The organism is Flavobacterium sp. KACC 22758 (genome assembly GCF_028736135.1).
GTDB lineage: Bacteria > Bacteroidota > Bacteroidia > Flavobacteriales > Flavobacteriaceae > Flavobacterium > Flavobacterium johnsoniae.
The window spans coordinates 4035793-4093463 of sequence record NZ_CP117878.1; the positions used below are offsets into that span (position 1 = coordinate 4035793).

The window sequence follows — 57671 nt, forward strand, 5'->3', positions numbered from 1 at the left end:
CCAAACGAGTTTAGTTATGGGAGGTTTGTTTGCCACGATGTTCAGTTTACCTTCTGGTGTTATTAGAGCTTTTGGAGGATATTTATCAGATAAATTCGGAGCGAGAAAAGTAATGTATTGGGTTTTGGGTTCTTCGGTAATTTTAAGTGCTTTTTTATCGATCCCTAAAATGGAAATCACTACTTCTGGTCCGGGGATATTAGCTGCTAAAAAAGGAGTCGTAAACGAAATCAGTGACAAAACCGTAAAAGTTGGCGATAAAGAATATCCAATTGCACAAAAAACAGCCAATACAGCCGAAAATGCCATTTTCCCTACTACTTCGAGCTGGCAGGATGTAGTTGTTGCTCACAATCAAAGTGTTGCTAAAAAAGAATTAATTGCAAAAGGCGTAACGGTTATTAAGTTTGATGCCAATATGTGGGTTTTCTTAGTCTTAGTTATTCTAATCGGGATTTCATGGGGAATTGGGAAAGCAGCAGTTTACAAACACATTCCAGAATATTTTCCTAATGAAGTTGGCGTTGTAGGCGGCATGGTAGGAATGATTGGCGGTTTAGGCGGATTCTTTGGCCCAATTATATTTGGATATTTACTAACAGCAACCGGAATTTGGTCAAGTTCGTGGATTTTTATTTTAATCTTTTCAACTGTCTGTTTGGTTTGGATGCATTATACTATAACACAACTATCTAGAGAGAAACAAGTTAAAGTAAGTAAAGCAAAATTAGAACCAGCATATTAAACTTAGATTAAAAAAAGATTAGAAATATGACTGTAATCATAGTATTCGACGGCATTTTCTTATAAATTTACCTCCGATAAAAATTTACCAATTTTATGAAGAAACTAAAACTAATCTTAATACTTATCGCAGGATTAAGCTTTGAAATTCAGGCTCAGGAATTAGATGTCAATTTGCAAATCAGACCACGTTTTGAATATCGAAACGGTTACAAACAACTTCTTCAGGAAGGACAAAAAGGCACATCGCAAATTTCACAGCGTTCACGCTTAAATTTCAATTACAAACAAGAAGATTTAATTGTAAAACTGACTTTACAGAATACCAGAACCTGGGGTGATGTTCCATCAACTGCGACGGCAGATAAAAACGGAGTGGCTGTTTTTGAAGCTTGGGCACAATATAATTTTACCGAAAAATGGAGCGCCAGAATGGGACGTCAGGTTCTTTCTTATGATAACCAGCGTATTCTGGGTGAAATGGACTGGGCCCAGCAAGCTCAAAGTCACGATGCGCTTACCTTTACATATCAAACTGAAAAACAAAAACTTGATTTTGGAGGTGCATACAATTCAACTGCTGAAAATGTTCTTCAAACTCCATATACTGTTGCTAATTACAAAGCATTACAATATGCATGGTACCACAATCAATTTACTGAAAGTTTAGGTGCAAGCTTTTTACTGCTTAATACCGGTTATGAATATGCAAATGCTGATGCAAAATTACTGGTAGATTATAAACAAACTTTTGGACCTTATTTGACTTATAAAACAAGTAAAATCGATACTAATTTGTGGCTTTACGGGCAAACCGGAAAAAGCACAGATTTAAAGGTCAGCGCATGGAATGCTGCTATTAATTTTAATTACAGCCTAACTGATTCCTTTAAAGCAGGTTTAGGATATGAATTTTTATCTGGAAAAGCATCAAATGACGGAAGCACTGTAATCAAATCATTTAATCCTATTTTTGGAACCAACCACGGTTTTAACGGTTACATGGATTATTTTTATGTTGGAAATCACTTAAACAATGTTGGTTTACAAGATGCTTTTATAAAATTAAACTACAATGTAAATAAATGGCAGTTTGCTCTGATTCCGCATGTATTCTTATCTGCAGCAGATGTAGTTACGCCATTAAACGAAAAATTAGATTCGTATTTAGGAACTGAGATTGATGCCACATTTGGTTATAACTTTAAAAAAGATATTACCGTTACCGGAGGATATTCTCAAATGTTTGGATCTAAAACCATGGAATTTATCAAAAACGGAGACGCAGGTCATACTAACAACTGGGCGTGGCTTATGATTTCTGTAAATCCTAGAATTTTTACTTATAAAAAATAACGATTTTATAAATCGGATTTTATAAAAATTTACCCTTTTTCAAATTTGAGAAAGGGTATTCTTTTGCCCCTGAGGTTTTCTTAATTCGTTATATTTGATTGATATTTTTATAATTGAAATCATGAACAATACCTGGACTCAAAGATGGGACGACCGTTACAAAAGCGAAGAATTTGCATACGGCGAAGAACCCAACAATTACTTAAAAGAACAAATAGAAAAACTAGAAATTGGCACGATTCTTTTTCCTGCTGAAGGCGAAGGACGAAATTCCATTTTTGCAGCAAAACTAGGATGGAAAGTTTCTGCTTTTGATATTAGTGAAGAAGGCAGAAACAAAGCACTTCTTTTAGCAGAAAAAAATAACGTTTCTATTGATTATCAAATTGGCGAACTGGAAACTTTAGATTTTCATACAGCACAATTTAATGCTATTGCTTTAATTTATGCGCACTTTCCAGCTGCTATAAAATCTGAAATTCACACACAGCTGGATAAACTTCTAAAAAAAGACGGAATTATAATTTTTGAAGCCTTCAGTAAAAAGCATTTAGAATATGTAGCCAAAAATGAAAAAGTAGGCGGACCCAAAGACATTGAATCCCTTTTTTCAATCGAAGAAATCAAAGCCGATTTCCCAAATTATGAAATTATAGAATTAGAAGAAAAAGAAATCGAACTCAGCGAAGGTTTATTCCATAACGGAACAGGTTCTGTAATTCGATTTATTGGCAGAAAAAAATAAAAATTTGCACGCTCATTTTTAACACATAGAAACATAGATTCTAATTCGCTTAAAGGCGTTTCACTATCATCAATACACATAGCTATGTGTAAAATCTAGATTTTTAAAATAATCTTTTTCAACAGATTTTAAATTCTATGTTTCTATGTGTTAGAAAACCTAAAAGTACTTGTGCTCCATAATTTCAGAACGTAATTCCTCAACATCCAAAATCCCAATTCGTTTTCCAATTGTTTTTATCAATGCTTCTTTTTTAAGACTTGAAATTATGCGAATCGCTTGTTCATCAGTCGTTCCGGCAAAATCAGCGATTTCTTTTCGTGAAAGCTCAATATCAATCAAACCATTAGTCTGCCCAAATTTGCGATGAATATAAAGCAGTAAATCGATCACACGTTCGCGGACATTCATGTGCGCAATCTTGCGGATGTTATTTTCACTTTTGTTCAATTCCTCAGCATAAAACAACATCAAGGCATACGTAAATTCAGGAATATGCTGTAAAATTTCAAGCATCGTCTCGTTGCTGAAATTACACAAAACAGTATCTTCTAATGCATAAGCACCAATTAAATAACGCTTGCTTGTCCCAAATCCGCGAAAACCAATAATATCACCATTAGTAGTTAAACGAACGATTTGCTCACGGCCATTAATACCCGTTTTTATTGTTTTGGCTTTTCCTTTACATATAAAATAAAGTCCCTGCAAAGGCGCGCCTTCTGTAATAAACCGATCCGATTTTTTACAAATAATGCTTTGCTTTTTAGAAATATAAGCTTTCATCTGCTCCAAATACAAGTGTTTTTTTATAAAACAATTTTCATTGACACAGGAATAACAAATGGCTTGCTCTTCTTTCATGAGTCTTAAACTTTAAGTATATTAAAAAACTAAGATGTTGTTCCTCATTTATTTTCAATCAAAAATAAAAAAATAAATCTAAAAAATACGTATAAATACGTAAAAATACTTATTTTTGCTTAAGTACTTTTCTAAAGTCAGACCATTCAAATAAAAGTAGTATCTCTAAATAGAACTCAAATGCAAACTACGAAGATCAAAACTACCTGTTCCTATTGCGGCGTTGGCTGTGGTATAATCGTAACCAATGATGCAAAAAATGGTGTAATGGTCGAAGGCGACAAAGACCATCCGGTAAACAAAGGAATGCTGTGTTCTAAAGGAATGAATCTGCATTACGTAGTTAATGATACTTCTGACCGAATTTTATATCCAGAAATGCGCGGAAGCAAATTTTATCCGTTAGAACGTGTAAGCTGGGATACTGCTCTTGACCGCGCTGCAGCGGTTTTTTCTTCTATTATAAAAAAACATGGACCAGACAGTGTTGGTTTTTATATTTCAGGACAATGTTTAACCGAAGAATACTACTTAGTAAACAAACTCGTAAAAGGTTTTCTAAAAACCAATAATATTGATACCAATTCCAGACTCTGCATGAGTTCTGCAGTTGTGGGTTACAAAAAAACTTTTGGAGAAGATTCTGTACCCATTGCTTATGATGATATTGAACTGGCTGACACTTTTTTAATTACAGGCGCAAATCCTGCCTGGTGCCACCCTATTCTATTTAGAAGACTAGAAAAACACAAAGAGAAAAATCCTAAAACAAAAATAATTTGTATCGACCCCAGACGAACCGATACTGCTGCTTTCGCCGATTTGCATTTACAGATTATTCCCGGTTCAGACATTATTTTATACCATGCTATTTCCAAACGAATTATAGAAAAAGGATATGTAGATCATGATTTTGTAAAAAACCACGCCGAGAATTTCAAACAGTACAAAGACTTAGTTTTAGGAACTTCGCTGGAAAAAGCTTCTAAACTCTGCGGTATTTCTGTTAATGATATAAAACTTGCCGCAGATCTTATTGGGAAAGCAAAAGGTTTTATTTCCCTTTGGGCAATGGGATTAAATCAAAGTGCTGTTGGGGTTGATAAAAATACAGCTTTATTGAATTTATCCTTATTGACCGGACAAGTCGGAAAACCAGGTTCTGGTCCTTTTTCATTAACAGGTCAGCCCAACGCTATGGGCGGACGTGAAGTTGGCGGCATGGCAACACTTTTAGCAGCGCATAAAGACATTGCCAATCCAGCACACCGCAAAGAAGTTGCCGACTTTTGGGGCGTTGACGAAATCTCAGACAAACCGGGGTTGACAGCGACAGAAATGTTTGAAGCGCTGGAATCAGGAAAAATGAAAGCCGTTTGGATTATCTGTACCAATCCATTAGTGAGTTTACCAGATTCGCGAAGAGCCGAAAAAGCGCTTAAAAACGCAAAATTCGTAGTCGTTCAGGATATTTCTCATAATGCCGATACAGCCAAATTTGCCGATTTATTATTACCTGCAGCGGGCTGGCTGGAAAAAGAAGGAACGATGACCAATTCTGAACGTCGTATTTCCTATCTGCCAAAAGGGATTAATCCGCCCGGAGAAGCACTTCCAGACATTGAAATCCTAATTCGTTTTGCTAAAAAAATGAATTTCAACGGATTCAATTTCAACAGTGCCGAAGAAATTTACAAAGAGCATTGCGCCCTTACCAAAAATACCAATATTGATATTTCATTCTTAAACTATAACCGTTTAAAAACTGAAGGCACTTTTCAATGGCCTGTTCCAGATTATAATCATCCTGGAACTCCAAGATTATTTACGGATAAAAAATTCTATACGCCTTCAGGAAAAGCCATTTTTAATCTGCCTGTTTCTATCGAAAATACTTCGGTGCAGCCCAACGACGAATTTCCTTTTATTTTAACGACAGGAAGAATTCGCGATCAATGGCATACAATGACCAAAACGGGTAAAGTTTCAAGATTATTAACCCATATTCCGAGTCCTGTTTTAGAAATAAACCCAATTGACGCTTTTAAAAACGAGATTAAAAACGGTGATATTGTCGTGATTTCAAGCAAAAACGGAGAAGTCCGTGTAAAAGCAAAAGTTACAGATTCTATTAAAGAAAAAGTAGTTTTCCTGCCCATGCATTGGGGAAAACAGCTCGAAAATGATTTAAACCGAACCAATAATTTAACCAATACGGTTGTCGATCCCGTTTCAAAAGAACCTGATTTTAAATTCACGACCGTTTCGATTAAAAAATATGTAAAACCGTTTCAAAAAATTGGGATTGTCGGCGCCGGAGCAGCTTCATTCCGATTCATTCAAAACTACCGCGAATTCAATTCGACTGATGAAATTATCGTTTTTTCGAATGAAATAAATCCGTTTTACAATCGTGTTTTACTGCCAGAATACATGACAGGAGAATTCACCTGGGAACAGCTTTTAAAAGTTAAGGACGGTGAAACTCTCAATAAACTCAATATCACCATGAAATCCGGAGTTTCTATTGATAAAATAGATACCGGCAAAAAAACAATTTTAGATAGTCAGGGTGAAATTCACGCTTTCGATTCGCTGATTTTAGCAACCGGAAGCCGTCCTTTTGTCCCGGAAAATGCACAGCTTCATCTTCCCGGCCGATTTACCGTTAGAAGAAAAGAAGATGCTGACCGATTGAAAAAACATCTCGACAGCACTAATCTTCCGCCCGAAGAACAGCACGTAGTCATTATCGGCGGCGGTTTATTAGGATTAGAATTGGCGGCGGCTTTAAAACATAAAAAAGTAAAAACAACCATAATTCAAAGAGCTTCACGTTTAATGGAGCGTCAGTTGGATCGAATTTCAAGCAAATTACTGGCCGAAGAAGTGCAGCTTCGTGACATTCAGATTTATTTTGATAACGAAGTCAGCACTGTTTTTGAAACCGATAATCCAAACGAAATTGAGATTGCTTTAAAAAGCGGTAAAATCATTACGGCAAATGCAATCGTGTATACAATTGGAACAATTCCAAATATCGAAATTGCACGTGAAAGCGGTTTAGCCTGCGGACGCGGCGTTAAAGTCAATCAGTATTTACAAACTTCAAATCCTGATATTTTCGCAATTGGCGAAATAGCCGAATTTAATAATAAGTTATTCGGAATCACTTCTGCTGCCGAAGAACAAGCCGATATTCTCGCCAATTACCTTGCGGGCGATATCAGCAGTTATTATAAAGGTTCTATTTTAATGAACATTTTAAAATTAGAAGATATCAACCTTTGCAGTATTGGCGATTTGACAATTCCGGAAAACGACGATTCGTACGAAGAAATTGTTTTTACAGATCTTAAAAAACGCTATTACAAAAAATGCATCGTTAAAGACGATCTTTTGGTTGGAGCCATTTTAATGGGTGATAAAAACGAGTTTGCCGAATTTAAAACGATGATTGAAAGCAAAATCGAATTATCAGACAAACGAAATACGCTTTTAAGAGGAAGTTCAAATGCAAAACCGGTTTTAGGAAAATTAGTCTGTTCGTGCAGTCAGGTTGGAGCCGGAAACATCGAAGAAACCATAAAAAGCGGCGTAAATGATTTTACCGAATTATGCAAAAACACAGGCGCAGGATTGGGTTGTGGAAGCTGTAAAACGGAAGTAAAGGAAATATTGGCGAAGTGTAAATAGTTTGTTTTGTTTCAACACAATGTAACCCTGAGCGGAGTCGAAGGGCGCTCCAATTAGAATCGGTCTTCGACTACGCTCAGCCTGACACGCTTGAAGGAAACGTGAAACCTGAAACAAAGCAAAACCTGAAACAAAAAAACAAAATGGAACTAACAAGATTAATAGTAAAAGGAGGCGTTATTTCGCCAGGAGAATTACAAGAAGTTGTAAATATTGCTTTAGAAGAAGGTTTGGATTCCATTTCGTTTGGTTCCAGACAGGATATTATTTTTCCGAAAGGATTTAAATCTTTAGATAAAACCACTTTAGGAAAACATCATTTTGTTTATCCTGATCAAAAAAGCGGCAACAACATTGTTTCGTCTTATGTTTCTACTGATATTTTCAGAAATACAAACTGGCTTACCGGAAATAGGTTTTTATATATTTTAGAAGAATTTAAAGAACAGCCAAAACTAAAAGTCAACATAACCGACCCTAAACAGCAATTGGTTCCGTTGTTTACTGGCCATTTGAATTTTATAGCTTCAGAACACGAAGATTATTGGTATTTATACATTCGTCTTCCTAAATGGGAAAAAATAGAAGTTTATCCTGTTTTGCTTTACAGCTGGGATTTGGCTAAGATTTATTACGAAATTGAGAAAATCTCAGAAGAAGATTCAATTGATATAGAAACGCTTTTCGTATTGGTGAGTGAAGTTTTAGATACCAATAACAGAACGATTGACAAACCATTAAATATTCCGTTTTATCCGTTTCCGTATTACGAAGGAATGAACAGAATGGGAATCGATCAATATTGGCTGGGATTGTACTGGAGGAATAATTTATACGATTTGGATTTCCTGAAAGAAATGTGCGATTTGTGTTTTGAGTGCAAAATTGGAAAAATCTGTATCACGCCTTGGAAATCTTTTATTATAAAAGGAATTCCGAAAGACCGAAAACTGGAATGGGAAAAATTCCTGGGAAAACGCGGCATCAATGTTCGTCATTCTTTATTAGAACTCAACTGGCATTTACCTGTTGCGATGGAATGGGCTTTGAATCTTAAAACATTTCTAGTTCGAACTTTAGATCAATTCGACATTAGTACCTACGGATTGAATTTCGGAATTTCTGAATACAACCGCGACGGACATTATTTTACTTCGATTGTAATCGAAAAAAATGAACTTCCGGCTGCTTTAGAATCTATCAAAATCAGAGATACTTATAATGTATTATTTGCGAGAAATTTTGATCCGAATACTCGCGAATATATTGTGCATTCACAAGATATTGACAAGCTGGAACTTCCGACAATTTTAATTGAATTAAGCCGTAAATATTTTGAAGAACTTGGAAATTCTACAACTGAAGCCAATGAAAATCAGCAGAAAAAAGAAAAACCGCAATTAGATATTTATCAATGCCAGGAATGTTTAACGCTTTACAATTCTGAATACGGAGACGAAACTCAGGGAATTCCAAAAGGTATTTTGTTTGAAAATCTGCCCGAAACGTATTGCTGTTCGCTTTGCGAAGCTCCAAAAAGCAATTTCAAAATTTTAGAATTAGTAAAAAACTAAAAGTTACTTCAATATTAATTAGGAGCTGTTCCTGCTGTCCGCTGTATCTTTTATCCGCCGCGGCGCGATAAAAGGATGCAGCTTCCATCAGGGCTAGGGCACCTGTTTTCAAAAGAACTTATCAGCAAAACTCTTATTATACAGCAAATTCTTCTATTTTTTCATGTAGAATTGTTAAGAAAATCAGCTTTAGAATTTTAGGCAAAAAACTAACTTTTTAACAATCAGATATTTAATCCATTAAAATATCGAAAAACTTAACATTAGAAAGCTTGTTTTATAATTATCTTTACTTAACCGAAATTTAACAATTTGGTTACATTGCTATTAATACACTCATTTAAAGCACTTAATATATGGAAAACAAACCCGAAGAAATTACTCCTGAGAAAACTGATTCTCCAGCTGCAGAAAATGTAAAACCTGCTGCAGAAGAGACAAAAACAACGCCGGCTGCACCAGCAAAAACAACTGCTGCCAAAGCAGCTCCAGCTAAAACGACAACGGCTGCAAAACCAGCCGCTGCAAAATCTACTGCAACAAAAGCACCTGCTAAACCAGCAGCAAAAACAACTGCTCCTGCTGCAACAGTAAAAACAGCAGTACGCAGAACACCTGCAAAAAAAGTTACTGCACCTGTGGTTAAACCGGCAGTTATAGAACCAATAACTGAAATAAAAGAAGAAAACGCAGCAAAAACTACTTCAACTGAAGAAACAGCTGAAGATAAATCTAAAAATAAAAAAGCTAAAAAAGTGAAAGACAAAGAAAAGGAAAAAGAGAAAAAGAAAGCAGCAAAGAAAAAAGATAAGGCTAAAAAAGATAAAAAGAAGGAGAAAGCTAAAAAAGCAAAATTAAAAGCAGCCGCTAAGAAAAAAGAAAAAGCTAAAAAAGCTAAAGATAAAGCTAAAGCTAAAAAAATTGCAAAAAAGAAAGCAAAGTCTAAAAAAAAGGCAAAAGCTAAAAAGAAAAAATAATAAATAAAAAAAGCTCAACTTAAAGTTGAGCTTTTTTTATTTAATAATTCACAATTCATAATTAACAATTCATAATTAACTTTTATCCTCCAATCGCAATCATACTTCGATTGTCTGAATTAAGCGCAGGATCATTAATTTCATTAATGCCGGACATTCCGGCGCGAACTTTCTTTTTATTTTGAATAGATTCCGAAATCAAATTTTCAATGGATTCACCATTTCTAAAAGGAGTTAACAAATCGGTTTCAGAATTGGAGAAAAGACAGTTTTTTATTTTTCCATCAGCCGTCAGGCGGATTCTATTGCAACTGTCACAAAAAGGATTGGTAATAGAACTTATGATTCCGAAATCGCCATGGAAATCTTTAATTTTATAGTTTCTTGAAGTAAAGTTTTTTTCGTTTTCTAATTTTTGAATTTCATTTTCAGCAAAAACATTTCCAACCAAAGATAAAATCTCTTGCTGAGAAACCATTTTACTCCTGTCCCACTCGTTTCCGGCAAACGGCATAAATTCAATAAACCGAACCGAAATTGGCAGAAACTGTGTCAGTTTTACAAAATCAACAATTTCATTATCATTAAAACCTTTTATCAAAACAACATTTACTTTTACCTGAAAATCATTATTTAAAAGCAGATGCAGATTGTCTATTACTTTCTCAAACTGGTTTCTAAGCGTTACAGCGTTAAATTTTGACGAAATGAGCGTATCTAAACTCAAATTGATTTTTTTGATTTTAAACTGCTTTAAAACGTCTATATGGCGGTCAATTAAAATTCCGTTTGTTGTTACGGAAAGAGAAACATCTAATACTGCTAATTTAGAAACAATTTCAGGAAAGTCTTTTCTCAATAAAGGTTCACCGCCTGTTAATCGCATTTTGTCAACACCATTTTGTGCGAAAGTCTGGGCGATACCAAAAATCTCGTCAGCCGTCATTAAGCTGGCTTTTGGAGAAAGCGCAATTCCGTCAGCCGGCATGCAGTACGTACAACGCAGGTTGCATTTTTCCAGCAGGGAAATGCGCAGATAATTGTGTCTGCGCCCAAAACCGTCCGTCAAAATTGTGTTAGAGGCTGTCATGGTTTTTACCTTTTAAAATATGAAAAACGTGCATTACATGCGGAAACACAGCGTCCATCGATTCTCTTACTCCGTTTGTTGAGCCTGGCAAAGCCAAAACTAAACTTTTACCCAACGTTCCTGCCACGCTTCTGGAAAGCATTGCATACGGCATTCTCTGTTGTCCGTAACTGCGGATAGCTTCTTCAATTCCCGGAATTCTGCTTTCTAAAATTGGCGATAAAGCTTCGGGCGTTACATCTCTTGGTGATAAACCAGTTCCGCCTGTAAAAATTACCAGCTGATGTTCTTTGGCGAAAGTCTTAGTTTTTTCCTGAATAATATCTAATTCATCTGGAATAATTTCATAATGTGAAGTTTCAACTCCGTACGAATCCAGTTTTTCTACAATCGTTTTTCCAGAACGATCTTCTTTATCGCCTGCAAAAATTGAATCAGAACAAACGAAAACCGCAGCTTTTATAACATTCGGAAATTTATTTTTGAACGACGATTTTCCCCCTTCTTTATTAATCAATTTAATGGTCGAAATTTCGATTTCTTTGTCAATAGGTTTTAACATATCGTACATGGTCAACGCTACGATTGATGCGCCGTGCATAGCCTCGACCTCAACTCCGGTTTTATAAACCGTTTTTACATTAAAAATAATCTGAATTTCTAAACCTTCAATTTTATATTCAACTGATGTAAATTCTATTGGAATTGGATGGCAGTCTGGAATAGACAAATGTGTATTTTTTACCGCAAACAATCCTGCTGTTTTTGCCATTTCCAACACATTGCCTTTGGGCACTAAATTATTTACAACTGCATCAATTGTTTCCTGTTTGCTGACTTTTACAATTGCCGTTGCGGTTGCTTTTCTTAATGTGCTTATTTTATGCGTAATATCTACCATTAACTATTTTGTTTCCAAGTGAATGTATCGTTTTCAAACATTTCTTTCCCAAAAATAGGAACATCGGATTTAATCCAGTTTACAATGGCTTCTGTCGCTTCATAAACTTGTTTGCGGCGTGTAGCCGAAACAAAAACAAACAAGCAGATTTCGCCTGCTTTTACAATGCCCAGACTGTGGTAAATGTGCATACAGGTTAAATCGAATTTGGCAAAAGCTTTTTCACGAATGGTGTACAAAGCTTCATTCGCCATATCAGTATAAGCCGAATAATCAATCGCCACGACGGTATTGTCATGAATTACATCGGCACGAACTTGTCCTAAAAAAATATTGTGGGCTCCAATCGTGTGTTTGGATTGGTGTTTCGCAATCGACTCGGCTATAAACTCAGGAGAAATAGGCCCTTCAACAAATACATTTTTACTCATTTTTTATGTTTTTTTTTGCCACAGATTAAAAGGATTTTTTTGCTTTTGTCAGGCTGAGCGGAGTCGAAGCCCACGTCTAATTGGTACTCCCTTCGACTCCGCTCAGGGTGACAAACTCAATAATAATCTGTAACTATATTTTTATTTCCTGTAATAATTGTTTCATTGCTAAAGCCCCTCCAGCAATACTTTTTACATTTTTAAATTGATGTTTTTGAAGCAATTCTACTGCGATTTTACTTCTAATTCCGGACTGGCAGAAAATATAAATCGTTTGGCTTTTATTCAGTTTTTCGATTTCTTTTTCTAAATGCATTAACGGAATCTGAAATTGATTTTTCAAAGTAATTTTTGGCGATTCATCAATATTTCTAACATCAATAAAAAGAAGCTCATCTCTGTTTATTTCATCTAAAACAGATTCAAAGCTTACTTCTTCAACTTCCCATTTATTGTATTTTTCTTCGAATGTTTCTCTGCTTATCGATTGAAAATCACTTTTATCAAAATCATATTTTTGCTGTTCGTTATTCAAAATATTATAGACTAATACTTTACCGCTTAAAACTTCTCCAATTCCAAGAATCATTTTTAAAATTTCATTGGCCTGAAACATTCCAATAATTCCAACTGAAACTCCAATTACGCCTGCATCTTCACAATTTAAAGCATTCGAGTTTTCATCTGGATACAAACATCTGTACGTTGGTCCGTTTTGATAATTAAAAACCGAAACCTGTCCCTGAAATCTAAAAATAGATCCGTAAACCATTGGCTTATTAGTTATCAGACAAGCATCGTTTATTAAATATTTAATCGAAATAGTATCTGTCGCATCTACAACAATATCATATTTTTCGAATAAAGTAAGAACATTTTTTCCTGATAATTTCTCCGAAATGGCTTTTACTTTTACCAGCGGATTCAATTCAGAAATCATTTGTTTGGCTTCTTTTGCTTTAGATTTTCCAACTGCCGAACTTTTGTAAATTACCTGACGGTGTAGGTTTGAAATCTCAATAACATCATCATCAACAATTCCAATCTCTCCTACTCCGGCTGCAGCTAAATATGGCAGAATTGCGGCACCCAAACCTCCGGCTCCAATAACCAAAACTTTAGCTTTTGCTAATTTGTGCTGCCCATCTTCCCCAATTTCAGGAAGAATCATTTGTCGGTTATATCGATTTGATGTTTCCATACTCTTTATCCTCCTGCAAACGGCGGTAATAAAGCAACAATATCACTTGTCTGCAAAGTGTAATCTGCTTTTTTTGAAATTATTTTTTGATTGACTGCCACGCTGAAAGTAAGTGAATCAAACTCATATTTTTCGTTTAAATCCTGCAATAGTTTTTGCAGAGACAATTCTCCGGAAAAAGATAATTTTTCGAATTCGCATTTTGTTTTTTCGGCAACAGCTCCAAAATATTTAATCTCGATCATTTTTATAAATTTAAATTCTGAAAAATGAATTCGTCTTCAAAATGTTCCTGAAAATAGGAAATCCAGCTCGAAGTATTTCTCACTACTTCGCCAATCACAATAATTGCTGGCGATGATATATTTTTTTCAGCAACCAATTTAGTGATTGTATTGATAGTTCCAATCACTTTTTGTTCTGAATTTTTTGTTCCGTTTTGAATGATGGCGATCGGTAAATCGTCATTTCTGTTTTCCTGATAAATCGAAATGATTTCGTTCAACTTGTGCATTCCCATCAAAATAACCACTGTAGCTGCCGATTTTGAAGCCAAATGAACATCTTTTGATAATTTATGATCGGATGTTGTTCCTGTAATAACCCAGAAACTTTCGGCAACTTTGCGCTGTGTTAAACTAATTCCAACCGAAGCGGGAACTCCCAAAGCCGATGAAATCCCGGGAACAATAGCAGTTTCAATTCCGAAATCTTCTGCAAACTCGATTTCTTCGCTTCCTCTTCCAAAAACAAACGGATCTCCTCCTTTTAAGCGCACAACGTGTCCGTGAGTTTTTGCCATTGAAACGATCAAATCGTTAATTTGATCTTGTGTGTATGCATGGCATCCTAATCGTTTTCCAACAAAAACAATTTCTGCATTTGATGCATATTCTAATAATTCTTCGTTGACTAAAGCGTCATACAAAACTACATCGGCACTTTTTAAAGCTTTTATGGCTTTCATCGTAATCAGCTCAACGTCGCCCGGACCTGCGCCAACAATTGTCAATTTTGGTGTTTTTAAGTTTTGCATAATCTTTAACTTAAATTGATATTCAGATCATTTAATTCGTCGGCTGAATTAATATTGGTCAAATGAAAATTTTCGCTTTCTTCTATATTTAAAATCTGATGCGGTACTTTTGCCAACAAATCCATCATTTTCAATTCATCAGCTTCAATTGCACTTTTGATAATCGGAAGAATTTTTTTTGAATAAATTCCAATTAATGGATGTGTTTTACTTTCTGAAGCAAAAACAGTAATACCGGCTTCTTCGGTATGTTTTGATATTAATTCCTGTAATAATTCGGTTGAAATTAACGGAATATCACAGCTTAAAATCAGATTGAATTCGGTTTCAGAATGGGATAATGCGGTATAAATGCCGCCTAATGGTCCTTTATCTAAAACCAGATCCGGTATTTTTTCATACGGCAGATAATCGTATTCTTTTGATGCTGTAATTAATTTTATCTGCTCTGTAATAGGCAGAATTGCCTGAATTATATGTTCAATAAACGGTTTGTGCTGAAACAAAACCAATCCTTTTTCTGACTGCATTCTGGAGCTTTTTCCTCCGCAAAGAATAAATGTTGTTAGTGTTTCCATATCGTTCAGGTTTTGTTTTAAACACATAGAAACATAGTTTTTCTTTGTGTTTAAAGGCGTTTCACTTGCATAAACAAACATAGACTATGTGTGATAACGAGTTATCTATTTAATCTTTTTTTAATATAAAATCTATGTTTCTATGTGTTTAAATTCTTTTTAATTTCAAGGAAAAATCAATTTGATGCTTGCCATCAAAATCACAGTTCCTAAAACCATTTTTAATGTTCTGTTTGAGAAAGAGCCGCTACCATAAAATCCGCCAAGCATTCCTCCTACAACAGCAATTGGAACAAGATAAAAACTTTCTATTGGGATCGTTTTTCCTCCCAAAAAGAAACCCAGCATTCCTGCAGTCGAATTCACAAAAATGAACAGACTTGAAATCGCCGCCGATTCTTTTACAGATGCCCATCCCAGAAATAATAAAATTGGACTTAGAATAATACCGCCGCCAATTCCCAGCATTCCTGATAATAATCCAATTGCAAAACCTATGGCTAAAGCAAACGGCAGGTTTATTTTTACTTCTTCTTTTTCTTTAAAATTAAATACGCCAAATAATCTTAGTGCAGCAAAGACTAATACAATTCCTAGTACGATTTTATAAATTGCATTATCCAGTGTTATAAAACCTCCTATAAACGCCGCCGGAATTGACGCTATAGCAAATGGATAAAACAGTTTGGGCTTGAAATAATTTTTACGATAATAAAATAAGAACGAAATACTCGAAACAAACAAATTCAATAATAGAGCCGATGGTTTCATGATCGAAACCGGAAAGGCAAATATGCTCATCAAAGCCAAATATCCTGAAGCTCCGCCGTGCCCAACACTTGAATATAAAAATGCAATTACGATTAAGGCAAAACTGAATAAAAATATATTTTCGGAACTTAGGAGACTCATTTTTTTGTTTAATCGTTTATTTGGTTAACTGTTTAATCGTTTTTCTTGCTATATGTTTTTATTTATATACCGTTTTTCATCATCTTACTCAAAAATCTATTCCCTTTATTCTTGACTCTATTTTCATAAAATCTAATCAATTGGCAGTAAAGTTACTAATTGTCCTTTTTTGTATTCTTCTATATTTTGAGGAACTATTAATAAACTATTGGCCGCTGCAAATGTATTCAGCATGGCTGAGCTTTGACTGCCTAAGACAGTTACATTAGTTTCGTCGTATTTTGCTTTTAGAAATAATGTTTTCCCAGTATCATTTTTAATATCTGAATTTAACTTTCGAACTAATTTTGTTTTATGAATTTCAGAAAATCCTATTCTGTTTTTTATAGCCGGCAGTACATAAATATAAAAATTAGTCAGCGATGAAGCCGGATTTCCCGGAAGGGCAAAAACCAAAGTTTCATCTTTTGAACCAAAGAACATTGGTTTTCCCGGTTTTTGATTGATTTTATAAAAAAGTTCTTTTACTTCGTTTTGTAATAAAGCTTCTTTTACAAAATCATAATCTCCAACAGAAATGCCGCCGGAAATAAGAACAATATCATATTTTTTTAAAATGCTTTTTAAAGCTTTTTTTGTCGCTTTTAAATTATCTTTTACGTGATAAACTTTTGTTTTTTGAATTCCGATAGTCTGAAGCGCTGCTTCAAGCATAATTGAATTACTTTCAAAAATCTTTCCTTTTTTTAGTTTTTTTCCCGGTTGTACTAATTCGTTTCCTGTTACCAAAATGGCGACTTTAGGTTTTTTATAAACCTCAACTTGTGTAATTCCTAATCCAGCCAGAAATCCTATTGCGGCAGGACTAAGCAGTGTTCCTGCCTCAAAAACCACATCATTTTTTGCAATTTGTTCTCCTTTTGGACGAACGTTTGAAAATTTTTCCGGCATTGCAGCAATCAAAATTGAATTTTTGTTTGCCATTACGTTTTCCTGCATTACAACTGTATCTGCATCATCCGGAACAAAAGCACCGGTAAAAATTCGGATTGCTTCGGTATTTTTTATTTTTATATTATTGTGATCTCCTGCCTGAGATGTTCCAATTATATCGTATTGGTGTCGAATACTATGTGTAAAAGCGTATCCATCCATAGCCGACTGGCGAAATGGAGGCATATTAATTGGCGAAATTACTTTCTCTGCCAGAACATATCCCAAAGCTTTATGTATTGAAATCTGCTTTGTGGACATTTTAGTGCTATTCGCTTCAACTAATTCTATGGCTTTACTAACTTCTATCATTTTATTCGAGTGAAAAAAACTAAGTATAAATACTTATTACAAATATAAGTATTTATTCGTAGGATGGTTAAAAAAATTAAATTTTATTTTATACTGTATAAAATTACTCTAATTTATTCAAAATCAACTTTCAAAATGAACCTTGTTTTTATTATAAATTACATTTCAAGTCTAAAATTACCTTTTTATTTCTCTTTTGAGCTTCATTCTGGATATTTAAAACGGTATTAAACAATTAAAAACAAGTAAAAAATACTACAATTTAACGAGCGGGTTATAATTTTTTTTAACATTTTAAAAAACTGCAAAACTGCTTACAAACCCTTGTAAATAATGGCCTCAAGCAAAAAATATTTTTAAAATTTTCTTTTAAAACACTTCCCTTTTCAAAAAAAAGCAAACATTTTTTTGGTTTTTATTATATTAAAATTAACTTTGTCTATAGGATTAGTAGAGTTTGTAAATAAATATTTGAAACCAAAAAAACTATATTGTGAAAACAGCCGAAAGCATATCGTATTATATTCTTCCTAAAAAATATACTTATAACACTTTTTGTTATATGTGCTTCTGTTGTTAATTACCAACACTACCCATTCGTTTTATAAAGATTGATACAGAATCTAAAAAACGAAATCTCAATTTCACCACCTGATTATTTTTACTGAATTACAAATATCTAATTGATGCCTAAACTGCAGCAAAAGATTTTGAATATATCTGTGTTTTAAAAAGAAAAAAATTAACCAACTAAAAAAACTAAAATGAAAACAATGCAAAGATGCTGCTGTAAATAAAAAGAAAAGCCATTTCTGCGGCAACAGAAATGGCGGGGCTTAAAGAACATTTATCACTAAATCAAGGAAACAGTTAGAGGGTTGAAAATTCAACGCTCAGGGCGCCTTGTTAATTATTTAAACCATTACAAAGAAATGAAAAAAAATATAAACCTCATTTTATGGGTTACAATTTTGTTAACATCCCTGCAATTTCAGGCACAAAATACAACACCGCTTATTCAGTCAAAACTCGACGGAACTGTAGTCGATGACATTACAAATCAGCCTATTATAGGCGCATCAGTAAACATTAAAGGTACAACACACGGCGTGCAGACAGATACTGAAGGAAAATTTTATTTTCAGACGGGTCAGAAATTTCCTTACACCTTAATCATTAGTTATATTGGATATAAAAAACTCGAAATTGTAGTCGAAAAAAATCCGGTTATCATTCATCTAAAAGAAGAAAGACAAGAGTTAGATGAATTAGTTGTTGTAGGTTACGGAACTCAAAAAAGAAAAGATATTACAGGCTCAGTAGCTTCGGTGCCAAAAGCCAACTTATCTCAAGTAACCTCATCGGCAGATAATTTACTTCGCGGCGCAGTATCTGGTGTGGTAGTTACACAAAGTTCTGGTCGTCCGGGTGCATCTTCGAGCGTGCGTATCCGCGGCGGAAACTCTATTACAGCAGGTAATGAACCCTTATATGTAGTAGATGGAATTTTAATTTACAATGATAACAATAATAGTTCTGCCGGAGTTTCTAATGCCGGAGCGAGTTTAAATGTTATGTCGACAATAAATCCCGGCGACATTGAATCTATTGAAGTTTTAAAAGATGCTTCGGCAACGGCAATTTATGGTTCCCGCGGTGCAAATGGTGTGGTAATTATTACTACCAAAAAAGGAACAAAAGGTCAGGACAATATTTCATATCAGGGATATTTTGGAGTGCAGAATATTTCTAAAAAACTTCATATAATGAATGCCAGCCAATGGGCAAGTTTAAGAAACGATGTTCAGGCAAGTATTGGTCAGGCACCTTCGTTTACTGATGCTCAAATCGAAGCTTTTAAAAATTCAGGAAGCTACGACTGGCAGTCGGCTGCGTTTAGAAAAGCAACTCCGGTACAAAACCATCAATTGTCATTTTCTGGCGGCGACGAAAGATCCAGATACTCCATTTCTGCGGGATATTTTGATCAGGAAGGAATTGTTTTAGCATCAGATTTTAAAAGAATTTCACTTAGAGCCAATTACGAAAAAAATTATTCTCAGAATTTCAAATTCGGCGTAAATGCTAACTACAGCAATTCTGTATCAAATGGCGTGGGAACAAACAGCAGCGGCGGAAGAAATCCAAACCCGTTAGTAAGTGTTTTACTAACTGCTCCGGTTGTTCCTATCAGAAATCCTGACGGAAGTTACAACGTAACCAACAATCCGTATGCGACATCTGTAAATGGTTTTGTTCCAAATCCGATTAATGATTTAGAAAACACAATAAACGAAACCAAAATCAACAGAATCTTAACGAGCTTATTTGGCGAATACAAAATCACTAAAAAACTGACGGCAAAAGTAGCGGTAAGCGGCGACGTTATTAGTACAAAACAAAATTATTATGCTCCGTCAAATACTTCAAATGGTGCCGGAACAAAAGGTCTGGCTTCTATTGGAGATCGATTAGTAAGTTCAGTATTAAATGAAAACACATTGAATTACAACACCAACTTTGGCGAAAATCATAAATTTTCCGCTTTAGGAGGTTATACATTACAATATACTAAAGGTGAAGTCGTAACAGCAGGATCCAATACGTTTGTAAACGATGCGAATACTTATAATGCTCTGCAGGATGGTGTAGCTGTAAAACCATACAGCGATGCTTTTGAAAGTGTACTGAAATCATGGCTGGCAAGAGTCAATTATTCATATAGAGGAAAATATAATTTTACACTTTCTGCACGTGCCGATGGTTCTTCAAGATTTGGTTCAAAATCCCGCTGGGGTTATTTCCCATCTGCAGGTTTCTCCTGGAATATTACTGATGAAGAATTTGCTAATAACATAAAAGGCGTAACCGAAGCTAAACTTAGAATTACAGCCGGAACAACAGGAAACCAGGAAATTGGAAATTACCTTGCCCTGGCTCAAATGGGATCTGTAAATTATTCTTTTGGAGGCACTTTATACACAGGACTAGCTCCTACCCGACTGGCTAATCCGGATTTAAAATGGGAAAAAACAGATCAGTATAACGTTGGTTTAGATTTATCATTATTAGACCGAAAAATCAATTTTGTTTTTGATGTGTATTACAAAAAAACAAATGATTTATTAATCAGTGTTCCTGTGCCTTTAACTTCTGGATATGCAACTGTACTTCAAAATATTGGCGGTGTAGAAAATAAAGGTATCGAGATTGGTTTAAATACAGAAAACCTAAAAACAGAAAAATTCTCATGGAATTCTAACATTGTTTTTTCTGCAAATAGAAACAAAGTTACTTCTATTGGTAACAGTGTAGATCAGTTCTTTCCTGTTGTACCAAATGGTTCATTATTACAGCAGCAGCCTGTAACGGTAAAAGTAGGTCTGCCGTTGGGAACTTTCTGGGGATACAAAACAAACGGAATTTTCCAGACGCAGGAAGAAGTGAATACGCAGCCAAAAATCAACAGTTTGGCCAATACAAAAGTTGGAGACAGAAAATATGTTGATACAAATGGAGACGGCGTAATTACGGCTCTTGATAAAGGAGATTTAGGTTCGTCTCAGCCAAAATTTGTGGGCAGTTTCAGCAACACGATTTCGTATAACGATTTTGATTTGAATTTCTCTTTTCAGGGATCTTACGGCGGCAAAATCTTCAACGCTTTAAATCAGCAGTTAGAAATTTCAACTCTTGGAACAAATGCTAATGTGACTCTTGAAGACCGCTGGACACCGACAAACCCAAGCAACGAAATTCCGAGAGCGACAAGTTCACCACTTGGAATTGTTTCTGAGCGTTATGTAGAAGATGCTTCTTTCTTACGCTTAAAATTAATCACACTGGGGTATACATTACCAAAAAGCGCTTCTAAAAAACTGGGAGCGAAAAGTGTTAAATTCTATGTATCGGCAGAAAATTTAGTGACCTGGACAAAATATACAGGCTATGATCCTGAGGTAAGTTCATACGAACAAAACAACTTATATCCGGGAATTGATTTTGGTTCTTATCCAAACGCAAAAACATTCATCTCGGGCCTGAACGTAACTTTCTAAGTAAAAAAAATATAAAATGAAAAAGAGTATTATAACATTCCTTTTTAGTGCCGGTTTATTAGTAGCGTGCACGGACCTTGAGGTAACACCAACCTCATTTGTTACCGAAGATCAATACTTCGTAACCCAAGACGATGCCGTTGCAAGTGTAACTGCCGTATATGCTTCATTAAGCCTTGATCCGGGTGAGCAGAGTTTATTTGGAAGAAACCTATATTTCTTAACCGATATGGGTTCTGATTATGCTGCTGCCGGAGTTTCGGCAACAAACCCGCAGGTTAGAGCGATGAGCAGTTTAACTCATGATGCCACTAACGACCGTGTTCAGGTAGCGTGGAGACAAATTTATGCAGGAATCAACAGAGCCAATGTTTCTATTGATAATATCCCAAAAGTATCAGGATCTGAAGTCGTTAAGACAAGATTAATCAACGAAGCCAAATTTATTAGAGGTCTTCTTTATTTTCAGGCTGTTCGTATTTGGGGAGGCGTGCCAATTGTTCTGCATGAGCCTACTACAATCGAGCTTGAAAGTTTAAAAACAAAAAGAAGAACTGTAGACGAAGTGTATGCCCAAATTATTTCTGACTTAACAGCTGCAGAAGCACTGCCTGCCACATATACTGCTGCAGATGCAGGACGCGCAACATCTGGTGCGGCAAAAGCAATTTTAGCAAAAGTTTATCTGACAAGAAAAGACTGGCCTAATGCAATTTTAAAATCGAGAGAAGTAATTAATGGAGGTTACGGATATGCATTATTCGAAAACTTTCAGGACATTTTTACTAAAACAAAAAAGAACGGAAAAGAACATATTTTCTCTGTTCAGTTTGAGCCGAATCAGGCCGGAAACGGATCAAGCGGCAGTACGTTTCAAGCGACTTCTTTTACAGGTTTTACAGCAACAGAACCGGCAGATATTATTTCGGATGTAGCTTTGTTTTATGATATTTATGCTCCCGGAGATACCCGCAGAGATGTAAGTTATGCTAAACAGCTGTTGAACCCAACAACCGGAACATTGTACACTTTTCCTAAACCAATTTTTAAAAAATATCTGGATTTAACCAATTTGGCGACACCAGGAAACGTAGCAATCAATTTCCCTATTATTCGTTATGCCGACATTTTATTGTCTTTGGCAGAAGCCATAAACGAACAAGGCACACCAACTCCTGAAGCTTTTGAACTGCTGAATCAGGTGCGAAGAAGAGCTTTCGGAAAAGCCATTACAACACCAGACCCAACAGTAGATTTAGCTGGATTAGATCAGGCAGGTTTTAGAGCAGCCATTCAGGAAGAACGCAAAAAAGAATTCGTTCAGGAAGGACAGCGCTGGTTTGACTTAGTCCGATGGGGAACTCTGGTTACCGAAGTGAAAAAAGTAACAGCTAAAAATTCAGTTTCAGAAAGAAACAACCTTTACCCTATTCCACAAAGTGAAAGAAATATTGATCCGGCAGGTTTGCCGCAAAACCCTGGATATTAAACTTGAACCATAAACCAAAAAACTATTAAAGATGAAAAAAATTATGAATAACGCTATAATTAAAAGCTCTAAAAAAGGGCTTTTGATTACTGCAATTCTGGTTGCACAACTAGGAATTGCACAAGAAAAAGAAGAATTTAAAGGTACAATTGGCAAAACACTGGCTGATTCTAAAGAATACTGGCCAGATCCGGTAAAAGCGCCAAAAGGTGCTCCAAACATTGTCTGGATATTATTGGATGATGTTGGATTTGGAGCTTCAAGTGCTTTTGGAGGTTTAATCAATACGCCTACTTTTGATAATCTGGCAAATAACGGTTTACGTTATACAAACTTCCACACTACTGCTATTTGTGCGCCAACACGTGCTGCATTATTAACCGGAAGAAATTCTGGAAGAGTTCACGTAAGCGGCTTTTCTCACACTGTTTTATCAGCTGGTTTTCCTGGCTGGGACGGAAGAATTCCTTCGGATAAAGGAACAATTGCCGAAATTTTACGCGACAACGGTTACAACACTTTTGCCGTTGGAAAATATGGTGTAACTCCTGATGAAGAAGCTACAGACGCAGGACCATTTGACAGATGGCCGACTGGAAAAGGTTTCGATCATTTTTACGGATTCCTGGGTTCGCAGACAGACCAATACAATCCTGATTTAGTGGAAGATCAGACTCATATTAAACCTGACGGACGCCATTTAAATGAATTGATTACAGACAAAGCCATCAGCTATATTAAAACACAGCAAAAAGCGGCGCCGGGAAAACCTTTCTTTTTATACTATGCGCCGGGAGCTGTTCACGCACCTCATCAGGTAGCTGAAAAATGGAGCGACGCATACAAAGGTAAATTTAACGAAGGTTATGATGTGTACCGCGAAAAAGTTTTAGCGAATCAAAAGAAATTAGGAACTGTTCCTGCTAATGCTGTATTGCCAGAACGCAATCCGCTTATTACAGAATGGAAAAAACTAACTCCTGACCAAAAGAAAGTGTACGCAAGATTCATGGAAGTTTATGCCGGATTCCTGACTTATACGGATTATGAAATTGGAAGAGTGGTTAATTATTTAAAAGAAACCAATCAGCTTGATAATACTCTGATTTTTGTGGCAATTGGAGATAATGGAGCCAGTAAAGAAGGAACTTTGCAGGGAACGATCAACCAGAGTTTATTTTCACAAGGAAAATCAGATGAAGAAAACCTTCAAAGCAATTTAAACAACATTGGCGAAATTGGAACTGCAAAAGGTCTTAATACCAACTATCCTTTAGGATGGGCGCAGGCAACAAACGTTCCTTTCAAAAACTGGAAACAAGATGCACATTCTGAAGGAGGAACCCGCAATCCGCTGATTGTATTTTATCCAAACGGAATTAAAGACAAAGGCGGTATCAGAAATCAATACAGCCACGTAACCGATTTACTGCCAACGACTTTAGATATTGCAGGAATTACTGCTCCGGAATATATCCGAAATATTAAACAAGATATTATTCAGGGATCTACATTCAAAGCTTCATTGGATAATCCAAAAGCAGAATCTTTACACAAAGTTCAGTACTACTATATCTTTGGCAACAGAGCTATTTATAAAGACGGATGGAAAGCTGCTGCTGCACATTTACCAGATTCATTTGCCGTAAAACAATCATTAGGTAAAAATGAAAAACCTGCTGCAAGTAATTTTGATACTGATGTTTGGGAATTATACAACCTAAACGAAGATTTTAACGAGCGCATCAATCTGGCTAAAAAGTATCCGGAAAAACTGGCTGAACTTCAAAAATTATTTGACGAACAGGCAAAAGAAAACAATGTGTATCCATTAATTGACTGGCAGGATGTGTACAACAGAAGAATTCACAATACTGCTGCTGACAAAGGTAAAACATTACAAGATTTGGTAAAACAAGTAACCAAACCAGCTGATACAGGAAGCAGTAATTAATGTATTCTTGACCTGCAGAATTAAAAGTTCTGCGGGTTAAAAATTTCTGACTTTAAACAGAATTATAAAATAAATTGCAAAATTGGTAAAAGATACATTATAAATACTACTAATTCTATAGAGATAGAATATTTTATTTACATTTATACCACAAATAACTGATTTTCAATAAAAACAAAATAAAATTTATAAAATCATGAAACGAGTAGACTACGAAATTATAGGAAAGAAGATTGTAGTAGGAGCAATTTTATTTCTGGTTCCACTGGTAATTTTAGCCGGGGGTTTAGTATTAATTAATCAATTTTTAAAATAAGAAATCATGGCAATAGTTCAAAAAGAAAAATTAACAAGAGATTTAGCGATCAGTTTTTTTATTTATTCACTGCCGGTAGCGGCAATTTACCTTTATTTTAAATTAACGGGCGGAGCGGTAAGCGAATCGCATATTACACTGCCTTCGTTTTTAGAATTTGCAAAACCGGCATTCGAAAATATCCGCACCTGGGGATTAACCGTTTTCATGGTAGTTTTGGGAATTATAGAATTTGCTGCAGGTTTATATGATGATGAATGGACTGGCGAAGAACGCAAAATAGACATTGTTTGTTTCTTAGCTCCAAAATTGCTTTTACCGCCTGTAATTGCTTTTTTCAGCTTAACAGCCTTACCATATTTATTGCCAGATGCAGCAAATGCATTATCATGGGTTCCGTTTTGGGGAGGATTTTTCTTAATCGCAATTGCCGATGATTTAACGCAGTACTGGTACCACAGATTACACCATCAGGTTCCATTTTTATGGCGTTTTCACAGAACGCACCATTCAGCTCCGTACATGGGAATGGCAATGGCATCCAGACAAAACTTTATTTATACAATTTTCTTTTCGCAGATTTATTTAACAGCAACCTTAACGTATTTAGGTTTAGGATTACCAGCTTTATTTGTTTTGGTAATTAAAAGTTTCATCACATTAGGTGCGCATTCAAGTATTGCCTGGGACAAACCATTTTATAAATACAAAGTTTTACATCCAATTGCATGGGTTTTAGAAAGATTGATTTCTACTCCGGCAACACACCACGCACATCACGCCGATACAAGCGGAGACGGTGTTGGTCATTTTAAAGGAAATTTTGGAAACATGTTTTTCATTTGGGACATGATTTTCGGAACCGGATTAATCACTCGTAAATTCCCGGAATCTTACGGAACAAAATCATACAAACAAGAAGAATGGTACGCACAATTTTTATGGCCGATATTCAAATCTAAAAAAGAAGGAAGTTCTCTTGCCGAAGGCGTATTGTCATTTCCGTTAAAAGCCAAACCAGTCGAAAATACTGTTGAACAGCCAGTCGAACAAACGCCGGTTTTAGAGCAGGCATAATCTTCAAAAAAATAAGTAAACATAAAGTACGGCAGTGTATTCAAAATTAACCTTGAATACGCTGCCCGCTTTTATCAAAACATTTTCATTATGAAAAATAATAAAATCAAAAACAGCATTACAGCCTTGATTCTGCTTTTTGCAATCGCGGCATTTTCGCAGAGTAAAAGCTCCAATACCGTTTCGCTTGATATTTTCTACAGCAAAATTCAGGCAGAAAAAAAGCCTCAGATAATTGATGCGCGAGGTCCCGAAGAATTTGCTTTAAACCATATTAACGGCGCAGTAAACTTCAATTTAGAATCAAAAAATTATGCCGAACAAGTTGCAAAACTAGACAAATCAAAACCCGTTTTCACCTACTCTATTGGAGCAGGAAGAAGCGTTTGGCTCGCCGATGAATTATTAAAAAACGGTTTTAAAGAAGCCTATAGTCTGGAAGGCGGTATTGCCAACTGGATTGGAAACGGAAAACCTTTTTATGCCAGTTCCAAAAGCAAATTAACCCTTACAGAATACAATAAAATCGTTGCTGACAACAAAACTGTTTTGGTCGACATTGGATCGAAATACTGCGGCGCGTGCACAAAAGTAAAACCCGTTTTAGAAACGATCAAAACACAATACGGCGAGAATTTAAAAATCGTAGAAATTGATCTTGAAACCAGTCCGCAGGTAATTGCCGATTTAAAAACGATTAAAGTTTTTCCAACTCTGATATTATATCAAAATGGCAAAATTGTTTTCAAAAAAGATGGTTTCAACGATTTAAAAAAAGATGTTGATGTGGCTTTGGCTTCTAAATAAACTTAATTCAAAACTAAACTAACCATAATGGCAGTCTATAAAAAAATAACCAAAATTGTAATATCCATTTTAATAGTGCTTCTTATTCTGGCTGCATTTTTATTCTGGCCCATTAATACCGATGGAACGTTAATTAAACCCGACCAAAAATTAGCCGAAGGAAAAGCAGCATTTCTTTCCCAGAAAGATACTTCCGCAGCTTCAGAAAAAAAGCCCAACATTATCATTCTCCTTGCCGATGATTTAGGCAAATATGATATTTCTTTATACGGCGGAAAATCAACGCCAACGCCACAAATTGATTCACTTGCTGCATCTGGCGTAACTTTTACAGACGGCTATGTTTCGTCTTCTATTTGTTCGCCTTCGCGCGCCGGATTGTTAACGGGCCGTTATCAGGAACGTTTCGGACATGAATATCAGCCCGGAGACCGATATCCTAAAAACAACTTAGAATATTATGCTTTTAAGTATCTTCTCAATACAAACAGCTGGCGTTTAAATCCAAAAATTGAATATCCAAACGATGCCTCAATCGCTACTCAGGGACTTCCAAAATCTGAAATTACTTTTGCTGATTTAGCAAAAAAACAAGGTTACAGTACCGCCATTATTGGGAAATGGCATTTGGGGCACAACAAAGGATTTTTTCCTTTAGACAGAGGCTTCGATTATCATTACGGTTTTTATCAGGCGTTTTCGCTTTTTGCGCCGGAAGATAATAATCCGGATATTATCAACCATCACCATACCGATTTTACCGATAAAACGATTTGGGGTAATGGCCGTGTAGGAACTGGACAAATCCGCCGTGACAGCACCATTATTGACGAAAAGAAATACCTGACTGAAAAATTTGCAGAAGAAGCCGAAGCTTTTATCGATAAAAACAAAAACAAACCGTTTTTGCTTTACGTTCCATTTAATGCGCCGCACACGCCGTTTCAGGTTCGTAAAAAATATTACGATCGTTTCCCAAATGTAAAAGACGAAAACAAACGTGTTTATTTTGCCATGATCAGCGCTCTTGATGACGCTATTGGAAGAATCAGGGCCAAAGTTAAAAAAGAAGGTCTGGAAGAAAACACCTTAATCTTCTTCGCCAGCGACAACGGCGGTGCCGATTATACTTATGCGACAACAAATGCGCCATTAAAAGGAGGTAAATTTTCTCATTTTGAAGGCGGTGTAAATGTTCCGTTTGCACTTTCGTGGAAAGGAAAAATAAAACCGCATACTATTTATAAAACACCTGTAAGTTCACTGGATATTTTCAGCACAATTGCAGCCGTAACACATTCAGGCTTGCCAAAAGACCGTGTTTACGACGGAGTTGATTTAGTTGATGTTGTCAATAATAATAAACAAGCACATCAAAATTTATACTGGCGTTCCGGCGATGCAAAAGCTATTAGAAGCGGTGACTGGAAATTAATCATCAGCGGTAAAACCCATGAAACCTGGTTATACAATTTAGCCAAAGACAAATCTGAAACTACGGATCTGGCTTCAAAAAATCCTGAAAAAGTAAAAGAATTACAAACTGCTTTACAAAACTGGGAAAAAGGATTAATTAAACCTTTATGGCCAAATCTAACTTATTACGAATTCGACTTTGGTAAACAAAAATACTTTGTTGATCTGTAATTAAACATAACAAACCCGACAGGTTTTTCATATCAAAAATAAATTACCTCCAGCAGTAGCTGGAGGTTTTAAAAATTAAAAGTAAAGAAGGCTTTAGCCAAACTTTTTATTCGGCTAAAGCCTTTTCTGTTTGCAAATTGGTTACCTCTAGATGAAGCTCGAGGCAATTGAAATAAAATCTTAGAATCGATAATTCTTAGAATAATCAAATCAAAAATATGTCAACTCAATCTAAAAAATTTAATATCCACGAAGACTGGACTGTTGTAATTCTGGGATTTATAATCATCGGGATTTCACTTTTTATATTTCTTCCCGAAGTTCCCGTTTTTAACTGGTCAAACCCTGCCGATTTACAAACAAAAGTATTCGATCTTCAAAACCTTGAAATTCTTTTTATTCAATTTATATATTTTATTTCCATTGGTACGCTGGGTACTTTTTTGATTGGAAGACCTGTAAGATATTTTCTATTTACTTTTCCTGTAGTATATATCTTAACTCTAATTGCCCTTATTCTGGCTGGAAATGCAGCCATAAAATCCATCAATCTCGAAGCTGTAATTTTTAGTTTGATAATTGGTTTGGTCATTGGCAACTTTTTTAAACTTCCGGAATGGTTTCGCTCTGCACTTTCTACAGAAGTTTTTGTAAAAATTGGACTGGTTTTATTGGGAACCAGTGTTATTTTTTCAGATATTTTAAAGGCAGGATCATTAGGCTTAATACAGGCATTGGTTGTTGTTATATCTGTCTGGTATTTTGCCTTTTGGCTTTGCCGAAAATTAAAAGTCGATGACGAACTCACAATGATGATTTCTAGTGCTGTTTCTATCTGCGGTGTTTCTGCCGCAATTGCAACATCGGGCGCGATAAAAGGCGATTCTAAGAAATTATCGTACGTTATTTCAATTGTTTTGGTAACCGCAATTCCCATGATGATTTTCATGCCCATTATTGCCAGATACTTCAATTTTCCCGAAGAAGTAACCGGAGCCTGGCTGGGAGGCAGTATCGACACATCTGGAGCTGTTGTGGCTTCTGGAACTTTGGTTGGCGAAACGGCTTTAAAAATCAGTACAATTGTAAAATTCTCTCAAAACGTTTTACTCGGATTAGCTGCTTTTGCCATTTCGGTTTATTGGACGTATTCGCATAATACAACATCGGAAGCTGTCGAATCCAAACCAACTTTAAAAGTAATCTGGGAGCGTTTTCCAAAATTCGTAATCGGATTTATTGCTGCTTCTCTCCTCTTTTCATTTTTAATTACGCCAGAAACCAGAGACAGCGTTAAAGACAGTTTAAAAAACCTGCAGGGAATTTGGTTTGCATTGGCTTTTACAAGCATAGGTTTAGAAACCAATTTTAAAGATTTATTGAGCAATAACAGCCGTATACCATTATATGCTTTTTTAATTGCACAGTTATTCAATGTGATTGTTACATTGATTATTGCATTTTTGCTTTTTGGGTAGTAGTTGAACCGCAAAGCGCGCTAAGTTTTACGCTAAGCACGCTAAGTCATTGCGAGGAACGAAGCAGTCACATTAACAATTAGCTGCAAAGCTTGATTAAACAAATGAGATTGCTTCATTCCTCGCAATGACATGCTTTGTATCTAACAGACAACTAAAACTTTAAAAAACAACAAATTACAACCTAAAAACATACCTATACCCTATTACATCACATCTTTTTTTCAAAAAAAGTAAAGAATAATTTGGTTTTTACAATATTAAATATAACTTTGTCTATAGAATTAGTAGAGTTTAAAATTAAAAACTTACATTTTGAAAACAGCAGTACACAATACGTTTCACATTCTTCGTAAAAAAAACACTTATAACGCTTCTTGTTATATGTGCAGCTGTTGTTAATTCTTCCATTTATGTTCGCTTTCAATCGGTTTAAAATTAAAATCGGGACACATCAAAACGAACTGCATCTATCTCAAATTCTATTGAAATATCATTTGAAGCCTGTGCTTCAAAAGTTATTACTTTATACTAAATCAAAAATGAAAATGGAGACGACAAACTAACATTCTTTTTGATTACTAAAGGTCATTTCTGCGGCAACAGAAATGACCTGATTTAAAGAACATTTATCACTTACAAAAACAAAAAACAACACACAAAAAAGTACATTACAATGAATACAAAAATTACAAAACTTCTGTTTTCCATTCTCTTAACCGGAGCTTTCACTTCTCACGAGTCAAATGCTCAAACCGAAACAAAACCCAATATTATACTGATTTTGGTTGACGATATGGGATATTCAGATTTAGGAAATTATGGTTCAGAAATTAAAACTCCAAATCTCGATAAACTGGCTTCAGAAGGTTTACGTTTACGCGAATTTTACAACAATTCGATTTGTGCGCCAACAAGGGCTTCTCTCCTAACCGGGCAATATCAACATAAAGCCGGAGTTGGATTTTTTGATGTAAATTTAGGTTTACCTGCTTATCAGGGCTACTTAAACAAAGAATCTTTAACGCTTGGAGAAGTTTTCCGTTCTGGCGGTTACAGCACACTTTTATCCGGAAAATGGCACGTGGGTTCTGAAGATCAGGCGCAATGGCCGAATCAAAGAGGATTTGACAAATTTTACGGAATCTTAAAAGGCGCCTCAAACTATTTTGACACCAAACCGCTTCCATTTGGAAAAACACCTTATCCGGTAAAATTAATCCGCAATAACGAAGAACTGCATCCAAAAGATGATTCGTATTATTTTACAGATGAAATTGGAAATAATGCAGTGACTTTTTTAGACGAACAAAACAAAGAAAATAAACCTTTCTTTTTATACTTAGCTTTTACCGCGCCGCACTGGCCGTTACAGGCAAAACCAGTTGACATTGCCAAATACAGAGGAAAATTTGATGAAGGCTGGGATGTTTTAAGAGAAAAAAGAATCCAGAAACTAAAAGCAAACGGCATTTTAACGGCAGACCAGACTATATCGCCAAGAGATCCTGAAGTTCCGGAATGGAATAAACTAACGTATGACGAAAAGCAATTCTGGAAAGCTAAAATGGAAGTTTATGCCGCAATGGTCGACAATATGGACCAAAATGTGGGTAAAGTTCTTGACAAATTAAAAGCTTTGAAAAAAGACAAAAATACGCTGATTATTTTCATATCAGACAACGGCGCACAAGGCGGATTTAATACGTATAATCCGCTGGGAAGAGGTTTGGTTCGAAATGATGGGCCAGTTGGAACTTCGGGTTCATTTGATTATCAGGAACAAAACTGGGCTTATTTATCGAATACGCCGTTGCAGCAATATAAAAACAATATGCACGAAGGCGGTTTTAGTTCGCCGTTTATTGCCTGGTATCCGTCAAAAATCAAAGCGGGCAGAATTGATAAAGGAACCGGACACATTATTGACCTCGCTCCTACTTTTTATGAACTAGCCGGAATTGAATACCCAAAAGAATATAATGGTGTGACGACAAACGCCCTGGCTGGAAAAAGTTTGTTACCTGTTTTATTTAATAATGTTTCACAGGTCGACAGAGGCGCACCATTATTTTGGGAAAGAGCCGGAAACAGAGCCGTCCGCGATGGAAAATGGAAGTTGGTTTCGATTTATCCTTCTTACGAATGGGAATTGTATGATCTTGAAAAAGACCGAGGCGAAACTACAAATGTAGCACAGCAGAATGCGGGAATCGTAAACAAACTTTCGGCTTCATATTTTGAATGGGCAGACAAAACGGGAGTTGTAGAATACAGCAAATTCAAACTAAAACCAGAAACAATGCCGGGCGGTGCAGCGCTGAAAAAATAAAATTATTAATTTAAACACATAGAAACATAGATCTTTTTTCTTGAGATAAAGATTAAAAAGATGACAGGTCACCACACATAGTCCCGATAGCTATCGGGATAAGTTAATGCAAGTGAAACGTCTTTTTTTAAGTGTCGAAATTCTATGTTTCTATGTGTTTAAATTACTCAATAATTGAAGTTTAAAAATATCAAACACATGAAATATCAAAACATTTTAGAAACCATTGGCAATACGCCGCACATTAAGCTCAACAAGCTTTTTAAAACCCATGAAGTATGGATTAAATTAGAAAAATCAAATCCGGGATCGAGTATCAAAGACAGAATTGCTCTGGCTATGATTGAAGATGCAGAGAAAAAAGGACTTTTAAATCCGGATTCTATTATTATTGAGCCAACATCTGGCAATACCGGAATTGGACTTTCGCTTGTGGCAGCCGTAAAAGGATATAAAGTAATTATTGTAATGCCGGAATCAATGAGTGTTGAACGCCGAAAAATTATCGAAGCTTATGGTGCCGAATATGTATTGACACCAAGGAAAAAAGGAACTTCTGGAGCGGTTGAAAAAGCAAATGAACTGGCATCGACTATTAAAAACTCTTTTCTGCCTTCTCAATTTACCAATCGGGCCAATGTTGAAGTTCACGAAAGAACAACGGCACAGGAAATTCTGGCCGATTTTCCAGACGGTATTGATTATTTGATCACAGGAGTTGGTACAGGCGGACATATTACCGGAGTTTCTAAAATTTTAAAACAGCATTTTCCAAATCTAAAAACAATTGCTGTAGAACCTGCCCTTTCTCCAGTTTTAAGCGGTGGTATTCCTGCTCCTCACCCATTGCAGGGAATTGGCGCCGGATTTATTCCTGAAGTTTTTAACCGTGAATATGTAGATGAAATCGTAACGATCGAAAAAAATGATGCTTTTTCATTTGCTAAAAAACTAGCAAAAGAGGAAGGCATTTTTGGAGGAATTTCTACTGGAGCGGCATTAGCTGCGGTTTCTAAAAAAATAAAAAATATTCCGGAAGATGCCGTAATCCTGACTTTTAATTATGATACCGGAGAACGTTATCTCTCTGTAGAAGAATTATTCGATTTTTTCTCCTAAAAAACATAAAATCAAAACATTACAATAAAATAAAGCCTGTAATTTTAAGAAATAAATCTTAGAATTGATTAAAAATAAAATAATTAACCAAAAAACCTTAAAACTATGGCAGATTTACAAAAACAACAGACCGCATTGGGCGATGTTGCTGCAAGACAATTAGCAATCGCAACTCGTACCGTTCCTCAAATTGGCACTATTACACCGCGCTGGTTAACGCATCTTTTGCATTGGGTTCCTGTAGAATCAGGAGTGTTTCGTTTGAATAAAGTTAAAAATGCAAACCATATTGAAGTCGATTGTTCTGCCCGCGACGAAAGAGTTTTACCTAACACTTTCGTAGATTATATCGAAAATCCAAGAGAATACAATCTGGCAGCCGTACAAACTATTGTTGATGTTCATACCCGCGTTTCTGATTTGTACAGCAAGCCGTATAACCAAATTTCTGAACAGCTTCGTCTGGCAATCGAAACCATCAAAGAGCGTCAGGAAAGCGAATTAATCAACAACAAAGATTACGGATTATTGAGCAACGTTGCGCCGTCTCAAATTATAAAAACCAGAACGGGAGCGCCAACTCCGGATGATTTAGATGAATTGCTGACAAAAGTCTGGAAAGAACCTGGATTCTTTTTACTGCATCCGCTTGCAATTGCTGCTTTTGGGCGCGAATGTACACGTCGTGGTGTTCCGCCTCCAACAACTTCATTATTTGGATCTCAGTTTTTAACCTGGAGAGGAATTCCGCTTATTCCATCAGATAAATTGCCAATCGTAAAAGGAAAATCAAAAATCATTCTTTTAAGAACAGGCGAAAGTCGTCAGGGCGTTATTGGATTAATCCAGCCGGGATTACAAGGCGAACAATCTCCTGGATTATCGGTTCGTTTTATGGGAATTAATGAAAAAGCCATTGCTTCGTATTTAGTATCGCTGTATTGTTCTTTGGCTATTTTGGTAGATGATGCTATTGCTGTTTTAGAAGATGTAGAAATAGGAAAGTATCATGAGTACAAATATTAACAACAACGGTTTACCAAACATCGACGATCTGCAAAATTTAGCAAACGAGTTGTTTAAAGCTTTACCGAATGAGTTTCCAAAAGAAATTTCATTAAGTCCGGATAAAGCCGAACATCCTCGTGCGGTAAAAATTGCAGAAACGATTTTACATGCCGGAAACAGTGATCAGTTTGGTCATATTCCTGCGGTGAGTCCGTCGAGTGTAACGCCGGCACCGACTGCATTCAGCGGTTTTGGAGCTTCTCCTTCTGTAATAAATTATGGAAATGGAGCATCAGCTTTATACCCAAATGCCGGAGCAGGATTTAATCCGCAAAACAGAAATTCGTCTTCGGGAGTTCAGGAAAACCATGATTTAAATATCAACAATCCGCATAATGGGTTTTATGATTCAAATTTAAAAAACGGGAATTCCCCTCAATTGAATGAAGAAAGTCTTTTCTCGGGTTTTTCATTGAACCATCAATATCTGCCTTTTCAAGCTGAAAATTCTTCTTTTGAGATCGAATTGCAGGCGGCTTTGGCATCTGTTGATACTCAGTTTAAAAAACGTGAAGAATTTCCTTTAAACGGAAATGAAACAGCAAATTCGTATTATTTTTTAGATCAGAATCCTTTTGCATTTGATAAAAGAAGTACAGATATTATTGTTGGAAATTCTTTCGATCATAAAGAGATCCAGCTTTTTAAAGGACATCATTTTGATGCTTCACTGGTAAAAAAGGATTTCCCGATTTTAAGAGAAACAGTAAACGGAAAGCCTTTAGTTTGGTTTGATAATGCGGCAACAACACAGAAACCGCAATCAGTTATTGACAGAATTGCGTATTTCTACGAACACGAAAATTCAAATATCCATCGTGCGGCGCATGAACTGGCGGCGCGTGCCTCTGATGCGTATGAAGCGGCGCGTGAAAAAGTGAAAGTTTTTTTAAATGCCGGTTCTGTAAATGAAATTGTTTTTGTAAGAGGCGCAACAGAAGGAATAAATCTGGTGGCTTCGACCTGGGGCGAACAGAATTTAAATTCAGGCGATGAAATTATTGTGAGTAATCTGGAGCATCATGCGAATATTGTTCCGTGGAAACGTCTTGCTGATAAAAAAGGCTTAAAACTAAGAGTAATTCCTGTTGATGACGATGGTCAGATCCTGCTGGATGAATATGCAAAACTGCTCACCTCAAAAACACGTTTGGTTGCTTTTACACAAGTTTCAAATGCTTTGGGAACAGTAACGCCTGCAAAAAAAATAGTGGAAATGGCGCACGCTGCCGGAGCAAAAGTTTTAATTGATGGTGCACAATCGGTTTCGCATATGAAAGTCGATGTTCAGCATTTAAATCCAGACTGGCTGGTTTTTTCAGGACACAAGTTATTTGGTCCAACGGGAATTGGAGCTTTGTACGGAAAAGAAGATTTACTAAACGAAATGCAGCCGTATCAATCTGGCGGCAACATGATTCAGGATGTGACTTTTGAGGAAATAAAATACCACAAAGCACCCAATCGTTTTGAAGCCGGAACCGGAAATATTGCCGATGCCATTGGTCTTGGCGCGGCAATAGATTATGTCACCAAATTAGGAATCGAAGCCATTGGTCAATACGAGCATTATTTGTTAGAATATGCCACAAAATTATTGAAAGAAATTCCGGGTGTACGATTGATTGGAACTGCCAAAGATAAAGCCAGTGTATTGTCTTTTAATTTACAAGGCTATTCAAACGATCAGGTTGGACAGGCTCTAAATAAAGAAGGTGTTGCGGTGCGAACCGGACATCATTGCGCACAGCCTATTTTAAGAAGAATGGGTGTTGAAACGACTGTTCGTCCGTCATTAGCATTTTATAATACAACCGAAGATGTCGATACTTTTATTAAAACCATTTGGGAACTTAAAAAAGTTAGATTCTAAAAATAAGGAGATTTTGTTCTCTCGAAATAATTACTTTTTTTGATATTTTAAGTAATTATAACCAAAGCGATTGTCTTAGGACAATCGCTTTTTTAATATATAATAAGAAAGTAAAATGACAGCCATTTATTATCCATAAATATGGATTCAAACATGGCTTCGGAAAAGCAGAACATTTATAGAACCCTTTAATCATTCATAGAAATGGCTTCGGAGAAGCTGAATATTTATAGAAATAAATTGCGAAAATATTTAGAGCTCCGGAGGAGCGAAATATATTGGCTGCAAAAATATACCGCCCCGCTGGGGCTTTGTACTGAGAAGGATAAAATATTTTCATAAATATTTCACTCCTTCAGAGCACTCTTAATTGTAAAAAATTAAGATGCCATGGCAATTTCTGGTTCTGTAATACTTGCTAAAGTAAGCGGGTCTGAAAACCCTAAGAAAAATACATCTAATATTTCCTGAAATATAGGATCTGCATTTTCTGTTTGAGAAAAAAGCGTCATTGAGGAACGAAGTTTTCGTGCATTTAATTCACCCAAAATTGCTTCAATCGATTTTGTTTTATATTCTAATAAAACCTTGCAAATTTCAATTAGATGTTTGGCTAAAATAGGATGATTTAGAAAATCTTCTGCCTCTTTTAAATCTGCAAGAGCATAATATTTAGCAATCGTACTTTTTCCTAAACCTTTTATCTGCGGAAAAATAAACCACATCCAATGCGTTTCTTTTTTTCCTTTTTGTAATTCGGAGTAAGCCGTAAGGTAAAGTTTGTTCTGTGCGTCTAAAAAGCGTGTTAAATCATTATTTGCGTAAGCCATCTGAAATAATTTTTATAAGGTTAAACAAATTTTCAGGTCTTTTTTAAGGACATTCAAAACTACTCACGTTCCTGATTTAAAATTTATATAATTAATACAGTTCATTATATAATTCCAATTTGCCAAAAACAAAACAGCTGCGAAAGATTTTCGCAGCTGTACCTTTTATAATTGTAACTGAATTTAGTTTTTAAACTCGTTCAAAGATTTCTCGATAATTTCAAGACATTCATTAATTTGTTCTTCTGTCATTACCAATGGCGGTGCAAATCTAATTTTGTTTCCGTGTGTTGGTTTTGCCAGTAATCCGTTGTCTCTAAATTTCAAGCATATTTCCCAGGCCAGATCAGAATCTTCGCCGCTGTTAATTACAATTGCATTCAAAAGTCCTTTACCGCGAACCAGCGTAATTAAGTCATTCTTTTCGGCAATCTTGTTTAATCCTTCTCTTAGAATAATTCCCAAGCGTTCTGCATTTTCGGCTAATTTTTCGTCTTTTACCACTTCAAGAGCTGCAATCGCAACCGCTGCCGCAACTGGATTTCCTCCAAAAGTAGACCCGTGCTGCCCCGGCTTGATAACATTCATGATTTCATTATTGCATAAAACTGCTGAAACTGGATAAACGCCGCCAGAAATAGCTTTTCCTAAAATCAGGATATCCGGCTGTACATTTTCGTGGTGAACAGCTAATAATTTTCCGGTACGTGCAATTCCGGTTTGAACCTCATCTGCAATAAACAAAACATTGTGCTTTTCGCATAATGCTTTTGCTTTTGCTAAATATCCTTCACTTGGCACATAAACTCCGGCTTCTCCCTGAATAGGTTCAACTAAAAATCCGGCAATATTTTTTGATGATTCTAAAGCTTTTTCAAGAGCTTCGAGATTATCGTATTCAATTTTTATAAATCCATCTGTAAACGGACCAAAGTTTTTACGGGCTGTTTCGTCGTTAGAAAATGAAATGATTGTGGTTGTTCTTCCGTGAAAATTATTCTCGCACACAATAATCTGCGCCTGATTTTCAGGAATTCCTTTTACTTCATAAGCCCATTTTCTGGATACTTTTAGTGCAGTTTCAACAGCTTCTGCACCTGTATTCATTGGCAGTACTTTATCAAAACCGAAATATTTTGTAACGTATTCTTCGTAGTTTCCTAATTTATCATTGTAAAAAGCACGTGATGTAAGCGTTAAGGTCTGTGCCTGATCTATCATTGCTTTCACAATTTTTGGATGGCAGTGTCCTTGATTTACAGCAGAATAAGCAGATAAGAAGTCATAATATCTTTTACCGTCAACATCCCATACATAAACACCTTCTCCTTTTTCTAACACTACAGGAAGCGGATGATAGTTATGTGCTCCGTATTTATTCTCTTTTTCAATCAAAACTTCTGATTTTGACGAAAGTATTTCTTGAGTATTTGCCATGATAATTTTATTTTTTCTGAAACAAAAATATAAAAATTATTTATTTAAGAGTGAAAATAAAACATTTTTAACCTTATTTTAGTTTTAAAAAACAAATATAACTTATTTTAAGCCAAATTAAAGTCATTTTAAAAAATTTGGGTTCAAATTCAATTGAGAGTTTTTTTATCTTTACAGAAATTAAAAATAACGGCATGGATATGTTAGATGAATTTGACGTAAAAATCATCAAAGAATTAGAAAAAGACGGTCGAATTGCTTATTCGACAATTGCTTCTAATTTGAAAATTTCGAATACAATGGTGCATCAGCGTATAAACCGTTTATTTGAGCAGGGCATAATTACAGGAATCAAACCTATTTTAAACGAAAAACAAATTGGGTACGACTGGGCTTCTTTTACCGGAATTACATTAAATAAGGATTCTGATTCTGAAAGAATTATTGAAGCTTTAAAAGAAATTCCTGAAATTACAGAATGCTATTTTGTAACGGGTTCTTTTACGCTTTACCTTAAAATTACAGCTCGAAACCACGAACATATGCGTAAAATATTATACGATAAAATCGACAATATTCCAGGAATTGCCAAAACCGATTCTATGGTCGAATTAGGATGTGCTTTTAAAAGAAATGTCTCTTTATAAAGAATCTCAATTTCATTCAATTTTAAGAATATAAACCTCTCAATAAATGACTTGAGAGGTTTTTTTGTAACATTTTATTTCAGATATTTGTTAAAAATTGTAAAAAATGAAAAATTCGATCACACTTATTTTCGCTGCAATATTGTTTTCAACTACTATGAATGCACAACTAAAACCCGTAAAATATTCTGAAGGAAGCCAGACTTTGAATGGTTTATTTATTAAATCGGCTAAAAAAAGCAATAACAATCCGGGGATTTTGCTTTTACCGGCATGGCTTGGAATTGACAATGCCTCTAAAGGAATTGCCGAAGATTTATCAAAACTGGGTTACCATGTTTTTATCGCTGATATTTATGGAGAAGGAAATTATCCAAAAAATACAGGTGAAGCTGGAAAACAAGCTGGTTTCTATAAAACAAATTACGAAGCGTATCAAAAACGAATTAACGCCGCTTTGCAGGAATTAGTTAAATCTGGAGCAAATGCAGATAATATCGTGGCTATTGGTTACTGTTTTGGAGGAACTGGAGTTCTTGAAGCGGCACGCGGTCATTTAAACGTAAAAGGAATTGCTTCTTTTCACGGCGGTTTAGGAAAAGATGCCGCAAGAAAAACTGAACCTATTACAGCCAAAGTTTTAATTTGTCACGGAGCCGATGATCCGTTTGTGCCAAAAGAAGAAATTACATCATTCCAGCAGGAAATGCGCGATTCTAAAGCAGACTGGCAGATGATTTATTATGCCAATTCAGTGCACTCATTTACAAATCCTGAGGCTGGAAACGACAATTCTAAAGGCGCAGCTTATAACCCGGTTGCTGCTAAAAGATCTTTTGAACATTTACAGCTTTTCTTAAACGAAGTGCTTAAGAAATAATACTTTTTTATAGCAAGCAGATGATACTGATTAAACAGATTTAAAGCTGATTGCAATACATTTAATTCCGAAGATTCATGTAAAAACCAGTGTAAATCTGTTTAACCCGTATAATCGGCCGGCAAAAAATAACCAAACCAAAACCAACTAAAATAACCGATGTCACACAACAAAATTAGAGAAGACAAAACCTGTTTAAACTGCCGGCATGTTGTTGAACAAAAGTTTTGTCCAAACTGCGGGCAGGAAAACAGCGATTCCAGAAAAACATTTCATCATTTGTTTATTCACTTTTTTGAAGATTTAACACATTATGAAAATGCATTCTGGAAAACAATAAAAAATCTTCTTTTTAAGCCTTCTACGCTTACTAAAGAATATCTTTCCGGAAAACGTTTGTCTTATCTTGCTCCGGTTCGTCTTTATATTTTTATAAGTTTTATTACTTTTTTAATGATTTCCCTGTTTCCAGCCAACATAAACGAAAAAATTGATAAAAGTGAAACTGTGCTGAACAAAGAAATTTCGAAAACCAGTGAAAGTATAGACCGAAAGAAAGACAAAAGGTATTTTCATTTTAAGACGATAAAAGAACTTGATTCGATCCAGAAATATGGAAAAGAAAGTGAGAAGCTGAATGCTTCATCGTATTGGGTTTCTGAAAAAGCAATACACGTAACTGAAAAATATACCAAAAAAGAGATTTATGAAAAGTTCGTTGAATCGTTCTTTCATAATCTGCCTAAAATCTTATTTATCATTATGCCGTTTTTTGCTTTTTTTCTGTGGCTTTTTCACAACAAAAAAAGATGGTATTATTTTGATCACGGGATCTTTACGCTTCATTATTTTTCCTTCCTCCTTCTTATCTTTCTCATTATGTTTGTAGTTGACAGGATTGTAGGTTTATTTGGAGAAGACAGTCCGTTGTCATACGTTTCCGGATTAACGACTTTTGCAGGAACAGTCTGGATGTGTTATTACTTTTATCCGGCGCATCATCGTTTTTATGGCGAGTCCAGAATAGTATCTTTTATAAAAAGTTTCTTACTGTTTATAATAAATTCTCTTTTTATTCTATTTTTACTCACTTTATACATTCTTTACACATTTATTAATTTACACTAACAAGTAGAAATGAAAAAATTACTCATTTTATTTTTAATTGCTTCAACAGCGTTTTCATGTAAAAATACGCAGTCGGCAGCAAACAAAGACAATTCAGATCCCTCTAAATATGTCAAGCTTATCTCTGAAAAAGACCTTAAAACAATGCTTTATGTTGTGGCTTCAGATGAAATGGAAGGTCGTGAAACCGGATCTGCAGGACAGAAAAAAGCAGGTCTTTATATGATTGACCAATACAAAAAAAGCGGTATCTCTTTCCCAAAAGGTGCTTCAGATTTTTACCAGCACATTCCGGCATCTTATTTAAATGCAAAACGTAATCAAAATTTACCAGATTCAGAAAATATCTGGGCTTACATCGAAGGTTCTGAAAAACCGGATGAAGTTTTGGTTATTTCTGCTCACTACGATCACGTGGGAATTAAAGACGGCGAAGTCTACAACGGAGCTGATGATGATGGTTCTGGAACTGTAGCGGTTATTGAAATGGCTAAAGCTTTTGCTAAAGCTAAAAAACAAGGGCGCGGACCAAAACGTTCTATTTTGTTTTTGCACGTAACTGGTGAAGAGCACGGATTACACGGATCTCGTTTTTACTCAGAAAATCCTCTTTTCCCTATTGCAAACACAATTGCTGATATCAATATCGACATGATCGGACGCCGTGATGTTGAACATGCAAACACTAATAATTATGTGTATGTAATTGGTGCAGACAGGTTATCATCTGATCTTCATAATGCGGTTGTGGCTCAAAACGAGAAATACATCAAAATGGACTTAGATTTTAAATTTAATGATCCTAAAGACCCAAATCATTTTTATGAGCGTTCTGATCACTATAACTTCGCAAAACACGGTATTCCGGCAATTTTCTTCTTTAACGGAGTTCACGAAGATTACCACGGAAAAGGCGATGAACCTCAAAAAATCGAATACGATGCTTTAACCAAAAGAACAAAACTGGCTTTTGTACTTGCCTGGGATTTAGCTAACAGAGAGAATAGACCGGTAGTTGATAAACCGATTAAGTAAGGTTCTGAGGTACTAAGCTGCTAAGATGCTAAGGTTCTAAGATAAAAAACAAAGGGATGAGTTTATAAAACTCATCCCTTTTTATATTATTAACTAAAGTTTAAAGTCAAACAAAAAGCTTAGAACCTCAGTACCTCAGTAGCTTAGAACCTCAGTACCTCAGTAGCTTAGAACCTCTTTCTAGTCATTCATAGAAATCAAAAACTCTTCGTTGTTTTTTGTTTTCTTGAAACGGTCGTTTACAAAATCCATAGATTCTACCGGGTTCATATCTGATAGATATTTACGCATGATCCACATTCTTTGTAAAGTTTTCTCGTCAAGTAACAAATCGTCGCGGCGTGTACTTGAAGAAGTAAGATCGATTGCAGGGAAAATACGTTTGTTAGCAATTTTACGATCTAACTGAAGTTCCATGTTACCGGTTCCTTTAAATTCTTCAAAGATCACCTCGTCCATTTTAGAACCAGTTTCTGTTAATGCAGTTGCAATGATACTTAATGAACCACCGTTTTCTACATTTCTTGCAGCTCCAAAGAAACGTTTTGGTTTTTGTAATGCATTAGCATCAACACCACCGCTTAACACTTTTCCAGATGCCGGCTGAACTGTATTATAAGCTCTTGCTAAACGTGTAATAGAATCTAATAAAATTACAACATCATGTCCGCATTCAACTAAACGTTTTGATTTTTCCAAAACAATATTAGCGATTTTTACGTGTTCCTGCGGTTCTCTGTCAAAAGTTGACGCGATAACTTCGCCGCGAACACTTCTCTGCATATCGGTAACCTCCTCAGGACGCTCATCAATCAAAAGAACGATTAAATAAACTTCAGGGTGATTAGCAGCAATTGCGTTGGCAATGTCTTTTAAAAGCATTGTTTTACCCGTTTTTGGCTGTGCAACGATCATTCCACGCTGTCCTTTTCCAATAGGAGAAAACAAATCGATAATACGAGTTGATATAGAGCTGCCTTTTTCGGCTAATTTAAATTTTTCAGAAGGGAAAACCGGTGTCAGGTGTTCAAAAGAAACTCTGTCGCGAACAACCTGCGGATCATGTCCGTTAATTTTTAAAACGCGAACAAGAGGGAAAAACTTCTCTCCTTCTTTTGGAGGACGAACCACACCTTTTACGGTATCTCCAGTTTTTAAACCAAATAATCTGATTTGTGAAGTTGATAAGTAAATATCATCCGGAGAAGCTAAATAATTATAATCAGAAGAACGCAAAAATCCATAACCGTCCGGCATCATTTCAAGAACACCTTCGCTTTCGATAATTCCATCGAATTCAAAATCAGAATCTCTGAAATTGTTGCTGTTCTTTTTGTTTTTGTGGTTTTGGTTTTGATTCCCATTGTTACCATTTCCGTTCCCGTTCCCGTTTTGATTTGGGTTCTGGTTTTGGTTTTGATTCGGATTTTGATTCTGGTTGGGATTTTGGTTTTTATTCTGATTAGGATTAATCTTTTTAACCGGGGCAGTATTTTCAGTTTTTTCAGCAACTGGTGCTGTTGTGGTATTTTCTGCGGTTTCTTCTGTCGAAATCACTTCTTTTACAGCTTCTTTTTCCTTTTGCTGTGCGACCTTTTTTTCATAAGCCGACTTATTGAATTTGACAACTTTTGGACCTTTTTTCTCTGCTGTTTTATCTTCAGATACTTCTTGGGCTTCTGCTGGCTGCTTTTCTTCTACAGCTGCAGGAGTTACAATTTCCTTTGGAGCTTCCTCTACAGCATCAAATTCTAGAACGGGAGCACTTTTACTAACTGTTTTTTTAGCAGGAGCAATTCGGACTCTTTTTGGTTTTTCAGTGTTTGCTTCCTTTTCTGCAATAGTTTCTGCCGGCGGTGCAGCTGCCGCTTCCTGATGCGCTAATATCTGAGTAATCAGAGTATCTTTTTTAACGCCGTTAATCTTTATTGTTTTAGCTAGCTTAGCTATTTCTTGAAGCTCAGAAAGCTTCATTTCTTTTAATGCAGAAATATCAAACATGAATGTTCTATGAATTTAATTATTTTAAAGGAAATACTGTAAAAAGAATAGGTAGATAATTTATTTCAATTGACCGCAGTATGAAGTGCTTACGGTATTTTGATGCAATAATACGAATAAAATTTAATCATACAATAGTATTTTAAAAAAAGAAAATATATTTTTGTAAAACAATTTCAAGTTATGTTACAACGAATTCAAACCGTATATTTAATTCTAACCTTTGTAGTTACTGGGGTTTTAATGTTTTTTACGCCGCTTTGGACATTAAATACAGGTAAAGCTTTTTATTTCATGCAAAGCCAGCTTTACACTGTAATTTTAGGTTTAAGCACAATGCTTACTATCATTAGCATTATTTCATACAAAAAAAGACAAAATCAGTTTGTCATGGGCAGACTGAACATAATATTAAATTTAATTTTATTAGGATTGTTTGTATATCGTTCTCTAAATTTATCTGGAGAAACAGCAGAAGCTGTTTCTGAGAAAGGTATTGGGATGTTTCTTCCTATTGCTGCTATCGTGTTATTAGTTTTAGCTAATAAGGCCATCAAGAAGGACGAAGATCTTGTAAAATCTGTAGACCGTTTGAGATAAACCTATAAACTTAATTTTTTGTGCGAAGAGAACCCGAATTTATATTCGGGTTTTTTTGTGCCTTATTTTTCTCTTAAAACAGAATATCCCAAATCATTTCCAAATATCATTTTTGTAAGATATTTTATTCATAAATTTGCATTTTGCGCAAAAAAACATTTATGTCTAAAATAAAAATACATCTTGCCGATGATCATCAAGTATTGATTGATGGACTGACCAATTTATTACAAACGGTTTCAAATTTTGAAATTGTGGGCAGTTCATTGAATGGCGTGGCCATATACGATGATGTAATCAAAAACCAGGCTGATATTCTTGTTTTAGACATTAGCATGCCTCAAAAAGACGGGATTGAAGTTTTAAAAGAATTCAATCAAAAAGGTATTCCGTGCAAAGTCATTATTTTATCGAGTTATGACGACCTGAAAATCATTAAAGAAGTAATGAAATTGGGCGCTAAAGGCTATTTGACAAAAAAATGTGCCGGCGAAAATATAATTGAAGCCATAGGAGCTGTTTATGAAGGACAGGAATATTTTTCGGATGCAGTGAGAGAAAAAATATTCAGCATGTTTTCTCAAAACAACCCAAAACTGAATAAGAATGTTTATATCGAAAATCCTATTTTAAGTCCGAGGGAAATTGAAATCGTAACCTTAATTTGTTTGGAATACAGTGGAAAAGAAATAAGCGAAAAGCTATTCATTAGTGTAAATACAGTTGAAACACACCGAAAAAATATTATGAAAAAACTCAACATAAAAAATACTATCGGACTTGTAAAATATGCTTTAAAAAACAATTTAATTAACGAGTAATTCAATTGATAAATATTCAAAAACAAATAAAATCTATGTCTTTTATTAGAGTTTTCCTATTAGTATTTTTCTTTGTTTCAATTGAAAATAAAGCTTTTAGCCAGGATACTATTTCTTCTGAAAAATCAAAAACGACTGTTTCCGAAAGTTCAAATACAACTAACGTTTTCAAACCAATTAAGCTGGAACAATTACGAAATAAAAAAGTCGTAAGCTTATCTATTGTTCTTATTATTATATTGTTTTTTCTTTTCTATTTTGTGTATCAAAACAACCGTTTAAAACAGAAGATAAAGCGAAAAGACACGAAACAGAAAATCCTCTTAAATGTAATAAACGCCGGAATTGACAGTCAGGAAACTGAACAAAAAAAAATTGCTTCCTTTTTACATGATAATATAAATTCGCTTTTATCTTCGGCCGGACTGCATTTAAATGTTTTTACAACAAAAACCAATATTCAGTCTGAAGAAATTCAAAAAGCAAAAGCCATTCTGGCACAAGCTCATGATCTTTTACGCGACATTTCGCATGACCTCGTTCCTACCCTATTGGTTCGCTTTGGGTTAATTTATGCTTTAGAAGATTTATGCGAAAGAAATTCTAATTCAAGTATTGAGTTTGCATTTTCAAGCTCAGTTACGTCAGAAACCAGATATTCTGAAAAATTCGAAACGAAGCTTTATTTTATTGTTTCAGAATTGGTAAGCAATATAATTAATCACAGTGAAGCACAGAAAGCTCAAATTTCTCTGCATGAAAATAAGAATCAGTTAATTATTATTATTCACGACAACGGAAAAGGTTTTGATGCCGAAAAACTCAACGAAATTGAAGGTTTTGGTTTAAACCGAATCAGGGTTAGAATAAAAAAATTAAAAGGATCATTTTCTATTATATCGCGGGCAAATGAAAACACAGGAACTTCTATAAAAATAAAAGTTCCCATTTCGTAATTTTTACTTTTTACCAATTTCTATAATTTCCAAATCTTTTATTTTATCATCGTCTATTACAAAACGAAGCATAGTGCGCATTTGGTGGAATCCGCTTTTTCCTGCTGCACCGGGATTCATGTGCAATAGGTTATATTTTTTATCAAACATCACTTTTAAAATATGAGAATGTCCGCAAATGAATAATTTAGGCGAATTTGAAGTCATTTCATCTCTAATCGCAGGATTGTATTTTCCGGGATAACCGCCAATGTGCGTAATCCAAACCGATACATTTTCGCACATAAACCTATTGTGCAGCGGAAACTCTAATCTCGCTTTTGCATCATCAATATTTCCATACACACAACGAAGCGGTTTCAGCTTTTTGATAGTATCTGTAACATGCAAATCTCCAATATCACCCGCATGCCAGACTTCATCGGCCTGAGCGACATATTTTAAAATGGTATCATCAATATGAGAGTGTGTATCTGAAAGGAGGAGGATTTTTTTCATTCTAAGGCGCTAAGGTGCTGAGTTGCTAAGATTCTAAGTTTTTCTTTTTTGAGATTTAAAACCTCATAAATGCAAAGGTACAAAGGTTTTTTCTGTAGAGATGCACTACAGGCAATACGTTTTACAAAACCCGCAAATAAACCTTAAAATCTTAGTCTCTTAGAACCTTAGCAACTTTTTTTCGTACCTTTGCACCTCAAAACCTCTGTACCTCACAATGAGATATTTTATTCATTTTGCTTATAACGGAACTCATTATCATGGCTGGCAGTTTCAGCCAAATGCTTCTTCAGTTCAGGAAACTTTAAATAAAGCGCTTTCGGTTTTATTAAATTCAACCATAAATGTTATGGGCGCCGGAAGAACAGATACTGGGGTGCATGCCGAGGAAATGTACGGACATTTTGATTTAGAAAAATCAATTGATATTCCGGTTTTGGTTCATAAACTCAATTCGTATTTACCAAAAGATATTGCGGTTTACAACCTGATTCCGGTACATGATGATGCGCATTGTAGATTTGACGCAACAAAAAGAACATACGAATATCATATCAATACAGTTAAAAATCCGTTTTTAGAAGAATTGAGCTGGTACGTGACTCAAAAGCTCGATGTTGAGTTAATGAATGAGGCTGCAAAGATATTATTGAAGCATACCGATTTTCAGTGTTTCTCAAAAGTAAATACAGATGTTAATACTTTTGACTGCACGATTTTTGAGGCCTATTGGAAACAGGAAAATAGCAAACTGATTTTTACAATTTCGGCAAACCGTTTTTTACGAAACATGGTTCGGGCAATTGTAGGAACTTTAATTAATATAGGATTACACAAAATCACGCTGGCAGATTTTGAAAATATTATTGCCAGCAAAAACAGAGAAAAAGCCGGATTTTCGGTTCCGGCGCATGGTTTGTATTTAACCAAAATTTATTACGATTATTTATAAGCTTTAAGCTTTAGGCAATAGGCTTCAGGCTTATTTCTTACTGTTTACTGCTAATAGCTTACAGCCTAAAGCCTAAAGCTTAAAGCATCAAAAAAATGAAAGCAAAAGCATTTGATACCGGTTTATTTAAACGGATTTTAAAATATACGAAACCTTATAAATGGCGTTACTACGGCGTTATTATTTTTGCGGTTTCGCTCTCTATTTTCGCAGCACTGCGACCTTATTTATTAAAACAAACGGTCGACGGCTATATCAAAACGCACGACAAGACTGGTTTGCTGTTGTATATTATTTTAATGGGAGCGGTTTTGCTGATGGAGGTTTTCTCTCAGTTCTATTTTGTGTATTGGGCCAACTGGCTCGGACAGGATATTGTAAAAGATATTCGCAACAAACTTTTCAAACACATTTTAAGTTTTAGAATGAAATATTTTGATTTGGTTCCGGTTGGGCAGCTGGTTACCAGATCAGTTTCGGATATTGAATCTATAGCCCGTATTTTCAGTCAGGGATTGTTTATGATTATAAGTGATTTGATGAAAATGCTGGTGGTTTTGATTTTCATGTTTTATATGAACTGGAAACTTACCTGGATTGTGGTGGTGGCAATGCCTATTCTGGTTTATATTACCCGAATTTTTCAGCGTAAAATGCAGGTGGCTTTTGAGGAAGTACGTACACAGATTGCCAACATGAATTCGTTTGTTCAGGAACGTGTAACGGGAATGAAAATCGTACAGCTTTTTAACCGCGAAAAAATCGAAGCCGAAAATTTCAGAGTCATTAACGACAAACACAGAGTTGCGTGGATTAAAACCATTTTATACAACTCGATCTTCTTCCCTATTGCCGATATTATTTCGTCGATTACTTTAGGTTTGGTTGTAGTTTTTGGAGGATTCAAAATTTTGAACGGCGATACTTTTACCACTTTTGGAGATTTGTTTTCTTATACGATGTTTATCGGGATGCTTTTTAATCCGTTAAGACAGATTGCTGATAAATTTAACGAGATGCAGTTAGGAATGATTGCAGCCAATCGTGTTTTTGATATTATCGATACTCAGGATCATATTCAGGATACAGGAACAATTGAGGCTCCGGTTTTTAACGGAAGTATCGATTTTAAACAAGTCCGTTTTAGTTATATTCCCGAAGAAGAAGTCATAAAAGGTATTGACTTGTCTGTAAATGCTGGGCAAACTGTTGCTATTGTAGGTTCAACAGGAGCAGGAAAATCGACTATTATTAATCTGCTGAATCGTTTTTATGAAATTAACAGCGGTACGATTTGTATTGATGGAGAAAATATTGAAAATTACACTTTGGCTTCGCTTCGAAAACAAATCGCTGTGGTTTTACAAGATGTATTTTTGTTTGCCGATACGATTTACAATAACATTACACTTCATAATCCTGAAATTACACGCGAAAAGGTTTTAGATGCCGCAAAGAAAATTGGTGTTCACGAGTTTATTATGGGTCTTCCTGATAATTATGATTTTGATGTTAAGGAACGCGGCGTTATGCTTTCGTCTGGTCAAAGACAATTAATTGCTTTTTTACGTTCGTATGTGAGCAACCCAAGTATTTTGATTTTGGATGAAGCAACTTCGTCTATTGATACCTATTCTGAAGAATTGATTCAGCGTGCAACGGAAACGATTACAAAAGGAAGAACTTCAATTATTATTGCACACCGTTTGGCAACAATTGTAAATGCTGATAAAATTGTAGTAATGGATAAAGGTTTGATTGTGGAACAAGGAACTCATCAGGAATTATTAATGAAAACTGATGGATATTATAAAAACTTATACGATTCTCAATTCTCGGTTGCGAATTAAATTACTGATACTTCTTTGAAATTTAGATTAAAAAAAATAACATCCCGACGTGCATTTTTAATTTACATAGCCGTCTCTATTCTTATTACGGTTTCTTCTGTATATATATTGAGTAATTTGATTACTGATCTTACCGAAAAAGCAAATGAAGAGTCAGCACAGCGTAACTTTATTAAAAAACAGGAATTTTTGTCGCAGGAATTCTCAAAATTTCTGGAACAGGAAAACAGAATAAAGCACGTTTTAAAAATAAGTAAACCAGAAGAACTGGCTTCTAACTTACATGTTTTGTCTTCGGTTCAAAACACCAATTTATTGGTAGCAGATAATTGGTTTCAGATAAATGATAATAAAATTCAGTTTGGAACTGATTCTATTTCGGATGACCTAAAAAAAGATGCAGAAAATTTTATCCAAAAAAATAAAGATCAGGATCACATCAGCGTTATTATTCCACAGGGAGAAGAATGGGTTTGGAGAATTTATTTCAGACTTACTTCAAAAAACACAGTTGTTCGTTATGGCTACGATATCAACTTAAAAAAACTTGTTGATTATTTTTCCAGTATAGACATTAAATCGACTAACAATTATGCTTTTATTTTTGATAAGTCAGGAAGATGTATTTATCATCCTGAATTGAATTTTATAGGAAAAAATATTTATGAGGTTTCTTCTACCCGTGCCATTGACACTATATTTCCTAAAAAGCAGGATTATGTAAAAAGAGTTACCATGTCTGAATATTTAGGACTGGATGTTATTCGATTTACAAAAAAATTAGACCTTAGAAACACACATTGGTTTATATGTGTCAATTTTCCAAAAAATGTCAGCGACGAAAATGTAGCGTTGATTAATAAATATTCGACCTGGATATATTCGATTACAACAGTAATGCTTCTGCTGATTTTCTATTTATTCTCGTATGCCAACAGACGTGCTTATAAAGAGAAAGGAATTGCCATTAAAGAAAAAAACAGACTTTTGGTTGAGAATGAAAAAATCATCAAAGAAAAAGCACTTATTCAGCTGCAGCATTTAAAGGAACAGATTAATCCGCACTTTTTATTTAATTCGCTCAACTCACTCTATATGTTAGTAGGAAGCGATGTAAAAACGGCACAAAAATTTACACTGAACTTATCCCGTATTTACCGTTATTTAATTGATCCGCCTGTAAAAAATATTGTACCGCTTAAGGATGAATTATTATTTATCGAAAAGTATATCTTTTTACAGCAGACTCGTTTTAAGGAAGAATTATTCTTTTCTATTAAAATTGAAAACGAAGAAGCGCTCGAAAAGTTCATTCCTTATCTGGGATTTCAGGTAGTGGTTGAGAATGCTATTAAGCATAATATGGCAACACAGGAAAATCCGTTAACGACTGAAATTCTAATTCAAAAAGATCAGGTCATAATCACTAATAATCTTCAAAAAAAGACGCACAGCGAGCCTGGCACAAATTTTGGCTTAAAATACTTGTTAAGTATCTATAACTTCTACTCCAGAACCAATTTAACAACTTCAGAAAATGACGGCAAATTCGTATGTATTCTGCCATTAATATCCATTCACTCCTAAAAAAAAGCCATTCACTCCGTTTTGTTTTTTTTCTGAGCTAAAATCGAATAGTTTCGACGAAAATTAACTTAAACTTAACATCAAAATGAAGGAAAAGGCATTCCTGCATAATGTAAAATTATTCTGCTTACTAATTTTATTATTATTCATTCCTGTTACAGTTCTTGCCCAAAAGAAAAAGAAAAAAGAAACTGAGAGTGAAATTGTAAAAAAAGATTCTACTGACGCCAAAAAAGGCAAAAAATATAGCGACCTTATAAAAAAGGGAACTGTTAAAAAAGGACTATTCAATATCATTCAGGTTAAAACCGATGTATATTTTGAAATTCAGGATAGTTTGTTTAAAAGAGAATTTCTAATTGTAAACAAATTATCTCAGGTTCCTTATGATCTTAACGAAGCTGGATTAAATAAAGGAATGAATTATGAAAATAAAGTTATTTCCTTTTATAAAGATACTATTGCAAAGAAAGTCTGGGTAAAGACCTATCAGCCTAAAGTTTCTTCTCCTAAAGATGATGCCATTACAGCATCTGTAATTAATAATTTTGCCGAATCTATTATTGAAGTTTTTGATATCGAAACCAAAAACAACGATTCGAGCGCTGTTGTAATTAAAGTAAACAAGATTTTTGACGGAAAACAAAAAAGCTTTAATGATGTAATGGGCAACATTGGCTTAAATGGTTCTGTAAAATCTGATTTATCCTATATAGAAGGATTAAAATCTTTTCCTAAAAACATTGTTGTAAAATCACAAATGACAACTTCACTAAGTGATGGAGGTGCTACAGTACCGATTACGCTTGGTGTGACAACTAATATTATTTTATTGGATAAAACTCCAATGAAACCTCGTTTTTCTGACAAACGAATTGGTTTTTTTACTGAAAAGCATTGGTACTTTGCCGATGCACAGCAGGCAATGCTTGAAAAAGAATTGATTACCCGCTGGCGTTTAGAACCAAAGAAAGAAGATGAAGAACGTTATATGAAAGGTGAATTAGTAGAGCCGAAAAAACCAATCGTTTATTACATCGATCCATCGACTCCAAAACAATGGAGAAAAAACATCATTGATGGGGTACACGATTGGCAGGCAGCTTTTGAAAAAGCCGGATTTAAAAATGCCGTTATTGCAAAAGAACCTACTGAACAAGATTTAGATTTTGATATTGATGATGTGCGTTATTCTGTTATTACGTATGCTGCATCGCCAAAATCAAACGCAATGGGACCATCTGTGGTTGATCCAAGAAGCGGTGAAATTATTGAGGCCGATATTATCTGGTGGCATAATGTAATGACTTCGCTTCAAAGCTGGATGCGTATTCAGACTGGACCAATTGACCCAAAAGCAAGAGGGAACAAATTCAGTGATGAACATATGGGAGAAGCAATTCGTTTTGTTTCGTCTCATGAAGTAGGACACACATTTGGTTTAAAACACAATATGGGCGCTTCTTTCGCTTATGATGTAGAATCTTTAAGATCTAAAGAATTTACAGCAAAAATGGGAGGCACTGCTCCTTCTATCATGGATTATGCCCGTTACAATTATGTGGCACAGCCGGAAGACAATGTTACAGTTATTACTCCAAAAATTGGAGAATATGATAAATATGCAATAGAATGGGGTTACAGATGGTATTCGCCAAACGAAAACGAAACAGCAAAACTAAACGCCTTACTTACAAAACATCAAAATGACCCCATTTATTTTTACGGTGAGCAGCAATCAGGCGTTCCGATTGATCCTCGCTCACAGTCTGAAGATTTAGGAAACGATGCTGTAAAAGCAAGTGAATATGGTTTAAAAAACTTAAAGCGTGTTGTAGACAATATTATAAACTGGACGTATGATAAAGATCAGTCTTACTACGAAACTGGTAAACTATATGTTGGAACTATCGGACAATGGCAAACGTACAATGATCATGTATTAACCAATATTGGCGGTGTTTACTTAAACACGACAGTACACGGCGACAACAAACAAAGTTACGTTCCGGTTCCTGCAGCAATGCAGAAAAGAGCTGCCGATTATTTAATTAAAAATGTAATTACGATTCCACAGTGGTTGTTTTTTAATGACATTTTAAACAAAACAAATCCGCTGAAAGATTCTCCTCTTGGACCTTATGAGTACACACCATACACAATGGCAAGAGCATTACAGTACGATATTATGTATAGTTTATTATTTGATGACCGTTTGCTTCGAATGACAGAAAATGAATTATATGAGGCAAATAAAACCAATGAGAAGGTTTTTACCGTAAATGATTTGTTTAAAAAATTACACCAAAGCGTATTTGCAGGAACTATCCAAAACAAATCACTTACTATTCTGGAGCGTATGACGCAAAAGAATTATGTAGATGTTTTAATTATTTCGACAAATAAATTGTTTGAAAAAACAGATGCTAAAAAAACAATTCAACTTAAAGAAACATTACAAATGCCTCATTTATGTTCTGAAGATGATGAACATATGGCAAGAAACATTAATAACTATTTTTTGAAAAGAGTTACAGAAGTAACCTCAGATAAAAAAGGAGAATTATCAAAAGTGCTTCAGTTATTAAAACTAAAAAAGAGCACCGGAGATCAATCGACCCAAAACCATTACCGCGATTTAATACAACGAATCGAGAAAGCCCTGAATAATACAACCTTTTAATAATTACAAACCCAAAACATGAAAAAAATTCTACATGCCTTACTGCTGTTCCTGGCCATCGCAGGATACTCGCAGGAAACCCGAACTATTACGGGGATCATTCAAGATGAAGCAGACTTGTCGCCAATTCCTGGTGCGTCTATCTTCGTTGAGAATAATTCCATTTCAAACAAAACTGCTATGGCAGGTATTATTCAAAGTGAAGCTATTGGAACTACTACAGATTTCGATGGTAAATTCACCTTGAAAATTGCAAAAAATGTTACTTCTTTGAGAGTTGTTTTCATGGGATACAAATCGTATACTCTTGAATTAGACGGTCAAAAAAATTATACAGTTAACTTAAAATCTGAAACTGCAAAACTTCAGGAGGTTGTAGTAACTGGTTACCAAAAAATCGAGAAAAGAAAACTTACTGCTGCGGTTACAAAAATCGACATGGCTGCAATCCAGCAGACTGGGGTTTCGAGCATTGACCAATTATTAGTTGGACAAATTGCCGGAGTTGCTGTAAGTACACCTTCTGGAGCACCTGGAGCACCTGCTAAAATCAGAATCAGGGGTACAGCTTCTTTAAATGGTACACAAGATCCTTTATGGGTATTAGATGGTTTACCATTAGAAGGAAATGACGTTCCAAAAAACTTCGATAAAGACAACATCGACGTATTAAACAACTACTCTATTGCTGGTTTAAATCCAGATGACATTAAAGATATTACAATCTTAAAAGATGCTGCTGCAACAGCTATTTACGGTGCTCGTGCTGCAAATGGTGTAATCGTAGTAACTACTAAAAAAGGACGCGCTGGTAAAATGGTTGTAAGTTTTAACACTAATACCTTTATTACACAAAGACCTGAGTTTTCTAAATTAAACTTAATGAACTCAAACGAAAAAGTTGATTTCGAACTTGGTCTTGCTTCCCGCGAGGATTTAACTTACAGAGATACATCTGGTGATATTGCCCGTATCTTAAACGGAGCAAATGAATTAAATGCATACAGAGCCGGAGGATTCTCTGCTTTAAGCGGTGCAACACAAGAATCAATCAATGCTTTAAGAAACAACAATACAAACTGGGGTAACTTATTGTACCAAACTGCTATCAATACACAGCACGGTTTAAGTTTATCTGGAGGTGGTGAAAAATCAGATTACTATTTCTCTTTAGGATACTATGATGAAAAAGGAACAACTGTAGGAACAGGTTTCAAACGCTACAACGTAACCTTAAAAAACAACTACGAAATTACAGATAAATTCAAAGTTGGTGTTAGTCTTTTTGGTTCAGAGAACAAAACTTCATCTTACTTAACAGATACTAATGCATATACAAATCCTGCAAATTATTCTAGAAACGTAAACCCATATTTAACTCCTTTTAATGAAGATGGAAGTTATAAATATGATAAAGATGTTGTAGGACTTGTTGGCGGTGATTATATTCCATTTAACTTTTTAGAAGAAAGAGAAAATACTTCTTACGATTTAAAAACAAGATCTATAAAAGCATTATTAGATGCTGAATATAAAGTTACTAAAGATTTAAGAGTAACTTCTCAGTTAGGTTTACAGTTAGATAATACATCTACTGAAAAATATGCTGGTGAAAACAGCTACTACACAAGAGTACAAAGAGAAAGATCAAGCTACTTTAGCGGTGGAAAAAAATATTTCCTTCCAGTTGGAGGTATTATCCAAAATTCTAATGCAGACTTTTTTCAGTACAACCTAAAAACAATGGTGAACTACTCTAAAACTTTAGGAGAGAAACACGAAATTGAAGCAATGGTTGGTAATGAGTTAAGACGTAATGACGCAACATCAATTTCTACTAAAGGTTTTGGTTATAATGCTCAGAATTTAACAACGCAGCCAATCTTATTCCCAAATGCATCTTTCGCAACAGGAGCAACTTGGAGAACGTATGCTAAAACTAAAAATGAAAATGCATTTGCATCATTCTTTGCAACAGCATCATATACTTATGATAGAAAATATAGTGTATTTGGAAGTGTTAGATACGACGGTTCTGATTTATTTGGTGTAGATCCAAAATACAAATACCTGCCGCTTTATTCAACTTCTGCTTCATGGGCAGTGTCTGAAGAAAATTTCTTAAAAGATAATTTAACACTTTCTAATTTAAGACTTCGTGCTTCTTACGGTTTACAAGGTAATATTGACAAAGGTACTTCTCCTTATGTAGTAGGTGCAAACAGTACAGGTACAATACTTCCTGGTAATACAGAACAAACTGTTGTTGTTATAAGCCCGCCTAATGAAAAATTACGTTGGGAAAAAACTACAAACACGAATATTGGAGCAGACATTGGTTTATTCAACAACCGTATCAGCATTGTAACTGATATTTATGGAAGAAAAAGTACTGACTTAATTGGTCTTAGATCACTTCCATTAGAAAATGGTTTTGAATTTACAAATATGAACTGGGCACAAGTAAGTAACAAAGGTTATGAGATTACTTTGTCTACAAAAAACATCGACCGTCCTAACTTTAAGTGGAATACAAGTATTAACTTTTCTCACAATAAAAGTAACGTAGACCGTTTACAAATTAGAGATAACAGTTACTTACCAAATCAGGAAGGTTACGCTGTAAATGCAGTATTTGGATTTAAAACTAATGGTGTTGACGAAAATGGATATCCATTATTTGTAAACAAAAATGGAGAAACTGTAAACGCTCAAACATTCTTTAAACTGGTAGATGGTTTCCCAGATTTTCCAGGAATTATCTCTGACTCAGGATTAACTCCAGCAGAATTTAGAGATTTATTTGTTTACTTAGGAGATAGAGATCCAAAGTTCACAGGAGGTATCACTAATACATTCAAGGTAAGTAATTTTGATCTTACAGTTGCAGCTTCTTTCAACATTAAGCAGACTGTTACAAGAACTCCTCCTTATAACGGAACATTAGTAGACAGAGGACAAAACTACAGTAGAGATATATTAAATGCTTGGTCTCCAACAAATACATCTTCTACTTTACCTGGAATTACAAGTGAAACAGGCGGAACTGGAGATTCTTGGATGGCAAATCAATTTTTTGCAGGAAGAAATCAAGTAGAAACATTAAATTACTTAGACATTTATGCAAGTGAAATGAGC

The 57671-nt window shown here is 35.2% G+C and carries 43 protein-coding genes (2 of these 43 only partly in view); 29 read left to right on the forward strand and 14 right to left on the reverse strand.

What is annotated here, in order from left to right; all coding sequences use genetic code 11:
* The 3 genes from PQ462_RS16810 to PQ462_RS16820 all read left to right on the forward strand — a co-directional run.
* A protein-coding gene (locus tag PQ462_RS16810) for an MFS transporter (RefSeq protein ID WP_274250863.1) crosses the window boundary here: on the forward strand, positions 1 to 745 show its 3' portion. Its footprint begins 740 nt before the window's first position; the window shows 745 of its 1485 coding nt (coding positions 741–1485); its start codon lies off the left edge, out of view; the stop codon is at positions 743 to 745.
* Between the two features lie 95 nt (positions 746 to 840).
* Complete coding sequence (locus PQ462_RS16815; protein WP_274250864.1) at positions 841 to 2100, forward strand: alginate export family protein; 1260 nt, start codon at positions 841 to 843, stop codon at positions 2098 to 2100.
* A 121-nt stretch (positions 2101 to 2221) separates the two neighbouring features.
* Complete coding sequence (locus PQ462_RS16820; protein ID WP_274250865.1) at positions 2222 to 2845, forward strand: class I SAM-dependent methyltransferase; 624 nt, start codon at positions 2222 to 2224, stop codon at positions 2843 to 2845.
* Between the two features lie 159 nt (positions 2846 to 3004).
* Here PQ462_RS16820 and PQ462_RS16825 read toward each other — a convergent pair whose 3' ends face one another.
* The gene (locus tag PQ462_RS16825; RefSeq protein ID WP_274250866.1) at positions 3005 to 3709 is read right to left on the reverse strand and encodes a Crp/Fnr family transcriptional regulator; all 705 of its coding nucleotides are present in this window, start codon (positions 3707 to 3709) and stop codon (positions 3005 to 3007) included.
* 180 nt (positions 3710 to 3889) lie between these two features.
* Between PQ462_RS16825 and PQ462_RS16830 the strand changes: the two genes are divergently transcribed.
* From PQ462_RS16830 to PQ462_RS16840, 3 genes are all read left to right on the forward strand, one after another.
* The gene (locus tag PQ462_RS16830) at positions 3890 to 7405 is read left to right on the forward strand and encodes a nitrate reductase (protein ID WP_274250867.1); all 3516 of its coding nucleotides are present in this window, start codon (positions 3890 to 3892) and stop codon (positions 7403 to 7405) included.
* A gap of 143 nt (positions 7406 to 7548) precedes the next feature.
* A complete protein-coding gene (locus tag PQ462_RS16835; RefSeq protein WP_274250868.1) occupies positions 7549 to 8979 on the forward strand; it encodes a rubredoxin in 1431 nt (476 codons plus the stop codon).
* A gap of 356 nt (positions 8980 to 9335) precedes the next feature.
* On the forward strand, positions 9336 to 9956 hold the full coding sequence (locus tag PQ462_RS16840; protein ID WP_274250869.1) for a hypothetical protein: 621 nt from the start codon (positions 9336 to 9338) through the stop codon (positions 9954 to 9956).
* A gap of 82 nt (positions 9957 to 10038) precedes the next feature.
* Here the strand turns inward: PQ462_RS16840 and moaA are convergent, their stop codons facing one another.
* From moaA to PQ462_RS16885, 9 genes are all read right to left on the reverse strand, one after another.
* Positions 10039 to 11046, reverse strand: coding sequence for a GTP 3',8-cyclase MoaA (gene moaA, locus PQ462_RS16845; protein ID WP_274250870.1), 1008 nt, complete (start codon positions 11044 to 11046; stop codon positions 10039 to 10041).
* Complete coding sequence (moaCB, locus tag PQ462_RS16850; protein WP_274250871.1) at positions 11033 to 11947, reverse strand: bifunctional molybdenum cofactor biosynthesis protein MoaC/MoaB; 915 nt, start codon at positions 11945 to 11947, stop codon at positions 11033 to 11035. The genes moaA and moaCB overlap by 14 nt, the downstream gene beginning before the upstream one ends.
* Positions 11947 to 12378: a molybdenum cofactor biosynthesis protein MoaE gene (locus tag PQ462_RS16855; protein ID WP_274250872.1), complete on the reverse strand. Its 432-nt coding sequence runs from the start codon at positions 12376 to 12378 to the stop codon at positions 11947 to 11949. The genes moaCB and PQ462_RS16855 overlap by 1 nt, the downstream gene beginning before the upstream one ends.
* A gap of 133 nt (positions 12379 to 12511) precedes the next feature.
* The gene (moeB, locus tag PQ462_RS16860; protein ID WP_274250873.1) at positions 12512 to 13579 is read right to left on the reverse strand and encodes a HesA/MoeB/ThiF family protein; all 1068 of its coding nucleotides are present in this window, start codon (positions 13577 to 13579) and stop codon (positions 12512 to 12514) included.
* 5 nt (positions 13580 to 13584) lie between these two features.
* Positions 13585 to 13824, reverse strand: a complete 240-nt coding sequence (locus PQ462_RS16865) for a MoaD/ThiS family protein (RefSeq protein ID WP_274250874.1) — start codon at positions 13822 to 13824, stop codon at positions 13585 to 13587.
* Between the two features lie 2 nt (positions 13825 to 13826).
* Entirely contained in the window at positions 13827 to 14615 is a 789-nt protein-coding gene (gene cobA / locus PQ462_RS16870; protein WP_274250875.1) for a uroporphyrinogen-III C-methyltransferase, read from the reverse strand.
* 5 nt (positions 14616 to 14620) lie between these two features.
* Positions 14621 to 15193 carry a molybdenum cofactor guanylyltransferase gene (locus tag PQ462_RS16875; RefSeq protein ID WP_012026607.1) on the reverse strand — a complete coding sequence of 191 codons (573 nt, stop codon included), beginning with the start codon at positions 15191 to 15193 and terminating at the stop codon, positions 14621 to 14623.
* A gap of 165 nt (positions 15194 to 15358) precedes the next feature.
* Positions 15359 to 16105, reverse strand: coding sequence for a sulfite exporter TauE/SafE family protein (locus PQ462_RS16880; protein WP_274250876.1), 747 nt, complete (start codon positions 16103 to 16105; stop codon positions 15359 to 15361).
* Positions 16106 to 16237: 132 nt separating this feature from the next.
* Positions 16238 to 17410: a molybdopterin molybdotransferase MoeA gene (locus PQ462_RS16885; protein WP_274250877.1), complete on the reverse strand. Its 1173-nt coding sequence runs from the start codon at positions 17408 to 17410 to the stop codon at positions 16238 to 16240.
* Between the two features lie 932 nt (positions 17411 to 18342).
* On the opposite strand from PQ462_RS16885, the gene PQ462_RS16890 reads away from it, so the two are divergent.
* From PQ462_RS16890 to PQ462_RS16940, 11 genes are all read left to right on the forward strand, one after another.
* Positions 18343 to 21468 (forward strand): SusC/RagA family TonB-linked outer membrane protein, encoded by a 3126-nt coding sequence (locus tag PQ462_RS16890; protein WP_274250878.1) that lies wholly within the window; start codon positions 18343 to 18345, stop codon positions 21466 to 21468.
* Between the two features lie 16 nt (positions 21469 to 21484).
* On the forward strand, positions 21485 to 22957 hold the full coding sequence (locus PQ462_RS16895) for a RagB/SusD family nutrient uptake outer membrane protein (RefSeq protein ID WP_274250879.1): 1473 nt from the start codon (positions 21485 to 21487) through the stop codon (positions 22955 to 22957).
* Between the two features lie 31 nt (positions 22958 to 22988).
* A complete protein-coding gene (locus PQ462_RS16900) occupies positions 22989 to 24911 on the forward strand; it encodes an arylsulfatase (protein WP_274250880.1) in 1923 nt (640 codons plus the stop codon).
* Between the two features lie 322 nt (positions 24912 to 25233).
* Positions 25234 to 26304, forward strand: coding sequence for a sterol desaturase family protein (locus PQ462_RS16905; RefSeq protein WP_121360569.1), 1071 nt, complete (start codon positions 25234 to 25236; stop codon positions 26302 to 26304).
* A 90-nt stretch (positions 26305 to 26394) separates the two neighbouring features.
* Complete coding sequence (locus PQ462_RS16910; protein ID WP_274250881.1) at positions 26395 to 27111, forward strand: thioredoxin domain-containing protein; 717 nt, start codon at positions 26395 to 26397, stop codon at positions 27109 to 27111.
* A gap of 27 nt (positions 27112 to 27138) precedes the next feature.
* A complete protein-coding gene (locus PQ462_RS16915) occupies positions 27139 to 28758 on the forward strand; it encodes a sulfatase-like hydrolase/transferase (RefSeq protein WP_274250882.1) in 1620 nt (539 codons plus the stop codon).
* Positions 28759 to 28976: 218 nt separating this feature from the next.
* Positions 28977 to 30236 carry a YeiH family protein gene (locus PQ462_RS16920; RefSeq protein WP_274250883.1) on the forward strand — a complete coding sequence of 420 codons (1260 nt, stop codon included), beginning with the start codon at positions 28977 to 28979 and terminating at the stop codon, positions 30234 to 30236.
* Between the two features lie 676 nt (positions 30237 to 30912).
* Positions 30913 to 32568: an arylsulfatase gene (locus tag PQ462_RS16925; protein ID WP_274250884.1), complete on the forward strand. Its 1656-nt coding sequence runs from the start codon at positions 30913 to 30915 to the stop codon at positions 32566 to 32568.
* Positions 32569 to 32766: 198 nt separating this feature from the next.
* Positions 32767 to 33687, forward strand: a complete 921-nt coding sequence (cysK, locus tag PQ462_RS16930) for a cysteine synthase A (RefSeq protein ID WP_274250885.1) — start codon at positions 32767 to 32769, stop codon at positions 33685 to 33687.
* 105 nt (positions 33688 to 33792) lie between these two features.
* Positions 33793 to 34713 (forward strand): family 2A encapsulin nanocompartment shell protein, encoded by a 921-nt coding sequence (locus tag PQ462_RS16935; RefSeq protein ID WP_012026619.1) that lies wholly within the window; start codon positions 33793 to 33795, stop codon positions 34711 to 34713.
* The gene (locus tag PQ462_RS16940) at positions 34697 to 36628 is read left to right on the forward strand and encodes a family 2A encapsulin nanocompartment cargo protein cysteine desulfurase (protein ID WP_274250886.1); all 1932 of its coding nucleotides are present in this window, start codon (positions 34697 to 34699) and stop codon (positions 36626 to 36628) included. Before PQ462_RS16935 ends, PQ462_RS16940 begins: the two co-directional genes overlap by 17 nt.
* A 380-nt stretch (positions 36629 to 37008) precedes the next feature.
* Here the strand turns inward: PQ462_RS16940 and PQ462_RS16945 are convergent, their stop codons facing one another.
* Together PQ462_RS16945 and rocD are read right to left on the reverse strand one after the other, a co-directional pair.
* Positions 37009 to 37458 carry a DUF1810 domain-containing protein gene (locus tag PQ462_RS16945; protein WP_274250887.1) on the reverse strand — a complete coding sequence of 150 codons (450 nt, stop codon included), beginning with the start codon at positions 37456 to 37458 and terminating at the stop codon, positions 37009 to 37011.
* 183 nt (positions 37459 to 37641) lie between these two features.
* Positions 37642 to 38895: an ornithine--oxo-acid transaminase gene (gene rocD / locus PQ462_RS16950; RefSeq protein WP_149206626.1), complete on the reverse strand. Its 1254-nt coding sequence runs from the start codon at positions 38893 to 38895 to the stop codon at positions 37642 to 37644.
* Positions 38896 to 39089: 194 nt separating this feature from the next.
* On the opposite strand from rocD, the gene PQ462_RS16955 reads away from it, so the two are divergent.
* From PQ462_RS16955 to PQ462_RS16970, 4 genes are all read left to right on the forward strand, one after another.
* On the forward strand, positions 39090 to 39542 hold the full coding sequence (locus PQ462_RS16955) for an Lrp/AsnC family transcriptional regulator (RefSeq protein ID WP_012026623.1): 453 nt from the start codon (positions 39090 to 39092) through the stop codon (positions 39540 to 39542).
* A 106-nt stretch (positions 39543 to 39648) separates the two neighbouring features.
* On the forward strand, positions 39649 to 40422 hold the full coding sequence (locus PQ462_RS16960; protein ID WP_012026624.1) for a dienelactone hydrolase family protein: 774 nt from the start codon (positions 39649 to 39651) through the stop codon (positions 40420 to 40422).
* Positions 40423 to 40581: 159 nt separating this feature from the next.
* On the forward strand, positions 40582 to 41550 hold the full coding sequence (locus tag PQ462_RS16965) for a DUF3667 domain-containing protein (RefSeq protein ID WP_274250888.1): 969 nt from the start codon (positions 40582 to 40584) through the stop codon (positions 41548 to 41550).
* A gap of 9 nt (positions 41551 to 41559) precedes the next feature.
* The gene (locus PQ462_RS16970) at positions 41560 to 42585 is read left to right on the forward strand and encodes a M28 family peptidase (protein WP_274250889.1); all 1026 of its coding nucleotides are present in this window, start codon (positions 41560 to 41562) and stop codon (positions 42583 to 42585) included.
* Between the two features lie 180 nt (positions 42586 to 42765).
* Here the strand turns inward: PQ462_RS16970 and rho are convergent, their stop codons facing one another.
* A complete protein-coding gene (rho, locus tag PQ462_RS16975) occupies positions 42766 to 44586 on the reverse strand; it encodes a transcription termination factor Rho (protein WP_274250890.1) in 1821 nt (606 codons plus the stop codon).
* A gap of 183 nt (positions 44587 to 44769) precedes the next feature.
* Here rho and PQ462_RS16980 point away from each other — a divergent pair, with 183 nt between their 5' ends.
* The 3 genes from PQ462_RS16980 (at position 44770) to PQ462_RS16990 (ending at position 46963) form a co-directional block, all read left to right on the forward strand.
* A complete protein-coding gene (locus tag PQ462_RS16980; RefSeq protein ID WP_012026628.1) occupies positions 44770 to 45186 on the forward strand; it encodes a DUF4293 domain-containing protein in 417 nt (138 codons plus the stop codon).
* A 161-nt stretch (positions 45187 to 45347) separates the two neighbouring features.
* Positions 45348 to 46007, forward strand: coding sequence for a response regulator (locus tag PQ462_RS16985; protein WP_274250891.1), 660 nt, complete (start codon positions 45348 to 45350; stop codon positions 46005 to 46007).
* Positions 46008 to 46042: 35 nt separating this feature from the next.
* Positions 46043 to 46963: a sensor histidine kinase gene (locus PQ462_RS16990; protein ID WP_274250892.1), complete on the forward strand. Its 921-nt coding sequence runs from the start codon at positions 46043 to 46045 to the stop codon at positions 46961 to 46963.
* 3 nt (positions 46964 to 46966) lie between these two features.
* Here PQ462_RS16990 and PQ462_RS16995 read toward each other — a convergent pair whose 3' ends face one another.
* Complete coding sequence (locus PQ462_RS16995; protein WP_274250893.1) at positions 46967 to 47461, reverse strand: metallophosphoesterase family protein; 495 nt, start codon at positions 47459 to 47461, stop codon at positions 46967 to 46969.
* Positions 47462 to 47678: 217 nt separating this feature from the next.
* On the opposite strand from PQ462_RS16995, the gene truA reads away from it, so the two are divergent.
* The 5 genes from truA to PQ462_RS17020 form a co-directional block, all read left to right on the forward strand.
* Positions 47679 to 48413, forward strand: coding sequence for a tRNA pseudouridine(38-40) synthase TruA (truA, locus tag PQ462_RS17000; protein ID WP_274250894.1), 735 nt, complete (start codon positions 47679 to 47681; stop codon positions 48411 to 48413).
* A gap of 95 nt (positions 48414 to 48508) precedes the next feature.
* The gene (locus PQ462_RS17005) at positions 48509 to 50263 is read left to right on the forward strand and encodes an ABC transporter ATP-binding protein (protein WP_274250895.1); all 1755 of its coding nucleotides are present in this window, start codon (positions 48509 to 48511) and stop codon (positions 50261 to 50263) included.
* A gap of 15 nt (positions 50264 to 50278) precedes the next feature.
* Complete coding sequence (locus tag PQ462_RS17010) at positions 50279 to 51850, forward strand: histidine kinase (RefSeq protein WP_274250896.1); 1572 nt, start codon at positions 50279 to 50281, stop codon at positions 51848 to 51850.
* 85 nt (positions 51851 to 51935) lie between these two features.
* Positions 51936 to 54533 (forward strand): zinc-dependent metalloprotease, encoded by a 2598-nt coding sequence (locus PQ462_RS17015; protein ID WP_274250897.1) that lies wholly within the window; start codon positions 51936 to 51938, stop codon positions 54531 to 54533.
* An 18-nt stretch (positions 54534 to 54551) separates the two neighbouring features.
* Positions 54552 to 57671, forward strand: the 5' portion of a protein-coding gene (locus tag PQ462_RS17020) for a SusC/RagA family TonB-linked outer membrane protein (RefSeq protein ID WP_012026636.1). 216 nt of this gene lie beyond the right edge of the window; only the first 3120 of its 3336 coding nucleotides appear in the window; the start codon lies at positions 54552 to 54554; the stop codon falls past the right edge of the window.

Bases quoted from the DNA above. Each gene is read 5' to 3' on its own strand.
- PQ462_RS16815 (WP_274250864.1), top strand. From the start codon at position 841: ATGAAGAAACTAAAACTAATCTTAATACTTATCGCAGGATTAAGCTTT.
- PQ462_RS16820 (WP_274250865.1), top strand. From the start codon at position 2,222: ATGAACAATACCTGGACTCAAAGATGGGACGACCGTTACAAAAGCGAA.
- PQ462_RS16825 (WP_274250866.1), bottom strand. From the start codon at position 3,709: ATGAAAGAAGAGCAAGCCATTTGTTATTCCTGTGTCAATGAAAATTGT.
- PQ462_RS16830 (WP_274250867.1), top strand. From the start codon at position 3,890: ATGCAAACTACGAAGATCAAAACTACCTGTTCCTATTGCGGCGTTGGC.
- PQ462_RS16835 (WP_274250868.1), top strand. From the start codon at position 7,549: ATGGAACTAACAAGATTAATAGTAAAAGGAGGCGTTATTTCGCCAGGA.
- PQ462_RS16840 (WP_274250869.1), top strand. From the start codon at position 9,336: ATGGAAAACAAACCCGAAGAAATTACTCCTGAGAAAACTGATTCTCCA.
- moaA (WP_274250870.1), bottom strand. From the start codon at position 11,046: ATGACAGCCTCTAACACAATTTTGACGGACGGTTTTGGGCGCAGACAC.
- moaCB (WP_274250871.1), bottom strand. From the start codon at position 11,947: ATGGTAGATATTACGCATAAAATAAGCACATTAAGAAAAGCAACCGCA.
- PQ462_RS16855 (WP_274250872.1), bottom strand. From the start codon at position 12,378: ATGAGTAAAAATGTATTTGTTGAAGGGCCTATTTCTCCTGAGTTTATA.
- moeB (WP_274250873.1), bottom strand. From the start codon at position 13,579: ATGGAAACATCAAATCGATATAACCGACAAATGATTCTTCCTGAAATT.
- PQ462_RS16865 (WP_274250874.1), bottom strand. From the start codon at position 13,824: ATGATCGAGATTAAATATTTTGGAGCTGTTGCCGAAAAAACAAAATGC.
- cobA (WP_274250875.1), bottom strand. From the start codon at position 14,615: ATGCAAAACTTAAAAACACCAAAATTGACAATTGTTGGCGCAGGTCCG.
- PQ462_RS16875 (WP_012026607.1), bottom strand. From the start codon at position 15,193: ATGGAAACACTAACAACATTTATTCTTTGCGGAGGAAAAAGCTCCAGA.
- PQ462_RS16880 (WP_274250876.1), bottom strand. From the start codon at position 16,105: ATGAGTCTCCTAAGTTCCGAAAATATATTTTTATTCAGTTTTGCCTTA.
- PQ462_RS16885 (WP_274250877.1), bottom strand. From the start codon at position 17,410: ATGATAGAAGTTAGTAAAGCCATAGAATTAGTTGAAGCGAATAGCACT.
- PQ462_RS16890 (WP_274250878.1), top strand. From the start codon at position 18,343: ATGAAAAAAAATATAAACCTCATTTTATGGGTTACAATTTTGTTAACA.
- PQ462_RS16895 (WP_274250879.1), top strand. From the start codon at position 21,485: ATGAAAAAGAGTATTATAACATTCCTTTTTAGTGCCGGTTTATTAGTA.
- PQ462_RS16900 (WP_274250880.1), top strand. From the start codon at position 22,989: ATGAAAAAAATTATGAATAACGCTATAATTAAAAGCTCTAAAAAAGGG.
- PQ462_RS16905 (WP_121360569.1), top strand. From the start codon at position 25,234: ATGGCAATAGTTCAAAAAGAAAAATTAACAAGAGATTTAGCGATCAGT.
- PQ462_RS16910 (WP_274250881.1), top strand. From the start codon at position 26,395: ATGAAAAATAATAAAATCAAAAACAGCATTACAGCCTTGATTCTGCTT.
- PQ462_RS16915 (WP_274250882.1), top strand. From the start codon at position 27,139: ATGGCAGTCTATAAAAAAATAACCAAAATTGTAATATCCATTTTAATA.
- PQ462_RS16920 (WP_274250883.1), top strand. From the start codon at position 28,977: ATGTCAACTCAATCTAAAAAATTTAATATCCACGAAGACTGGACTGTT.
- PQ462_RS16925 (WP_274250884.1), top strand. From the start codon at position 30,913: ATGAATACAAAAATTACAAAACTTCTGTTTTCCATTCTCTTAACCGGA.
- cysK (WP_274250885.1), top strand. From the start codon at position 32,767: ATGAAATATCAAAACATTTTAGAAACCATTGGCAATACGCCGCACATT.
- PQ462_RS16935 (WP_012026619.1), top strand. From the start codon at position 33,793: ATGGCAGATTTACAAAAACAACAGACCGCATTGGGCGATGTTGCTGCA.
- PQ462_RS16940 (WP_274250886.1), top strand. From the start codon at position 34,697: ATGAGTACAAATATTAACAACAACGGTTTACCAAACATCGACGATCTG.
- PQ462_RS16945 (WP_274250887.1), bottom strand. From the start codon at position 37,458: ATGGCTTACGCAAATAATGATTTAACACGCTTTTTAGACGCACAGAAC.
- rocD (WP_149206626.1), bottom strand. From the start codon at position 38,895: ATGGCAAATACTCAAGAAATACTTTCGTCAAAATCAGAAGTTTTGATT.
- PQ462_RS16955 (WP_012026623.1), top strand. From the start codon at position 39,090: ATGGATATGTTAGATGAATTTGACGTAAAAATCATCAAAGAATTAGAA.
- PQ462_RS16960 (WP_012026624.1), top strand. From the start codon at position 39,649: ATGAAAAATTCGATCACACTTATTTTCGCTGCAATATTGTTTTCAACT.
- PQ462_RS16965 (WP_274250888.1), top strand. From the start codon at position 40,582: ATGTCACACAACAAAATTAGAGAAGACAAAACCTGTTTAAACTGCCGG.
- PQ462_RS16970 (WP_274250889.1), top strand. From the start codon at position 41,560: ATGAAAAAATTACTCATTTTATTTTTAATTGCTTCAACAGCGTTTTCA.
- rho (WP_274250890.1), bottom strand. From the start codon at position 44,586: ATGTTTGATATTTCTGCATTAAAAGAAATGAAGCTTTCTGAGCTTCAA.
- PQ462_RS16980 (WP_012026628.1), top strand. From the start codon at position 44,770: ATGTTACAACGAATTCAAACCGTATATTTAATTCTAACCTTTGTAGTT.
- PQ462_RS16985 (WP_274250891.1), top strand. From the start codon at position 45,348: ATGTCTAAAATAAAAATACATCTTGCCGATGATCATCAAGTATTGATT.
- PQ462_RS16990 (WP_274250892.1), top strand. From the start codon at position 46,043: ATGTCTTTTATTAGAGTTTTCCTATTAGTATTTTTCTTTGTTTCAATT.
- PQ462_RS16995 (WP_274250893.1), bottom strand. From the start codon at position 47,461: ATGAAAAAAATCCTCCTCCTTTCAGATACACACTCTCATATTGATGAT.
- truA (WP_274250894.1), top strand. From the start codon at position 47,679: ATGAGATATTTTATTCATTTTGCTTATAACGGAACTCATTATCATGGC.
- PQ462_RS17005 (WP_274250895.1), top strand. From the start codon at position 48,509: ATGAAAGCAAAAGCATTTGATACCGGTTTATTTAAACGGATTTTAAAA.
- PQ462_RS17015 (WP_274250897.1), top strand. From the start codon at position 51,936: ATGAAGGAAAAGGCATTCCTGCATAATGTAAAATTATTCTGCTTACTA.